Genomic DNA, 57,671 nt, shown 5'->3' on the forward strand with positions numbered 1-57,671 from the left:
AAAAATCACTGCTAAAGCGGAAAACTTCTCTGGTTCAAACTATACTTCTGCCCGATTGGTTACAGAAAATAAATTTGAGTTCAAATACGGCAAAGTTGAGGTAAGAGCCAAACTTCCGTCAGGCGGAGGAACATGGCCTGCTATATGGGCGCTTGGTGAAAACTATGCTACCAATCCTTGGCCAGCTTGCGGAGAAATTGATATTATGGAACACAAAGGCAATTTCCCAAACACCTTACACGGAACGTTGCATTATCCGGGACGTTCAGGTGGAAATGCCGACACCGGAACCACTACGGCCAGCAATGTATCATCGGAATTTCACGTATATAAAGTGATATGGAGTCCAACGTCAATTAAATTCTATATTGACAACCAACCGGCTTTCCATTCATTTGTAAACTCAGCTTCTACCCCATTCAATAGCAACTTCTTCTTAATTCTGAATGTTGCTATGGGAGGAACTTTTGGCGGAACTGTCGACCCTGCATTTACACAATCTGCTATGGAAGTCGATTACGTAAGAGTCTACCAATAATCCAACTCTTGCGCTTTTAATCAGGAAGGTTAGTCTTACTAGCCTTCTTGATTATTGCCTATCATAAAATTTCGAGACCAATAAAATGAAATATAAAACAATACGATACGGATTTGCCGCAGCCGTGCTTTTGGCTATGGGATGCAGCAGCTCCAAACAACATAATTTTTCAGAAAGAAACAGGCTTCCCATAGACCGGAAAGTAGATTCTGTGTTGAAACTGATGACTTTGGAAGAAAAAGTAGGTCAGATGAACCAATACAATGGCTTTTGGGATGTTACGGGACCGGTTCCTAAAGACGGACAAGCCGCTAAAAAATACGAAAACCTAAAAAAAGGACTCGTAGGCTCAATGCTCAACGTGCGTGGTGTTAAGGATGTAAAGGCATTGCAGAAAATTGCTGTGGAAGAAACCCGTTTGGGTATTCCGTTAATTTTTGGCTTTGATGTCGTTCATGGTTATAAAACCATTAGCCCTATTCCGTTGGCAGAAGCAGCTTCATGGGATTTGGAAGCCATGAAAAAATCAGCTGAAATTGCTGCTGCAGAATCGGCCGTTGCAGGATTAAACTGGACTTTTGCTCCTATGGTTGACATTTCCAGAGATGCCCGTTGGGGTCGTGTTATGGAAGGTGCCGGTGAAGATCCTTATCTGGGAAGTCAGATTGCAATTGCCCGTGTCAAAGGATTTCAAGGCGATAAACTGAATGAGTTCCGATTGGCTGCTTGTACAAAACACTTTGCAGGATATGGTTTTTCAGAATCCGGCCGTGATTACAATACGGTTGACATCAGCGATAATACGTTGCACAATATCATCCTACCTCCTTTTAAGGCAACCATCGATGCTGGTGTGCTCACTTTTATGAATTCGTTTAACGAGTTGGAAGGAATTCCTGCCACAGGAAATACATACTTGCAGAGAGATCTTCTCAAAAGAGACTGGAAGTTTGATGGCTTTATTGTTTCAGACTGGGGTTCGCTTGGCGAAATGATTCCTCACGGTTATGCAAAAGACCTTAAAGATGCTGCCATGAAAGCCGCTAATGCCGGTTCTGACATGGATATGGAGTCTTACGGTTATGTGAGCCATTTGGCAGATCTGGTAAGAGAAGGCAAAGTTTCTGAAGACAAAATCGACGATGCCGTTCGAAGAATCTTAAAGGTAAAATTTGAATTGGGACTTTTCGACAATCCTTATAAATATTGCGATGAAAATCGGGAAAAAGAATATACCGGGAAAAAAGAATTCCACGATGGCGTTTTAGATATGGCGAAAAAATCAATCGTGCTCCTAAAAAATGAAAACAGCCTGCTTCCTTTAAAAAAACAAGGACAGAAAATCGCTGTTATTGGAGCATTGGCTGACGACAAAACCAGTCCGTTAGGAAGTTGGAGAATTGGTGCCGATGATAATACGGCTGTTTCTTTCTTGGAAGGAATGGCAAATTACAAAGGCAATCAGCTTGTTTATGAAAAAGGAGCTGATGTAGCCCTAGGCCAACCGAGATTCATGCTGGAAACAAAAATAAATACGACTGACAAAAGCGGTTTCGACAAAGCCATAGCTGCTGCAAAACAAGCTGATGTTGTAATTATGGTATTGGGTGAACACGGTTTGCAGAGTGGTGAAGGACGAAGCCGAAGCGATATTACGCTTCCGGGCGTACAGCAAGAATTGCTTGAAGCGGTTTACAAAGCCAATCCAAATATTGTGCTCGTATTGCAAAACGGGCGTCCGCTTGCTATTCCATGGGCTGCAAAAAATATTCCTGCCATTGTTGAAGCCTGGCATTTGGGAACACAAAGCGGCCATGCCATAGCTCAGGTATTGTATGGAGATTACAATCCTAGCGGCAAACTGCCAATGACTTTCCCTAGAAATGTAGGTCAGCTTCCTATCTATTACAATTACAAAAACACAGGAAGGCCATCTACAGATAATCCGGAAAGCGTATTCTGGTCGCATTATACTGATATTGAAAACACGCCACTATATCCTTTTGGATATGGATTAAGTTATTCAAAATTTGAATATTCTAACCTGAAATTGGACTCGAAGACTTTAAGCAAAAACGGAAGAATAAAAGTTTCTGTTGAGGTAAAAAACAACAGTGCAGTTGACGGAAAAGAAGTCGTGCAACTATATATCAGAGATTTGATTGCAAGTGCTACACGACCTGTTAGAGAATTGAAAGGATTTGAACTGACAGAAATAAAAGCCGGACAGACCAAGACCATCACGTTTACTATTGACGAAAAAACAATCGAGTTCTATTCGGCAAGAAAAATATGGGAAGCAGAACCGGGAGACTTTCAACTATTTGTAGGTGGTAGCTCCATGGCAACATTACAAGCCGATTTTAATTATAGTAACTAAAGAATCATTTATGAAAAAAACAGCAATCCTACTACTGCTTGCCAGCTGCTCTGCTTTTGGACAAGTCAAAAAAGGAAAACTCATATGGGAAGAAAATTTCGACGGTACTACACTGAATGAAAAAGTCTGGAACTATGAGCTGGGTGACGGCTGCCCTAATATTTGCGGTTGGGGAAATAACGAACGTCAGTTCTATACCAAAGAAAACCATAAAATTGTAGACGGCAAGCTGGTAATCACTGCAAAAAAAGACGGTAACAAATACACTTCTACCCGAATTACCACGGCCGGAAAAAAAGAATTCCAGTACGGCTATATGGAAACCCGTGCAAAAATTCCAGTTGGGCAAGGCATCTGGCCTGCTTTCTGGATGCTTGGTTCCAATATAAAACAGGTTGGATGGCCTAAAAGCGGCGAAATTGACATTTTAGAATATGTTGGTAAAGAACCGCATATGGTTTATACGACATTGCATACCAAAGCCAATCACGGTGACCATGCCAGTTCACACAAAACCCGATTCGATGACATCGAAGAAGGCTTCCATACCTTTGGCGTAGACTGGACCAAAGACAAAATGGATTTTTATGTTGATGGCACTTTGGTCTTTACTTTTAATCCCGCAGATAAAACAGAAGATGTTTGGCCTTTTAACCAGCCTTTCTACTTTATATTAAATGTAGCTGTTGGTGGAAATTTTGGCGGCCCAGAAGTAGATGATTCCATTTTCCCTCAAGAATTTATCGTTGATTATGTTCGAGTATACTCCAACAAGTAATTAGTTTAAGTTTTGAGTTAGTAGCAATCGCAGGAAATTCGTTTCCTGCGATTGTTTTTTAAGGCATTTTAACTTAGCGCCTTTGCGTCTTTGCGAGCAATTATTTTCACGCAAAGACGCAAAGGCGCAAAGTATAGAATTACATTTATTGAAATCTATTTTGATGTGAAGTTTTCTATAATCATCATCCCTTTTCATTTAACTTTGTGATGCAAAAGCAGAAAACGGGCATATGATGAACAACGTTAAAACTTTGAGAGAGGCAAAAAACATGACCCAGATGGAGCTTGCCCAAAAATCTGGACTTTCATTACGAACCGTTCAAAGAATTGAAGCCGGAAGTATTCTCAAAGGTTTTACACTAAAGGCTATTGCCGAATCATTAGAAACCCAGCCCGAAAGTTTAATTGCCAGTACAGACGACAATAATAAAATAGACCGGGCAAAACTAATCAATCTTTCCGCACTGTGTGGACTTGTATTTCCTTACGGAAACGTCATTCTGCCTTTACTATTGACCTACAAGACAAAAGACGCAAAAAATAAAGAATTAGGGAAGAATATAGTAAGTATCCAGATTATTTTGTCTGTTATTGCTTCGATACTTATGATTATAAGTCCGTTCATTCAAAAAGCACTTTCCATACGATTTCCGCTCTTTCTGGTTTTTCTGATAGCGATCATTAGTATAAAATTAATCATCATTTTAAAAAATGGCATGAGTCTAAATCAAAAAAGCGATCTTTATTTCAAGCTAAAGACCAGCTTTTTATAGAGAAATCCTATATTCTTTATAGTCCCATAAGAAAATTTTATAACTCACTTGTTTCGTATTATAAAAAAGCAGTAATTTTGCTTAACGGTGTTAAACTATTTAATACTATATAAAATGGCAAGCAAAGATCGAATTTTAAGACAAAAAGAAGAGACCAGGCATAACATCCTGGATGCTGCCTATTATATTGTGAAAGAAGAAGGATGGCAAGGTTTGAGCATGCGAAAAATCGCAGACCGCATCGAATATACTGCCCCTATTATTTACGAATACTTTTCAAACAAAGAAGCCATACTACACGAACTCACTAAAAAAGGGTTCCTGTGCCTGACTTGTAATCTTGAAAAAGCAAAATCCATATCAGAAGATCCGGCGCAACAGTTGGAAGAAATGTGGATGGCTTACTGGAATTTTGCTTTCGAAGATAAAGAACTCTATCAGGTAATGTTTGGCGTAGAAATGACATGTTGTATGCAACGTGTACCAGAAGCTGAAGCTCCTTTCCAATTATTCACGGAAGCAATAGCTAAGCTAATGAAAGGACAAAAGCCAACAGATGATGTCATAAAACAAAAGTATTTCACTTTTTTCTCAGTTATCCACGGACTGATTTCAATCAACATGGTAGGCAACGGGTTAGCATCAAGTATTAACAATCAAATACTTAAGGATGCAATTGGAGGAATCATTAAATCAATTCAGGTAGTAGAAGTCTAATTTTTTTAAATTTCACTTAACACTGATAAATGATTTAATAACAATAATATAAAGTATCAATTCTATTTTTTTAACCTGATACTTAACAGTGATAAATAATTTAATGCTAATCTAAAGTACTAGGTAAGCCAGCAAATTTATGGATTTTTTCGTCTTATCACTTAACAACGTTAGATAATTTAATAAGGTTAATTATAATTCAACAATGAATACCAACAAACTAATAACTATCACAATGTAGCGATTTAGAAAACAGTGTAGCAGTTCTCAGGAAGAACGCTTCGCAGAACAACAGAAATGGTTTACAACAACATGAAATGCTGATTTCAAAACAATTAGCTCTATTTTAAAATCCTTACAAAAAAATGTATCGCAGCAAAAACCAAGAATCAATCCAAATGTTCAACAAATTCAAAAATCAAAAAAAAATGAAAAATATAATTTTAACCAGCCTAGTTCTCGCTGTTGTCCTTGTGGGATGTTCCGGTAAGACCGAAACCCAAGCAGCTCCCCCACCACCAACATTGCCAGTTTACGCCATCCAAAGTGCTAACACTACTACAGATTCTGAATATCCAGCTTCTATCCAAGGAACTGTTGATGTAGAAATTCGTCCACAGGTAAGCGGAAACTTAGAAAAAATATATGTTGACGAAGGGGCTTTCGTTTCTAAAGGTCAGCCGTTGTTCAAAATAAACGAACAGCCTTTTCGTGAACAGCTTAACAATGCGCTTGCAAGCCTTCACGGTGCCGAAGCAGCTTTGATTAACGCTCAATTGGAAATTGATAAATTAACGCCTCTTGTTCAAAACAAAGTCGTTTCTGAATATCAATTAAAAACAGCTAAAGCTTCTCACAGAATTGCTACGGCTAATTTAGATCAGGCAAAAGCAATGGTAGCTTCAGCAAAAATCAATTTGGGTTATGCAACCATCACGGCACCAGTTAGCGGTTACATCGGAAGATTACCAAAAAAACAAGGAAGCCTAGTTTCAGCAACAGATATTGAGCCGTTGACAAAACTTTCTGATGTTCACGAAGTATATGCTTACTTCTCTTTAGGAGAAAGCGATTTCATTAACTTCAAGGCACAATATGCAGGAAATACTATCGATGACAAAATCAAAAAATTGCCACCAGTTACTTTAATATTGGCTGATAACAACGCTCATACCCAAACAGGAAAAATTGATATGGTTGACGGTCAGTTCGACAAAAACACAGGCGCCATCACACTTCGTGCTACTTTTCCTAATGCAAACGGAACTTTGCGTTCTGGAAACACAGGTAGAATCCGTTTAGGAATTCAGCACGATGCTGCTATTCTGGTTCCACAGTCGGCTACAATCGAAATGCAGGATAAAGTTTTCGTATTTACTGTAGACAAACAAAACAAAGTGACCAAAGCACCAATCACAATTATTGGCAAAAGCGGTACCAACTATCTTATCAAAGATGGTGTAAAAACTGGCGATCAGATTGTATTAAGCGGTATCGACAAACTTCAGGAAGGTCAGGCAATTCAGCCTGAGAAATCGAATAAAATTGCTCAAGTAATTAACAAAAAATAATTTTCGCGAAAAAATGTTCAAAATATTCATACAGAGACCTGTACTGGCTACTGTTATCTCCATTTTATTGGTGATATTAGGGGTACTAGGACTTACAAAATTACCGCTACAACAATTTCCGGATATTGCACCGCCATCAGTTTTGGTTACTGCAGTATATCCAGGAGCCAACGCTGAGACCGTCTTGCGTTCTGTGGCACCTTCATTAGAAGAATCTATAAATGGTGTTGAAAACATGACCTACATGAGTTCAACTGCCAGTAATGATGGTACTTTAGCAATTACGGTTTTCTTTAAATTAGGTACAGATGCTGACCAGGCTGCCGTTAACGTACAAAACAGAGTAGCACAAGCAACAAGTCAGTTGCCTGCAGAAGTAGTACAACAAGGTGTTATTACGGCAAAACAGCAAAACAGTTTTATTATGGCAATCGGTATGTATACCGAAGATGAGGCCAAATACGACCAGACATTTGTTGCCAACTATGCACAAATCAATATTATTCCGGAAATCAAGCGTATTCCCGGTGTAGGTTCTGCTTCCATCTTTGGAGGTACAAAAGACTATTCTATGCGTGTTTGGTTAAATCCAACACAAATGGCAACTTACAATGTGACGCCAAATGAAGTTATGGCTGCTATTCAGGACAAAAGTTTAGAAGCCGCACCAGGTAAATTTGGAGAAAGAAGTAAAGAAGTTTTCGAATACGTTATCAAATACAAAGGAAAGCTAACCAAACCGGAAGACTATCAAAACATAGCCATTCGTTCTAATGCCGATGGTTCTATCCTTCGTCTGAAAGATGTTGCCCGAGTAGAACTTGGTGCGTATTCCTACAACAGCTTAACACGTTTGAATGGTAATAAAGGTGTTGTAATTGGTATCATACAGTTGGCAGGTTCCAACTCAAATGACATTCAGATTGCGATTAACAAATTGATGGTTAAGGCCTCAAAAGATTTCCCAAAAGAAATAAAACACAATATATTCTATAGTACGAAAGTATCATTAGACCAATCGATTGCACAAGTGGAACATACCCTATTGGAAGCATTTATACTGGTGTTCATCGTTGTTTTCCTTTTCCTTCAGGATTTCAGATCGACCTTGATTCCGGCTATTGCAGTTCCGGTAGCGATTTTAGGTACGTTCTTCTTCATGCAATTATTTGGATTCTCGATTAACCTATTGACGCTATTCGCTTTGATTTTGGCCATTGGTATTGTCGTCGATGATGCGATTGTCGTCGTCGAAGCCGTGCATGCCAAGATGGAACACAAACGTTTGTCTCCAAAAATAGCTACGCACGAAGCGATGCACGAAATTACGGGTGCTATTATCTCGATTACGTTGGTAATGGCTGCTGTATTCCTACCGGTTGGTTTTATGGAAGGTTCAACAGGAGTTTTCTATCGCCAGTTTGCCTTTACGATGGCAATTGCAATTGTAATTTCGGCAATAAACGCTTTGACGTTAAGCCCTGCCCTTGCCGCTTTATTCTTGAAAGACAATCATGGAGGAGAACACGGTGAAGAAGATCCACATGCTAAAAAAGGATTCAAAGAAAAATTCTTTATCGGATTTAATAAGAGTTTCACTGCCTTAACGAACCGTTATGTTGGTGGATTGAGATTCCTGATTCGTAACAAATGGGTTAGCTTAGGAGGTTTGGTTCTGGTTACTGTTGCTACAGTCATAATGGTTCAAAGAACTCCAACCGGATTTATCCCAACAGAAGATCAAGGGTTTATCGCTATTGCAGTAAACACACCTTCAGGAACATCTTTAGACGGAACCCAAAAGGTAATGACGGAAGCTGAAAATACCTTAAAAGCTTTAGAATCTTCCCGATTTGTAACCGCTATTTCAGGTTTTAACCTTCTGACAAACTCTACAAGCCCATCATCAGCAGTTGTTTTCGTATTGCTGAAACCAAATGAAGATCGTGGTGAGGTTAAAAACATTGATGATATCATGAATCAGGTTCGTGGCCAACTAGGTGCTATTTCAGGAGGAAGTTTCTTCGTATTTAGTTTCCCAACCGTACCCGGTTTTAGTAATGTTGAAGCTTTGGATTTAGTATTGCAAGACAAAACAGGTGGTAAACTGGATAAGTTTAGTGGTATTTCACAAAACTTCATCGGAGAATTAATGAAACGCCCTGAAATTGCTGTAGCCTTTACTTCATTTAAAGCAGATTACCCACAATTGCAATTGGATATTAACGATGAAAAAGCAGACCAGTTAGGCGTCAAAGTAAAAGACATTTTACAAACGATGCAGGCTTATTTTGGTAGTGCCCAAGCTTCTGACTTCAATAGATTTGGAAAATACTACAGAGTGGTTGTCCAGGCAGATATTGCTGACAGAGCCGATCCAACAACCATCGACCGTGTATTTGTAAAAAATAAAAATGGCGAAATGGTTCCGATAAATACTTTGGTAAAACTAACCCGTATTTATGGTTCAGAAACCGCTTCGAGATACAACTTATTTAATTCGATTTCGATTAACGCCATCCCGAAACCAGGTTTTAGTTCCGGAGAGGCCATCAAAGCCATTGAACAAGTAGCGGAGCAGCAATTACCGGCAGGTTATAGTTATGAATTTTCAGGACAAACCCGTGAGGAGATTTCTTCCGGTGGACAATCAACAACCATTTTCCTTTTGTGTTTGGTATTCATTTATTTCTTGCTTGCAGCACAGTATGAAAGTTATATTTTGCCTTTAGCGGTAATCTTATCTATCCCAACAGGAATCTTTGGAGTATTTGTAGCTATCGGTTTGACTGGTATCCAAAATAACATTTACGTACAAGTTGCGCTCGTCATGCTTATCGGATTGCTCGCCAAGAATGCCATTTTGATTGTGGAATTTGCGGCACAAAAACGAAGATCCGGTCAGGCATTAGGCAAAGCTTCAATTGATGCAGCCAAACTCCGTTTACGACCAATTATCATGACCTCGTTGGCCTTTGTTGTAGGATTGATTCCGATGATGAGCGCCACTGGACCATCAGCACAAGGTAACCATTCCATCAGTATTGGTGCAGCCGGAGGTATGCTTTCAGGAGTAATATTAGGTTTGTTAATCATTCCGGTTTTATTTGTAGTATTCCAGTACTTACAGGAAAAAGTCAGTGGAAAACCAATAGCCGTAATCCATAACGAAGAAAAATAAAAATGTGAAATTATATCACAGTCCCAGTAACTGGTGACTGTGGTATAATTGTACAGAAATTTAATGTTGAAAAACTAAAATGAAAAAAAACATCAATAAATATATAGCTGTATTGGTTTTGATTACCACGTTTACAGCATGTAAAGTTTCGAAAGATGTCGAAACTCCAAAAGATGCCTTACCCGAAAGTTTCAGGAATACAGCTTCTCAGGACACTACGAGCATTGCCGATTTGAGTTGGAAAGAATTCTTTACAGAACCGTCATTGCAGAAACTGATAGACAGTGCCATCGTTAGAAACAACGACCTGCTTATAGCACAAAAGAATATTGAGGCAGCACAATGGCAACTGACACAGTCTAAATGGGGAAATGTTCCTAAACTTGACTTTCAGGCTACAGCAACCTCTACCCGACTGTCTGACAACAGCTTAAACGGGTTGAGTACCAACACATTCTTGAGAAGAAAACATATCGAAGATTACAATGCTGCGCTCAACCTTTCATGGGAAGCAGACATCTGGGGAAAAATCCGAAGCCGTAAGAAAAGCGCCTTGGCGGAATACTTGCAATCTGAAGAAGCAAAAAAAGCATTACAAACTACTATTGTAGCTAATGTTTCTAACGGATTCTACAACCTTTTGATGCTGGATGCCCAATTGGAAATTGCCAGAAAAAACCTTGCTCTAAATGACAGCACACTGTTTGTTATCAACCTGCAGTTTGAATCCGGACAAGTTACTTCTTTGGCAAAACAACAAGCCGAAGCACAGCAATCTGTGGCAGCTCAGCTTATTCCTGAATTGGAACAGGCGATTGCTTTACAGGAAAATGCACTAAGTATTATCACAGGAAGTTTCCCAAGTGCTAAAGAAAGAAACACTACACTGGAAGCCATAGCGTTGAAAGAAAAACCATCAGCTGGTATTCCTTCCTCATTGGTAAGCAGAAGACCTGATGTTAAAAATGCGGAGTTGGCATTACAAGCTGCAAACGCAAAAGTAGGCATCGCAAAAGCTTCCCTTTATCCTAGCCTGAATATTACGGCTGCGGGAGGACTTACCTCTTTCAAATCAAGCAACTGGTTTAATACTCCAGCCTCATTGTTTGGAATGGTAGCCGGAAGCATTGCACAGCCTTTGTTAAATGGAAGAAGCCTTAAAGCGCAATATGAAATCTCAAAAATTGAAAGAGAAAAAACCGTGCTTAGTTTTAGACAGGCTGTTCTTGTAGCTGTTGGTGAAGTATCTGATGCGCTTGTAAAAGTTGAAAAATTAAAAGAACAACAATCTATAGCTGCCGGCCGTGTTGCTACTTTACAAAAAGCAGTGAAAAATGCGGATATGCTTTTCAAAAGTGGAATGGCAACTTACCTTGAAGTTATCGTGGCACAAGGAAATCTGCTCCAAAGTGAGCTGGAACTTGCCACATTAAAACGTACTAGCCTTGATGCCGATGTTGAGCTTTATCGCTCATTAGGCGGCGGCTGGAAATAACGGCTACCCATGGCCTTTTGAAATCAATTGTCTGGAAATCAATTCAGGCAGTTGATTTTTTTATTTCCAAAAACTAAAATCTTTTTCAAAATAGCTATTTTTATAAACAGTAAATGAATTATATGCAGGACACTTTCTTCTTTCAGGCAATGATCTACCTGGCTGGAGCCGTAATTATGGTTCCAATTGCCAAACGACTTGGTCTGGGTTCTGTGTTGGGATATCTCCTGGCAGGAATCATCATTGGCCCCGCCTTTTTAGGTCTCATTGGAACCAAAGGACATGATATTATGCATTTCGCCGAATTTGGCGTGGTCATGATGCTGTTCGTTATTGGACTGGAACTCGAACCCGAACGCCTCTGGAGAATGCGAAAAAAAATAGCCGGTATGGGAGGCATACAGGTAGCAGGAACCACACTTGTGCTCACAGCCATTACGCTAGCTTTTGGGCTTGACTGGAAAACGGCTTTAGTATTGGGAATGATCATTTCCATGTCGTCAACCGCTATTGTCATGCAGACACTTAACGAAAAAGGCTGGATCAAGACAGTAGCCGGACGAAGTTCCTTTGCGGTATTGCTTTTTCAAGACATCGCCATCATCCCTATGCTCGCATTGTTGCCGTTACTTGCCAGTAAAGAACTGCAAGAGTCAGCAGTGGCCACGCATGCCACATTAATGGATGGCTTGCCGAAATTAGTACAGACTCTTATTGTACTTTCTTCCATAGCTGTAGTGATACTTTCCGGTAAATACCTCTTACGCCCTATTTTCCATGCTATGGCAAAAACAAAACTCAGCGAAATGTTTACCGCAATGGCGTTACTTGTTGTTGTGGGCATTGCTGTACTGATGACATCCGTTGGATTAAGCCCAGCTTTAGGTGCTTTTTTAGCCGGAGTTATGTTGGCCAATAGCGAATACAAACACCAACTCGAAATCGCCATCGACCCATTCAAAGGTTTACTTCTGGGACTTTTCTTTATCTCGGTAGGCAGCTCCATTGATTTCCAGCTTCTTCTTTCAAAGCCTTGGTTCATTATGGGACTTGTGTTGGGTATCATCACAATCAAGATTACAGTGCTGTATCTCCTAGGAAAGTTCTTTAAAATTGGATATACTCAAAACTTTATTTTTAGTTTCGGTCTTAGCCAGATAGGTGAATTCGCATTTGTACTTCTGAGTTTTTCCTTGCAAGAAAACATACTCAGCAAAGAAATTACAGACCTTATGATGGCTGTTACCGCATTAAGTATGGCCTTTACACCTTTGTTGATGATGTTCAATGAAAAAGTACTGTTGAAATCCAAGTGTTCCATGATTGGAAGCGAGGAAGAACCTGAAAGCGATGTTGATTCGGAAAGCAATCCGGTTATTATAGCCGGTTATGGTCATTTTGGAAATACCGTTGGCCGATTTCTTAGAGCCAACAATATACAAGCTACAGTACTCGACAATAATAGCGATAATGTAAACACACTTAGAAAACTTGGTTTCAAAGTATATTACGGTGATGCTTCACGACACGATCTTTTGGAAATTGCAGGAGCCGGCAGAGCACAGATTATTATCATTGCCATTGGCAATCGGGAAAAAAGAATGGAAATGATTGAAATGGTCAAAAAACACTTTCCTAATCTTTACATACTGGTACGTTCTGAAAACAGAGACGATGCTTATGACCAGATGAACGCCGGTATCATGCATATTTACAGAGAAACTCTTGACACCAGCTTGCGTGTAGGTATAGATGTCATGAAATTACTGGGGCACAACACTCATGAAGCTACACGTTCTGCGAGAACTTTTTTCACACACGACGAAAAAACGCTCAAGTACCTCGCCAGTATCCGCAACCAGGACGAATATATTAGTGCGGTTCGTGAAAAAATCGAAGAACTCGAACGTGTGATTTTGGCTGACAGAGAAGCCATGTCTCTTGAAAATGCAGAAAAAACAATGCTCACATAAAAAAAGCCCCAGGAATTCCTGGTTTTTTTTTATATACTGATTAACCGTTTTGTTAATTAATGAGGTAGCTTGTCTTTTAGTAAACCGTATAGAAACGTACCAATCAAAGCTCCTAAAAATACGATCCCTATGCTGTAAAAACCGGCGCCAATCAAGATAAAGATAGGTCCCGGACAAGTTCCAATCATACCCCAGCCCAATCCGAAAATTGTTCCTCCAATGATATAATTTTTAAATCCTTTTTCCTTATCTGCAATCTGGATTTGCTTACCATCAAGCCCTACTACTTTATTTCTTTTATAAATCTGGATTCCTGCAACACCCACAGCGATAGCCGTCATGATGATTCCAAACATATGGAAGGATTCAAACTGGAACATCTCATAAATACGGTACCATGATACCGCTTCCGATTTGGTTAATACAATCCCGAAAAGGATTCCAACAAGTAAATATTTTATAAATTTCATCGTATATATTTTTATTTTAAAATCGTCAACCCTGGCAAGGTTCTAAACCCTGCCAGAGTTTTAAACTCTGGCAGGGTGAAACGGAAAATATTAAAAAATCAAAGGAAGTAAAAAGTGAGCTGCAATCAATCCGCCAACAAAAAAGCCAATTACCGCAATTAATGATGGCAATTGTAAGTTACTCATCCCGGTAATAGCATGTCCAGAAGTACATCCGCCCGCATATCTCGAACCAAAACCTACTAAAAGGCCCCCAAATAGCAGGAATCCGAATATTTTTGGAGTAAAAACATTTTCTCCTGAAGTAAACAATTCCGGAAGTAATTTTCCATTAGGTGCATCGATATTCATCTCTTGTAATTTAGCTACTGTAGCCGGATTCAGGTTTACTCCAGAACCATCGCTTAAAAAGTGTACGGCTATAAAACCACCAATCATGGCTCCTAGTACAACTACCAGGTTCCAACGTTGGGATTTCCAATCAAATCTGAAAAAATCAGAAAATTTTCCAGCTCCGGAAATAGAACATAGCGTACGGAGATTAGATGACATTCCGAATGTCTTTCCAAAATAAATCAAAGTAAGCATTACCGCTCCGATTAAAAAACCGGAAACATACCAAGGCCAAGTGCCATAAAAACTGTACATAGCTAAAAATTATTTGCACAAAAATAGACATTCGCTCCCATACCTCCATAATATTCCCATTTAAAATATAGCCCAATTAAAATAATCACTTAATTTTGGGTCAGAATTACACTTACCTATAATGAAAAAATTTGCGATTGAAATCAAATGGGGCATCCGATACATTTTTTGCTATCTGGCATGGGCCATTCTTGAAAAAACTTTAGGCATTTACGGAGAAAACATGAGCTTTTATATGCTATCCTCCCTATTGTTTTACATTTTTGCCGGACTTATCTACTCTCTTGCTTTAAAAGAAAAAAAGATTAATTATTTCAATGGAAACATGGATTGGAAACAAGGCTGTGCTACAGGACTATACATGACCATTGTTATAGCCATATTAATGCCTTTGGCGCAAGCTTCCCTTCACGAATTAATTGCTCCTGAGTTTTTTGAAAACATGATTAATGCTTCAAAAGACAAAGAAGGAGCAGCAAATTATTTTAATCTGAGAAGCTATATCATACAGAGTATCTTTTTTACGTTATCTATTGGAATGGTAATTTCGGCTATTGCGGCTTATTTTATCCAAACAAAAAAGCAAACTAAATGAAAATAAAAACTCTCATCCTAGTCTTGTTTACAGGAATTCTTGCTGTTTCCTGTATTAGTACCCGTTCAACCATCAAAAACATTGATGACAACGCACCTGAGCCTATTATTACAAAAGATGGCTGGTTTTTGCTTACAGAATTCAGCAAGGATAAAAAGTACGGCTACGACAAAGACTACCCGATTAATGTGTATTACCGAAGTGTAGCAGATGAAGACATTAACCCAAAACGCTTTCTGAATGCCCTGACCGGACCAAAAGGCGAAACCATTACTTATAAAAAAATAGAGAGCTGCTGCCCTTTCCCGACTAAAAGAAATGAAATGGGCGCCGGATTATTAGATGTATATGAAATCACCTGGCCGGGACTTGCAAAACCCATCCGCCTCTATTTTAATATCTTCGAAAAAGGATATCTTTTTGTTCCAAAAGGATTTGGACTAAAGAAAAACGAATAAAACGAACTCATTTTACGGCATAACAAAATTGAAGAAAACTTTATAATACCTTCTCAAGCAGTTTGTGCTGTATCCTTGATTTTATGGCAATATAATGAGTTTTTAATTTAAACATTTTTTTTAATCTTAAAAACACCCTATCTAAGATAGGTGGCTTTCTATATCAAAATATTGGATCATTCTTATTGAGAAAAAGTATATTGCCGTATAATTATATTTTTAATTTGTTCATAATTTTTTGTACTGATTATATACTTTTTAGAGTCTATTGGCAATTCTATACCTCTTCCGCTTTTTGTATTGTATAAAACAATTCCGTTTCCAAATCTTATTCCAACTCCATCATACCATGGAATTATAGTTTTCTTTATCCCTTTATAATCTATATTGGAAATATTTATTGTTTTTTTTATCAAACCTATTCCAAATGAAATAGAAACAGTATCATCATCGATAATTATTGTCATTTTATAGGTGACTAATATAATGACAAGAAAAATAAAAACAATTATTATGGTCATATATAATGGGATAGGTTTTGTTCCAAGCTTATATAGATAAGCAAATATTGTAACAGATAAAAACAACAATGCTGGTATTATTGATAACCAAAAAAATTGAACTTCTTTGTAAATTATTTTTCTTTTTTCCATAATGTAAATTTTAAATTGTGTTGAAAAGGTAAAATATACAATAACAAAACTCCCATCATTACTAGGCTAAAACTATATAGGCCTAAAAAAACAGCAATACTGGTATGAAAGAAAACACCTATTGGAAGAAATGATGTTTTTTTTCTCCTATCAAGTAATAAAATATATGATAGTAATAAATGAGATAAAATAACCCACCATGTCAGAAAAAAAACAAATTCAGAATTAATCAGAGGGTTAACTAATGACAAAATACTGTCATTTAATCCGAAATAAGAATTATTGAAAATATAATATAATGCAATTCTCCTTAAAAATTTCAGAATTTACTTTTAGATTATAAAGAGATGGGACATGGTTGACTAATTCACCCTGAAGAAAAAAAATAGCCCTGAAAATCTCTTCGGAAGTATAATCTTTTACTCTCTTTTTTAAATTTTTATCAATTCTGACTTCTTGTTGGTCATCATTATTTGTACAAGAAGTAAAAGATAAAAATAATGTTAGTATTGCGAAAAATAGGGATAAATGGTTTTTGAATCCTTTAATCTTCTTCATATCCTTTAAAATTTAGAAATTAGAACTATATCTTGGAATAAGATTTCTATTATAAAATAGTTGAAGACAACATTTTTTTCATAACTTTTAGAGATCAATACTTTTTAAGATTTTTTAATGCTTATGAATGTATCATAGTTTTAAAAGATTAATCATATAAATCGATAGAAGTTGCTTATTCAATATTAATTTTTCGAAAAATAAACATAAACCGTTTGATTACCTCTACACAAAAGGGTAGAATTAAGGGATAGTATGTAAATTCCACCCTTTTGTGTAGGCTATTAGGCAATAAAAATCCGTTTTCTGAACGTTTATATATTCTAAAAACAAATCTTTAAAAAAAGAAAAAAGAAAACTTATAAATCCCTGTGTTTTTGCTTCTTAAACTTTTAACAGAAATTACCTTTCGATTGATATAATTTGTAAATTTGCGCTTTCAAAAAACAACATATGAATCTACTAGATATCCCAAAAATAAAGCATCTTGACAGTAATAACTTTTTCCTTTTAGCTGGTCCTTGTGCCATCGAAGGTGAAGAAATGGCTCTTCAAATTGCTGAACGACTTGTTGAAGTTACAAACAAGCTTCAAATTCCTTACGTTTTCAAAGGTTCTTTCAAAAAAGCCAACCGTTCCAGAATAGACAGTTTCTCTGGAATTGGTGATGAGAAAGCCTTGAAAATCTTACGAAAAGTTTCTGAAACTTTTGATGTTCCAACTGTTACTGACATCCATACCAACGAAGATGCAGCTATGGCAGCAGAATATGTTGATGTGCTTCAGATACCTGCTTTTTTGGTTCGCCAAACCGACCTTGTTGTTGCAGCTGCTAATACCGGAAAGACCGTAAATCTGAAAAAAGGACAATTTATGAGTCCGGAAAGCATGAAACATGCCGTACAGAAAGTATTGGACTGCAATAACCAAAAAGTAATGGTTACTGACAGAGGAACTATGTTTGGATACCAGGACATGATTGTTGACTATCGTGGCATTCCTACAATGCAGCAGTATGCTACGACAGTTCTTGATGTTACCCACTCTTTGCAGCAGCCAAACCAAACTGCCGGTGTAACTGGTGGAAGACCAGACATGATTGAAACCGTTGCCAAAGCAGGAATAGCTGTTGGTGTTGACGGAATCTTTATAGAAACCCATTTCGATCCGGCAAATGCAAAAAGTGACGGAGCAAACATGCTAGATTTGAAATATTTCGAAGGACTTATGACAAAGCTGGTAGCGATCAGAAAAACCGTAAATAATTTCTAATATTAATATTCCCTATTTTGAAACATCCATTACTAATGGGTGTACTAACTTTTTTTTGTGCTTTTTCACAGTACACCTTTGCCCAAGAACTGGCACCGAGTCCTGAAAAATACACTGCTCACAACAAAGGAAAATTCTTTATCTATTGGGGTGGCAACAGAGAATCATACACAAAATCAGACATTACCTTTAAAGGAGATGGATACAATTTCACAGTAAATGATGTGAAGGCGCATGACAAGCCAAAAGGGTACCATTTAGATTACGTGAATCCGGCCAGGATGACTATCCCGCAAACAAACCTTAGGATTGGTTATTTCATCAGCGACCATTACAACGTTTCGATTGGTGTTGACCACATGAAATATGTAATGACACAAGGCCAAGTTGCCAATGTAACAGGAGAAATCAACCTTCCGGCATCAGAAGCCGGGGCAGTACATAACGGTACGTATAACAATACACCAACTGTTATGTCTGAAGACTTCCTGAAATTTGAGCACACAGACGGACTTAACTATGTGCATGCACAAATCAACCGTGTAGACGATATTTCCAAACTCTTCAGAATCTGGGATACGGACAAAATCCAGATTAACCTGACAGAAGGTATTGGTGGCGGACTTCTATATCCAAAAACAAATGCAACCTTGCTAAGCAAAAAAAGACATGATGATTTCCATGTTTCCGGATATGGAGTATCAGCTCAAGTAGGTCTAAACGTGACCTTCTTCAAGCACTTTTTTATTCAAGGTGAATTAAAAGGAGGTTATATTGACATGCAGGATATCAAGACAACATCAAGCAATGCCGATAGTGCTTCGCAGCATTTCGGGTTCTTCCAGAGAATTATTACTGTAGGCGGAATCTTCAAGCTATAAGCTTTTAAAAAAATAATTAAAAATCCTCCGAAAATTTCGGGGGATTTTTTTTGCCATTCCATTTTTATTACTTTACTTTGTTATTCAAAGTACTTTTATATGGAGACAAACAAATATCTTAATGACATTTCAGAAATCAAGAACATGATGAACCGTTCTTCAAGATTTATTTCCTTGAGCGGCCTGTCAGGTGTTTTGGCTGGAGTCTATTCCCTGATTGGTGCCTGGCTGGCTTACGAAACCCTCTATAGCGATTCGACTCCATTAGGTACTTACAAAAACCTTGTTGTTAGGGAAAGCTCCATGATGCGACTTTTTGCCATTGCCATTATTGTTATAGTCCTCTCCATTATAACCGGAATTACATTAAGTATCAAAAAAGCCAAAAAGGAAAATGAAAAAGTCTGGGATGCGTCTTCTAAAAGATTGCTGATTAATTTTGCAATTCCTTTAGCAACCGGAGGTTTTTTCGTACTGTTTCTGATTGAAAAGGAAGTGTATGGATTTGTTGCTCCGGTAACCTTAATTTTTTACGGCCTTGCCTGTGTCAATGCCAGCAAATACACTTTAGGCGACATCCGCTATTTAGGAATAACACTGATTATCTTAGGTCTGGTTTCCTCCTATTTTATTGGATATGGATTGCTATTTTGGGCACTAGGTTTTGGAGTCTGCCATATTTTTTACGGCTTCAAGTTGTATTTTAAGCATGAAAAAAATTAAAATTATATTTAAATCCCTACAAATAGTATCTTTGGCAGCGCTGCTTTCATGCGGAGGAACCTGGGAAAACGAAGATGCTGTCTGGGAAAAAACATTTAATGCAGAAAAGCCAAAAGAGGTAATCCTATTGAATTCAAAAATTTGGATTTCATCACACTGGAGCTACGAATTTCAGTCGTTTATGGAAATAAAATCCAATACCAAGTTGATGGATGCCTTTGAGCAACAATATAAACTGGAGAACAGTTCGGATTTTCAGGTAGTAGAAATAACCGAAAAACCGTCGTGGTTCACACCAAAAACAGAAGACCATTATATCATTAAAGAAAGTAATCTCTATAATGATTTCAAGATTTTTATTGATAAGGAAACAAAGAATATATTTATAACCTGTTCACAATTATAATTTGAAAAATATCATCCAAAATATAAACAAAGCATTCGACCACAGAATCAGGCTCGGGATCATGTCTGTTTTGATGGTAAACGAATCTGCCGATTTCAACATGCTGAAAGAGCTTTTGGGTGTAACCGATGGTAACCTGGCGAGCCATACCAAAGCCCTGGAATCCGAAAACTATATTTCTATCGAAAAGCAATTTATTGGCAAAAAACCAAATACACGCTACATCGCTACAAAAGAAGGCAAGAAAGCTTTTAAAGAGCATATTGATGCCCTTGAAAAACTAATACAGAAGAGCTAAGATTTTTTTTATCTATTAACTTTGAAATACAAAGTACTTTTAAAAAATAAAACATGAGAGATTTATTTATCGAAAAGCTATACGATATGAGCAAAAAGCCTTACCAAAAGTTTTTTAAAAAGAATGCGCCTTGGAAGATTACTAAAGAGGAGCTGCTCCTTATGCCCTACGAAACTTTAGGTTTTCATTTGGGCAGTTTTCTTACCCGACATCATTTCGATATGCAATCCAAACTCGAAGACCATGATGTATTCCATGTCCTTACCAAAACGGGAGTTACAGTTCCTGAAGAAATAGGCATGCAGTATTTTTTGTATGGAAACGGCAAACGAAGCCTGTATCTGTATATGGTAATGGCTACCGGAACACTTTTCTATCCTGACCAGCTAAGCTATTTTAAAAAACAATACAAAAGAGGCCAAAGTGCTTTCTCCTTCCATAGCCTGGATTATTCCAAGATGCTTTCAATTCCTGTGACAACAATCCGAAATACTTTTAAAATCAAATAATTATGAAAAACAAGCTCAATTTAAAAAGCTGGTGGCAAATAAATTACAAATGGTTCCTTTCATTATCTGGCTTTATCATAGCCTGCCTGATATTGGCCTATGGCATAAGTCAAGGTAGTTTTAAAGAAATGACACAAGCTTATGCTGATCCTGTCCTATTTCAAAAAGCCATAACGGAAGCAAACAAAAATAATGAGGTAATAGAAACCCTCGGAATCCTGGAGCCTTTGGATAATATGGCCATTCTTGAAGGAAATACGAGATATTCTAACGACAACAAAGCGATTGAAGCTAGCGTAAGAGTTACCGGAAAAAAGGCTAAAGGAAAAATGGACATTTCTGCCCAAAAAATCGGTTCAGAATGGAAATATGAAGGCATTAAAATCCGGGTTCATGAAACCAAACAAGAGATCATTATCAAGAAATAACAACTAATCATTAATCTATAAAAAGTCATATCATGAAAAACGAGATTCCTTTTCTCCAATCGACAACAGCCAAGCTAATTATGATAGGCATGCTTACGCTTGTCCTTTTTGTTCCTTTGGCATTTGTTCAGAACCTTATTGCTGAACGTTCTTTACGCAAACAGGAAGTCATTTCTGAAATTACAGCTAAATGGGGCGACAGCGTCCTGCTTTATGGACCAATAATTAAGATACCGTACACGGCTCATTATCCTGTAAAAAACGCAACAGAAACAATTACAGAAACCGAATATGCTTATTTTTTCCCTGAACAGCTTGAAGGCCATATTGATGTGAATACGACCGAGAAAAAAAGAAATAATTATGAAGCTGTAGTTTTTAGTTCGGCCATGAAATTTAATGGGACTTTTACCAAGCCTGATTTCAGCTCGAAAGGTATTGCACCTGAGGACATCCAATGGGATAAGGCAACATTGTTGGTTAAGGCCAATAATCTCAAAAGCATAAAAGATGGTATGAAAATAAAACTAGGAGAAAAAGTAATGGCTTTTGAAACAGCTACAAATGATCCGGTAACATTTGTTTCGACTTTAGAAACGCCCAGCTTTTCTATTTCAGAGTATTTTACAGACGAAAAGATTCCTTTCAATTTTAATGTCGCTTATGACGGAAGTCGGGAATTAAAGATTGTCCCTATCGGAAAAACAACTTCTGTAAGTATGAAATCCAATTGGCAAACTCCAAAATTTACAGGATATTTTTTACCTGGTGGCAATGAGAAAAAATCTGATAATGCAGGTTTTGAAGCCAGTTGGAAAGTCCTTGACTTTAACAGGCCTTTTGCACAACATTATTTTGGAGATTTCCCGGAGCTGAAAGATTATTCTTTTGGGGTGGATTTTATAATTCCTGTTGACGAGTACCAAAAGAATGAACGTGCTTCAAAATATGGCTTTTTAGTAATTGGACTGACATTTCTTGTCTTTTTTGTGATCCAATCCATTAGCAAAATCAGCATTCATATTTTTAATTACACTATGATTGGACTTGCTTTGGTTATGTTTTATACGCTTTTGATATCCATTACAGAACATAGTAGCTTTTTGAAAGCCTATTTAATTGCTGGAATTTCTGTCGTCCTGATGATTTCATTATATTCCCTTTCCATTTTAAAAAGTAAAAAGTTTGCCATCTTTATTGGCTTTTCTTTGACAGCGCTCTACACCTTTATTTTTGTTATCATCCAGCTTGAGAATTATGCCCTTTTAGCAGGCAGCATTGGGCTTTTTGCCATCTTGGGACTTGTGATGTACTTTTCCAGAAAAATTGACTGGAATGCGATAAAAGAAGAAAATTGATTTGTTATTATAACAAGAAGGCCCGACTAATGTCAGGCCTTTTGTTTTAAGAGCTTTGCGGCTCTGCGCCTTTGCGAGCCTATTTCACGCAAAGACGCAGAGCCGCTAAGTTTGAATGCTATACTTATTAAATCTTACTTCTCTAACTCCCGAACAGTAATATAATTATCGTCCTCCATTTTCCATGAATTCCCTTTTACTTTGATGGTTTCACCAATCGTTACAGAGCGATACTGTTTTGGGTCTTTCAAATTAGGAATACTGATTGTGGCATAATAAATCTTTCCATCTTCTGCAGTCAGGATTGCTGTATAGCCATCTTTCCCTTTGTTGATTTCATTGACTTTGCCTTGCACAGCAATCGTATCATTTTTCTCTTCTTTTCCTTCTTCCTGAGTCCTGATTTTTACGGCTTCTGTTCCGTCTTCCTTAATGGTTGCCTGTTTGTTGGAGTTACAACTAGAAACAGCTATTACCGCTGTAAACACCAATGATTTTAAAAATAGTCTTTTCATAGTGATTATAATTTTCATAAAGATAAAGATAGCGTGGCTAAAAAAGACAAAACAAGGCATAAAAAAAGCCCCGATACTTCGAGGCCTTCTATTATTTACCGTCTACAAACGGCTGTAGGTATTCAAATCTTTTAGTCAGCTTTCCTTTTTCGGTTATTTTGGCACGTTGCAATATGCCGTCTTTATCACCATTAAAAAAGGCCGGGATGACATGCTCCATAAACATTTCACCAAAACCTTCACTGGCATCTTTTGGCAATTCGCAAGGCAGGTTATCAACCGCCATAACTACTATTGCAGCCGGGTGAAAGATTTCAACTTCTTTGTGTTCGCTTGGCAAATAGCCATACAAAGGCTCAGCTATTGTCGAAGCCTTAATTGTTGAAGCAATTGGGCCGTCAACATCGCAAGAAATATCCGCTACGACCTTGATTTTATTGTCTTTCGAGTTAAGCATTTCCCTTGTCAGGATAACCGGTGCACCATTACCATAGAAATGTCCGGCCATAAAAATATCCGCAACTTGTGAAAAACGCTCAAAATCTGAGGTATAGTCTTGCGGATTATTATAAAAATCTTCTTTGTCGATAACGGTTCCATCCATTCGCTTATTGTAGTCCAGTACATCAATCTGAGTATAGACCGGTTCCGTATAGTTCTTGGTTAAAAAGTTTTCAGGCGTTACTTCCTTAATTTTCATTCCGTCAAGAATTTCCTTAGCACCCATCCCTACTTTTCCATGTCCAGTCAAGACAATCTTGATTGGAGGCAGAATTTGTCGTTTCAATCGTGCTACTAAATCACTTTTACCTGAAAGCGTTTCTGCTTTAGGCAGGTTAAACAACTCAAATTTAATCCCGAATGCTCTTATTCCGTTATAGGCTCCAACGATTCCGGCATATCTACCAAAACCAATAAGTCGTCTATTTTCGGCATCCACAATCGTTTCATGGTCATACAAATCAATATTCTTTTCCAGGATGGCCTGCAGGAGTTTGCGGTTGTGTGGCTGTTTTTTTATGGTATGCGAAAAGAAAAAATATTTTTTATCAGGAATCAATGCATCAATCGGAACTTCTTTTACTCCAAAAAACACGTCAGAATCTGAAATATCCTCCGTTACTTGCAAGCCTTGTGACCTGTATTCGTCATCACTGAAGATTCTGATATCTGAACTTTCAACTTTCAGTTCTACTTCCGGGTGTTCTTTTAGTAATCTTGAGGCTTCTTCTGGGGTAAATACTACCCTTCTGTCGGGCGGGGTTTTTCTTTCCTTAATAATTCCGAATTTCATAATAGTTTTTAAAAAATAAAGGGTGGTGTTTCGGTTAATTTTCGAAATGATTGAGAGTATTGCAATATTTTAACAAAATCATTTCTTTAATTATAACTTTATAACTACATCGTTATAATTTGTTCCAAATATAACATTAACCTCCAAGCCTTGCAAAACTTTTAGGTATAAATATTTCATATATTTTCTTAATTAGTTCAGGAAAATGTTAAAGCAAGAATATTGCACAATAAGTTGCTTTTTATTTTGTTAAAGTAGAAACCACAATGTGCCTGTTTTTCTATATTTGCTACCCAACCATTATAATTGCAATGACATTTTCAAAATATATATATCCACTACTTGCTTCGGCATTGTTTTTTACATCATGCCAGGAAAAAAATAAACAGATTGCCTCTAACGAACCAACAGAAAATAATACCGATGCTCTTTCACCCTACAGTATAAAATCAAAAAAGCTTCCAGCCAGCTATGTCAATTCAAAACAAGAGAGTCTGGAGAAATTTTATGAAAAAAACTGGCCTAATAATTCCATGAATGGCGGTTTTCTGGTAGCTAAGAACGGGCAGATTATTTTTGAAAAGTATGAAGGCAAGTCTAATTTTTCAAAAGACGAGGCTATTGATGCGAACACTCCGCTACACATCGCTTCCGTTTCTAAAGTATTGACAGCAACAGCTATACTAAGACTCATAGACAGGGAGAAATTACATCTGGAAGACAAGGTCAATTCGCTTCTTCCAACGTTTCCTTATGACGAAATTACCATCAAGATGTTATTGAGCCACAGAAGCGGCTTGCCAAACTATGCTTATTTTGCAGATGATACTAAAGTCTGGAATCGTTCAAAAATGCTTCATAACCAAGATATTCTTGATTTGCTGGCCCAGCATAAATTCGGATTGTATTTCAAGCCTGACAGAAAGTTTGGCTACTGCAACACCAATTATGCTATCCTGGCATTGGTAATCGAAAAGATTACAGGAAAAAATTATCGCGAGGCCATGAAAGAAATGATCTTTGAACCACTCGGAATGAAAAACACCTTTGTGTACGATTACTCAAAAGACAAGGAAACAGCAAGTCTTTCTTATAAAGGCAACAAAGTACTTTATGAACTGAATCATCTGGATGATGTATATGGCGACAAGAACATCTATTCTACGCCACGTGACCTGCTCAAATTTGACATGGCTACCTATTCAGATAAATTCCTGAATCCGGTATTGGTCAGCGAAGCGTTCAAAGGTTACAGCTACGAACATAGAGGTACAAAAAATTATGGGCTTGGTATTCGTATGCTGGAATGGGAAACCGGCGAACAGCTATTTTACCATAACGGATGGTGGCATGGAAATACATCTTCGTATGTAAAACTGAAAAAAGACACGGTGGCACTCTTTGCCATTTCAAACAAATACACTCTAAAGACTTATAAAATATGGAAATTGGCGCCTCTTTTTGGCACTTATCCGATTAAACTTGACAAAGACGACGTAATCAATTAGCAGGAATTGGAAATGTAGTTTTTTTGACTACTTTTGCGGTATGGTTTTTGCTTTATAGCAGAGTTCTTAAACATAATGGGGTCGACTGGTTTTGACAGCGAGTCGAATTGAAAAGTAAGCACGTCGAGAACTGGGACAATTCTCGTTACTAAATGGTCCTACACTTTTACACGGCGAAAATAATTACGCTTTAGCTGCTTAATCCGAATTATAGTACGATTTGCCTAGTTCCTGCAAGGCAGGAAAGCTAGATTCTCCTTGAAAGCCTTGGTTTGTGGCGTTCTTAAAAGGGGAACCGTAAAAATAAACCTAGAAACAGTCAAGCTTCGGGGCTGTTTTGACAACTAAGAAGATAAGCATTGTGTGGCTGTTCCTGGCCTTGCACAATGACGAAAATCCAATCAGGAACTAAACGTGTAGAAAGCCTTTTGGTTGCTTGTTTGGACGGGAGTTCGACTCTCCCCGACTCCACAAAAAAATCCCCATCGAATTGATGGGGATTTTTTGTTGTTAAAAGGTTGGTGGTAATAACATCAATCAACCAAAGAAAAAAGCACCAATCTCACCTCTAACGGCCATTATCATCGGGGCTTTCCGAATAATATACAGTGATAAAACATGATTTAGTGCTCACTTGGAAATACTACAGAAAATCTGACACTATTTTCCTTTCTGTCAATATGAAAAGTTCCGCCATTGTTTTTAACGTATTCTTTGCACAACACCAGACCAAGCCCTACGCCCATTTCATTTCCGGTGCCACGCGTAGCACTTGCCATTTTATCCCCATTCATCTTATCCATATCAATATCCAGATTGTCTTCAACCTCATTTTCTACCGAAAAGCTCACGCCTTCTGTTGTAGATTGCAGGTTAAACCAAATCCGTCCATCAGGCGGGGTGAACTTGATGGCATTATCAATCAGATTTCGCAACACAATGTTTATCTGATTGCGATCGGCAGTAATTGTATTAGCGTCCTTGACAAGCTGTTCCATTTGAATGCCTTTCTGTTTAATCAGAGGAAGATATAGCAACAATAATTCATCAAATACGGGCTTTAATTCAAAACTATCCTTGCTAGTTACCATTCCGCCCATCTGACTTTGCGCCCAATACAACAGGTTATCCAGTGTACTATTTACCGATTTGATCGTTTTTTTATTCTCTTCGAGCAGCTCCTGTAACTCTTCGGAAGTCAATAGCTTCATATCGCTCAGCGTCAAGATACCCAGCAGACTGTTTAATGGGCTTCTGAGATCGTGTGCAACAATCGAAAAGAGTCTGTTCTTGACAGCATTGGAACTCTCGAGCTGCTTAATGGTACTGTTGAGCTGCAGCGTACGTTCGTCTACCTTTTCTTCCAACCGCTGGTTCTGCGTTCTTACCAGGAACAGGTTCTCGTCCCTTACCTTTTGTTCAGCTCTGATAATCATCTTGTACCGATCGCCCAATGCGAAGGAAAGCAGTAGCAATTCGAGGGTAGAGCCAATAGGCACCAATTGAATCGTGAACTCACTCGACGGAATTACCCCGCCCAAACTTAGGGTAACAATTGCTACGGTTACCCAGATAAAGAACCAGGCGACAATATAATATTTTGCTGGCTTGTGTCCGTTCCTATAGGCTATTACGCCTGCAATCCATGCCACTATTGCAACCGTAACGGTCAACAGCTGGGCAATTACAGTTGCTGTGTGTTTGAATCCCAATGCACTGACAAAGAAAAGAAGTATTCCCACCCCCCCGATTACATAGAATAGACTTAGCATTTTAGGTGCCCTTCGCTTCAGGTGGAGGAATTTGTTGCAGAACAGCAGTGAAGCTACTACCGAAAAGCTCAAGAGTATATGGGGATACTTATTTAAAAAAATCCTTAGTTCATCGCCGAAGATGAAACTATAGCCCCTGATGTAAATCAGCAGGTAGCTCGATAACGTCAGCACATATATTGCATAATAAAGATAGGTGACATCCCTAATACTGACAAACAGGAAAAGGTTGAATAGCAAGAGTCCTATCAGCAAACCGATATAGATATATTCGATGCCCAATTTGAACTCCTGTCCCTGTATCACACTTTCTGCGGTTGCAAGCTTTATGGGTGCCAGCAGGATATTGTTGGTCTTTAACCTTAGATAGATAGTTTCCTTCTCAATCTTTGAGGCGACCGGAAGATTTAGCATAAAGTTATTTCGGACAAACACATTGGGCTGCCTGGTCCTGAGGCATCCCGTTTTCATAACGACCGGACGACCTATGCTGTCGGTTGCGAATGCATCGATATATTCGATATTGGGCGCATCAATAATAAGATAAAGGGGTAAGTCCCGTTGTGCAGTGTAACTGATCTTTATCCACCAAGCTGAAGAAGTATTGCCAAAATTCAAGATTTCATGGTCGCCTCTTGTAAATTCCGCATCGGAAAGCTTTTTGACATCATCCAGCGACATCGTCGCACTTTTGTCCTCCACATAGGAAAGCTCTTTACCAATATTTTGATAACTGAAATCATTAGCCGACTGCCCGCTGCAGCATAGCGAAAAAAACAGCAAAAAAAAGGTCGCTCCTATAGTGAAATGGGCATTTGTCCTGAAGCTAATTTTATTTAGTAAACAGCTTTTCAAAAAATCTCCTTGCAACATATTTCAAAATCTAAAATTAGCAGATGACAAAAATAGTACAAAAACCGTATGTTCTTTGTAAGGTTCTATATCAAAAGATTACCTTAAGGTTACCTACAATAAAAACACATCTGTCGCATTTAAAGTTTTTGGTGGAAGTTCCGATATTAATTAAGCATCGAGCTAAAGTACCGACATCAGATCAACGACGGAGTCCTTTCCTTCTTTCTGGCTTGAATATTTCATTCAACCTGTCTCCATAGCACTAATATTCTCTCCTATTGAACTTTATTTCACAGAATTTACATTATTGTTTTAGCCGTTCAAAGAAAGATAAAAGAGAAATAAGGAGTTCGACTGACATCCCAATCACTCCACAAAAAACCTTGTAAAACACTTATTTTACAAGATTATAATGTCTATTTTGGAAGAGTAAAAGAAAGAGAAAAACTCAAGAAAATTGAACGCAGGAATGAGTATCAAAAATCAAAATTATTAACCAAGCAAAAAATGATATATCTTTGATTTTTTAACTAAACACTCACTTAGAAAAAGTCAAATTTAGTTTGAATACGTACATTTATAATAAAATTATATTAATTGTTGAAGTCCTAATTTTTATGAAAAAAATTTTAATCCTGTTATTTTTACTCCCAAGTTTTTTATACTCCCAAGATGGCACAATAGACCTAGGCTTTAATAATCCTGTACATCTTAATAATCCTATATATAATGGTTTTAGTAGTTTGGGTTCTAGTGGCGGGGCTGAAATTTATACAACTAAAATATTAAGAAATGGAAAAATTGCTGTTTATGGCGATTTTAATGTTTACCAGGGAATTCCTACTAACAAATTAGCGATTTTGAACCCGGATGGTTCTTTGGATACGTCTTTTAATGTTGGATTAGGCCCAGATTATGTTGATCAATATTATGGAAGCTCATCTATGATTTGTGAGCAACCTGATGGAAAACTTATAGTTGTAGGGAGTTTTACAACATTTAATGGGGTAAGTAAAAAAAATATTGTCCGTTTAAATCTTGATGGGACAATTGATACAAGTTTTAATGTTGGAACTTCGTCTAATGGTTACATAACATGTGTCAAGATTCAGAGTGATGGCAAGATTTTGTGTGGCGGAGAATTTACACAGTTTAATGGTCAACCGTATGCAAGTATGGTTAGATTGAACACTAACGGAACTATTGACAATAGTTTTAATATTGGACTTGGCTTTAAAAATATCATTAATTCTTTTACTGAAAATGGAATAATTAAAACTATCGATATTCAAAATGATAATAAAATTATTGTGGGTGGTAAATTTCTTAAATTTAATAATTTCATAAAAATTAATCTTGTCAGATTAAATAGTAATGGAACGATAGATAACAGTTTTAATATTGGTATTGGAGGAGGAAATAATACGACAAATGGCACAAACAATGGTCAGATTTACAGAGTAATTTATGACAATTCCTTAAACAAAATTTATATAACTGGAATCATTAACAATTTCAACGGCAATCCAAGTTATAACCTATTGCGATTAAATATTGATGGAACTATTGATACAACATTCAATTTCACAAGTGTAATTGGCTATAATGGATTGAACAGCAATGGATATATTTATGATATGAATTTACAATCCAATGGAAAAATACTATTGGGAGGAGAAGGTATTAATTTAAACAATTGCACAGGTAGTTATTGTAGTAGGATAGTACAAGTAAATCAAGATGGCACAATAGATACTACTTTTGACTGTAAGTTAGTGGGCACCTACACAAGAGTTTACTCTATTGATTCAATTAACGATTCCATTATTGTTTCTGGTCAATTTACTTCGGTTAACTTTGAACCAATATATAAAGGTAGCATAGTAAAAGTTTTACAAAATGGATTAACGGATTTGAGTTTTAATCCTAATTTAGGTACAGATCCATATACGCCATCTTTTGCGTCATCAATTAGTTTAAACGATGGTAATATAATAGCAAATCCGACTTATTCCATAAATTACGTGTATCCAAATGGAGATACAAATGGCATTTACAATGAACGAATTACAGCTGGTTTAATAAAAATAAATTCAGACGGATCTATCCATCAAAATGACTATGCTAATTTCTTAACATCTAATTTATACTCCTATTACTTAACGAAAGACAATGCCTCGAATCTTATTTCTTCAAATCCTTTTACTAAAAAAATAGGAGAAAATGGTTTGATTAATAATTCATTTGCGTCAACCGCTTCTATAATTGCCCCCTATAATGTTAATATTTTTGTTTGCGACCATGCCCTTCAAAATGATGGAAAAATAATTATTGGTGGAAATTTCAGGTATTCTTCTCCGGGCAATGGTTCTTACAGACAACGCTTGATGAGAGTAAACTCCAATGGAACATTAGACACAAGTTTTAATATAGGAAAAGGCATAAACGGAATATCTGTTGCAGGAACAGAAGGATATTCTGTAAATACTATTGCATTGGTACCAAACAACAAAATTGTTCTAGGAGGAGTTTTTACAGATTATAATGACAATATAATTTCAAATATAGTTAGATTAGATAGCAATGGAACTTTTGATCCTACATTTAATTCCGGAACAGCATTTAACAGTGACGTTTACAAAATCATATACCAGCAAGATATTGAAAAATTAATAGTTATAGGAAAATTCACAAGCTATAATTCATCCAATTCAAACTATATCATACGGCTTAATAACGACGGAACTATTGATCCTACTTTTACATCGCCGTTTGCTATTGGTTCAACTAATTCACGCGTTGTGAATATGGTTATACAGCCAGATAATAAATATATAATTTCGGGTAAGATTGACGGTGTTGAGTTTTTAAAGCGATTAAATTCCAATGGAACAATTGATACTTCATTTGCTAATAGCACATACACAGCTGTACAAAATAGTTTTGGGGACTATGATCTAGTTAGAAATATAAGTTTATTGCCAAATAATAAAATTTTAATTTCAGGCAATTTTAACCATATAAATAGTACAAGAAGAGATGGAATAGCTGTTCTTAATAATTCCCCATTCTTAAGTACTGATACATTTAATAAAAATTCATTACATAATATTTACATCTATCCTAACCCCGTAACTAATGAATTTGAATTTAATTCTCTTATTGAAGAAGTTTCAATATATTCTCTTGAAGGAAGATTTATAAAAAAATTTAAAGACTACGAGACCAAATTTAATATTAATGAGTTAAAAGAAGGGGTGTATATTTTAAAAATCAAAAATCAAAAATCATTCACTCACCTAAAATTAATTAAAAATTAAACAGTATTAGGTTTAAAAAAATGACAGTTTATAAAATAGATTAAGACTTGAAAAATACATTGCATTTTCAACTCATTGGACCCGATAAATCTCTTTCTGATTTTGTGCATTGTTTTACTTCCTTGTAAAATTTTCCAAATCAACAAGAAGCGGTAATACTTGTTTTTACTTGTCAACAACCTACATAGTCATCAACAATTCAATACTCCCTGACTCCAACACAAAAGACGATTTAACTTAATTAAGTTAAATCGTCTTTTTTATTTAAACAAATAAAATCAAATAGAACTATAGCGCCAAACGTTGTTAGCAGTAGCTTTAGTAATACTTAACTCCGCTTTCGACATACTTTCCATTGATTAATTTTCGATGATACACAACTTCCGGATTAATTGAATCAGGTGTGCTGTATCTGACAGTTTGTTCTTTTAAAATAATTTGGTCATTTTTCCAAAAATAGGTTTCAGAGTGAAATACTTGAAGAGCTATTCTCCATTCTGAATGAATTTCTTTTTTATTTTTGTCAAAACCAGCATTATAGATACTGTCCAGGGATTTAATGTGTTTATATTTTTTTAAATTCTTTTTATACACCCAATGAGTATGTGATGAATTATATGCTCCCTTGTAGTTTATGAGGCTAATGTCATCAAAACCATCAAAATTAATATCTTCGTCTACTAATAAACAATATTCTGTTTCCCAATCTGATAAAAAAGTTTCTTTTTTTAATTTAATTTTCTGAATAGTTTTATCCAATTTGTTTTGTATTACGATTGAATCAAAAAAAACATGTTTATTCTGGTCTTTAGAATAGAACAGATTAACAAAACTCTCCCTATTCTCATTTTTAATGACATAAACGGAATCATTCAATTTATTCTTAAAATCGCTTTCTAATTCTGTAGTGTCTTTTTTACTTATTACCTCGTTTGTTTTAATAATTGCATTTTCATCATGCTTTTTAGTACAACTAATTAAAAAAAGAATACGATAAGATATTTAAATAGGAGCCATTTTACGATTTTTTCAAAAGTTGTTGAAGGTTCCGCAGCTTGGCGGTGGTGGTATAAAATTATTATAAAGCTTCTAAGTTCAAAAGGTTTCTACCGGTTATTGCTCAAAAACGGCTGTTGGCCTACTTTTTTCTTATCCTCTAATGTTAATGATAATTTGTTTTCCAGAATCTACTTAATCCTTTGTTTTACAAGAAATTGTTTTTTCATAAGAATACCCATTTTTTTAGTTTTGGGTATAGGCATCAATAATTTTGGAAGTCCACTCCCCGACCATCTCCTCCGTAGTCCGATCGGCACGGTCAAAAAAGAAATGCTGCTTGATGTTGAAACCGCAATAGGTATAGATACCTTTATCCGAAGTTAGTTTTAGCGCATTATCCATTCCTATCTGTTCGTATTCCGCTGCCGACTTTCCATGCGAATTGATGATGTAGGCCAATTTGTCGCCCAGCAATCCCTTTTGTACGCCCTGATCATAACGGTAGGCAAAACCATAGCTGAACACCCGGTCAATATAGCCTTTCATAATGCCCGGCATGCCTGTCCACCAGATGGGATAGATAAAGGTAATGACATCGGCCCACGTGATATATTCTTGCTCCTTCTTAACTTCTTCACTAACTGTTCCCCTGCGTTGTCCTTCCATGTCTTCCAGAGATAGTACAGGATTAAAGCCAATTTGATACAAATCCCTCACTATTACTTCGTGGTTCTGTTGCCTAAGTGTTTTTTCTACAGTTTGTCTAAAGTGGCTGTTCAGGCTTGCTCCATTGGGATGGGCATAAATTATAAGATGTTTCATGTTTTTGCTTTTTAAATGATTATCTGAAGCAAAAGTAGAAGGCCTGCAAATGGGAAAATTGTAAGAAAACGAAAACCGCTAATCAGAAGCGGCCTGGCAAATGTCTTGCTGGAACTTCAAAAAGGTTTTGGGAGAAAAGCCCAAAAAATGTTGAAAATCATGAATAAGCTGGCTTTGGTCATAATAACCGCACTGACTGATGATTTCAAACCAGTCGATTTCGTTTGCGGAGGCTGTTGCCTGCTCAATAAGACCTATTGCCTTTATAAAACGCTGGTATCTGTTGACTTCCTTTGCGCTATAGCCAAAATATTTCTTTTGGGCCAGTTGGATATTCCGCTCGCTCTGCCCCATTTCCTCGGCAACAGATTTAATGGGGTTTACATGACCTGATTTGAGGTTGGCCAACAAAGTAGAAACTGTATTTTGTAATTTTAGATACGGTCTGCAAAAGTCCAGGATACGGTTTATTTTTTCAATATCCGTAGCAATATTGTTTAGCTGGTGCCACAAGTAGGTAAAACAATTTTCCTCCATGGCTTTGTCCGGATGGATAGGCAGATGGTCGGAAAGAAAGGCCCTGCCAAAAAAGCGATAGAAAGCATCTCCTTTAAAATTAGCGACCAGTATTTTCGCCCCAGCCGAAAGCGTATATTCAAACGCTTGCTTGATAGGTCCCAGCACTATGCATTTGTCTACCTCTATTACCGTACCTAGTTTGGAAACCAACGAGGCAGGAGTTCCAAAATTAAAGACCATAATGGTTTGGAATGACGGCAACAAAATTCTGGTTAGGGAGACTTCGGTAGTATTCTCGGCAATATAGAAATGGGAAAACACGTCCTCAAACTCTAGTGGAACGGGAAGTCTATAATTTTGATATGTCTGCTCGTCTGACTCCATTATCCCTTTTCCTTAAGGGTATCGTAAACATATGTAAACTCACTTAGCTATAGGTTGGTTTCTAGCCATCCTTTTATTTTCTATTTTAAATTTGGTTTCAATATTCTCTTTCTGAAATAAATCAACATAAACAACAGCAAAACACAAACAGCAAACAGTATTTTCAAATTTCTAATTGTATCACAAAGATTTTCACCGCTAACATTTGAAACACAATCAGTAATATTTTCAGTTTCATATTTCAAACTTACCATTGTGTTTAAAATTGCGTATGGTGTTATCAGAATTCCTAGGATTGGAATTCCAATTAACAAGAAATAAATTAGTTTACGTATATTCATTTTGGTTTCAGTTAAGGGCATAGCCTGTTTATATGCAATATTGGAGTTGATACCTTCTTTACTATAAAAACTAAGATAATATTCTTCAAGGGATATCAGGTGTTTTTTAAACGAAAAATATTTCTCTCGTCTACTTTAATACACCAACCTAAAATATACTTCAAATCTAATTTTTAACGTTGTTTAATTAAAGTAAGTATATTTGATTTAAACTTAAGATATAGATTTATGAAAAAACTAATTCCGTTTGCCTTATCCTTGCTTTTATTTTCATGCGCTAAAGAAGTCGCTCCAGAATACACAATCATTTCGGGAAAGATGACTAATGCTGAAGACGGCAAATTTGCCATTAGAGGAAATTCTTTCCAAAAAGAAATCAGTGTAAAAGAAGACGGAAGTTTTACGGATACGCTTCAGATAGGATATAACGGAACATACGAAATTGGAAGACAAAACATTTATCTCCACAAAGGCAAAAATCTCTCTTTTGATGCTAATTTCGAAAAACTGAATGATATTACATTTACAGGAGATTTAGCTGCCGAAAACAATTATATTGCTAAAAAAGGAAAACTTCAGGAAGAAATAATAGGTAGTGATGCCAAAACTCTTTTTTCTCTTAATGAAACCAATTATTTGGCAAAAATTGACGAATTGGCTAAAAAACGCACTAAACTATTAGAAGGCAGTACTTTTACAGTTAGCGATTTTAAGGATAAAGAAGCTAAAAACTTAAATTACCATAAAGAATATCTTTTAAAAATTTATCCTGATTATCATGGCGTTTTTGCAGGAAATGAAAATTTTAAAGTTTCTGAAAATTATCCAAAAACTAATGAAACTATTGATTTTGACAACGGAGCTGATTTCGATTTTTCAACACCTTATCGTCAACTTGTCCTAACACATTTTGATGATGAAACCCAGAAAGAAGCCAAAAAAAGTGGAGATTTTCATGATGTTATGATAGCAAAAATAAAAGCACTAAAAAATCAAAATATTAAAAATGCTTTGGCAGAAACGTTTTCCTACGAAGTCTCTCTTTCTAATCAAAAAATGGAACCATTTTATAAGGGGCTTTTATCTATTTCAACAGATGAGAATTTCAAAAAAGAGTTGACTGAAAAATACAATAAATTAAAAAAGCTTACCAAGGGAAATCCCTCTCCAAAATTCAATTATGAAAACATCAAAGGCGGAACAACCTCACTTGACGATTTAAAAGGAAAGTTTGTTTATATCGATGTTTGGGCAACCTGGTGCGGCCCCTGCATGGAAGAACTTCCGTTTATGATAGCAATTGAAAAGAAATATCATGACAAAAACATTGCTTTTGTAAGCATTTCTGTTGATGAGAAAAAAGACTCTGAAAAATGGAAAAAAGTTGTCACACAGAGAGAAATGCAAGGAATTCAACTCCATGCGGATAACGCATTTCAATCTCAATTTGTTACGGATTATGCCATTGATGGTATACCTCGTTTTATTTTAATCGACCCTAACGGAAATATTGTTGCAGGTGACGCTCCCAGACCATCTGAAGAACAATTAGTCAAATTATTTACAGAGCTTGGTATTTAATTAATAAACTCAAGAATAGAAACATCTAAAAAGTTTTTTTAGTTATTAAAGCCTGCAAAAATTATATTTGCAGGCTTTTTTGTATGTCACGTTAAGGCGTCATACTACCCTATCTTTGTAATTAATGACAGGAACAATTCATGGAGAGCACTGCATTTCCAGACATTAAAATTTACACGCAGTAAACACTAATGAAACTACATTTTTATAAACCAAACAGTACAATTTTAGAAAAGTATATTGAGGGTTACTACTTCATCTCTGAAGATAAAAGCCTAAGTCCGGTAAAATATCGAACTTTCCCCAATAACTTTTGCATACTGACTACCAACCAGAATATAGCGGTTGAAGTCAAAAATAATGAAGTTACGATACAGTCTTCGGCAGAAGAAAACATGATGACTTGTGTGGTATCTCGCTATACATCGCCCATACAGATTCATTATAAGCATCCTATAAATGAAATCACCATTTACTTTAAGCCTTTAGGAATCAATCACTTTTTAGAGGATACCAAAGAAGTATTTTCGAATAATACGATTTTGGATTTTACCTTTTTCCCGGATTTTAATGCTAAAATATTAGCGATTTTCAGTTTAGATAGAGACAAGCAGATTCAGGAATTGGAAGATTATTTAGTCTCAAAACTGCGAGCCAAAGACTTTTCATTAATTGAAAAAATACTTGCTGATATTGAGACCGATATCAAAATTGAAGACATTGCCAAAAAGCATCATATTACAAGACAGTATCTTAATAAGATATTTAAAAAACATGTGGGTAAATCGCTTTCAGAGTATAGAAAAATACACCGTTTCAGGAACTCACTGATTCAACAAAAAGAGAGCAAAAACTTCACCGATTTATCGTTATTCGGTTTTTATGACCAATCTCATTTTATCAGAAACTTTAAGGAACTAGCCGAGATTAATCCGCAACTATTTTTTAAAAATGTCGATCTGGACAAGGAAAATAAATGGCTTTTTATTTAAGTGTTTCCATTAGTACAATCCTATGATTGGAAGACGGCCTAATTTTGCAGTATAACACAAAAACAGGGTTTACCACATAATTTAAAAACATGGATTTAAAAAAGGCACATTTATACCTCTATACATTTTGTCGGTATTTTTTAGCAACGATGATAATTTCGTATGCATTTGCTAAAATATTTGAAACACAGTTTACCTCACAACCTAGCATCTACGACAAGCCAATAGGTTCATTAAGCGGTTTCCAGCTTACGTGGTATTATTATGGATATTCCTATTGGTACGGACTTGTAATAGCCACCACGCAAATAATCAGTTCTATACTATTATTTTTTAGGAAAACCACAAGAATCGGAATCATCCTGTTTCTCACCTTTATGGTTAATATTCTTTTGATGGATTTTGCTTATGATATACAGGGAGCAAAAGGAATGGCACTGACATTAACCCTAATGGCTTTGTTTGTGTTGTTATCCGATTATAAGGCTTTATTTAAATATTTTGTTCAGGAACCGCCATTATTTCAAGATAGTGACAGGCCTATACGAATGAACAAAATGAGCAAAATCAAATTCATTTACATACCGCTCGTATTCATTGGTTTCTTTGTTTTAATAAGCACTTTAAAGAATAAGTATATGGGTAAAAACGAGTTCTATGGAACTTGGGAGAATGTCGAAACAGCAGAAAGATTGCATTTTGAAGCTGCCAATACTTTTCAAATCAACAAAAAAAATGAATTAGAAAATTTTGCAAATGGTAAATATACATTCACAAAAGACTCTTTAGCTTTACTAAATGCTACTAAAACTGCACCAGAAAAAACAGAGAAGTATTTAAAAGGAAAGTACAAATTAACGGGAAACAATCTAATTATAATGACTCAAAACAGTACCTTGAAGTTCAAAAGAATCAGATAATAAATCGCATATAATCTAAAATCATTATATTTACTGCATCACTTTAATTCTCTTCATAAATGAAGTTACTGTAAAAAGTGACCTTTTTTGATGACGAGTAAAATTATCGGGGTGGGAAACTATATTCCTTCCCAAACCATTACCAATCTATTTTTTGATAAGCATCACTTTTTAGACCAAACGGGATATGCTTTAAAACAAGACAACGCAACCATTGCCACCAAACTGAAAGAAATTACGGGTATTGAAGAAAGGCGTTATGCTACTTCTGATCAGGTCGCTTCTGACTTAGGTTTTTTTGCCGCTCAATCCGCTATAGAAGATTCAGGAATCGACCCAGAAACATTAGACTACATTATTTTTGCACATAATTTTGGCGATGTCAGAACAGGAACAATTCAATCTGATATGGTTCCAAGTCTTGCTGCACGAGTCAAACATCTTTTAAAAATCAAAAATAATTTTTGCGTAGCCTATGATGTCTTGTTCGGATGTCCGGGATGGATTGAAGGTATGATACAGGCCAATGCCTTTATTAAATCCGGAATAGCCAAAAGATGCCTTGTTATAGGCGCAGAAACCCTTACTCGTGTGGTCGACATTCACGATAGGGATAGTATGATTTATGCTGATGGTGCGGGTGCTGCTATTCTTGAAGCCAGTACTGACGAATCGGGGATGAAATCCCACATATCGGGTTCTTTCACCCTAAATGAGAAAGATTATCTTCATTTTGGGAAATCCTATAATATTGATAATTGCCCTAGTGTACGCTACCTAAAAATGGAAGGTAAAAAGATCTATGAGTTTGCTCTTTTGAACGTTCCTAGCGCAATGCAGAAATGTCTGGACAATAGCGGTTATTCAATAAATGACCTTACTAAAATAATAATCCATCAGGCTAATGAAAAGATGGATGAAGCGATCGTAAACCGTTTTTACAAACTTTACAACACTCCGGTACCTGAAAATATAATGCCAATGGTTATTCATAAGCTTGGAAATAGCAGCGTAGCTACAATTCCATCGTTGCTAACCATGATTTTAAAAGACGAATTGCCTCAGCATTCTATCAAAAAAGGCGATGTTGTCCTTTTTGCTTCCGTAGGAGCCGGCATGAACGTCAATGCTTTTGTCTATACGTTTTAAAAATAAAAAAGGTGTATAAAATAAAATTATTTATACACCTTTTTACAAACTAGTACAGGTAATTACTTTCTTTTGACATTTACAGCGATTAAGCCTTTTTGTCCTTTTTCTATATCAAAAACTACTTTGTCGTCTTCACGAATTTTATCTAATAATCCAGTACTGTGGACAAAAATATCCTCATTACTTCCTTCTTGTGAAATGAAACCAAATCCCTTAGTTTCATTAAAAAATTTTACTGTGCCTTCTTGCATCTTTTTTTTAATTTGTTATTTATTACTTTTTATGTCAGTTGCCTGATATCCTTTTACTGTTTTTTCTTTTCTGTATTGTACCTTATCATTTTTCTTGACAGGTTCATTTAATTGTCCGTAATGAAAGAAGATATTTTCATTGCTGCCTTCTTCTGTAATAAAGCCATATCCTTTTTCACTCATGTAAGAAACTACTCCAGAGAAAACTGTATCTGCTGTAATTGCTTCTGCTTCTTTAGCTTGTTTTGCTCTTGCAGCATCTTCTTCCCTATTCTGGGCATGTGGTGGTAATGAAGTGAAATTCCCATTGATATCGACATAAACAATCATGTCGTCAAGTTCTTTCCCTTTATTGTTATTTGTCTTTCGTTCTTCTCTTCTGGATATTTTATCCTGTTGTTTTTTTTGTTTTTTCTTGTTGTTTTCTTTCTTAAAAAACGAATCTGCCATGCTGGGTTTTTAGTTTAAATGGGATATGAAGATAAGCTTTCGAATGCATTACCATTCACATACACTTCTTCCGATTCGCCGAACATAGGTTTCAGAAACATTCGACGATTGATAATTTACAATATGTGGCGCTCAGGCCAAAAATGAAATAGGGATCGATCTAGTAGCGTTTTTTATTAAAACGGTTATCGTTTTCTTTTGGCAATGCTTCTTTTACTGCCATTGTACGTGAGTCAAGTTCTGATTCGTTCAGGTTGTTGATTGCATTCTGTGCTTCCTCATTATCAGGCATTTCTACAAAGGCAAACCCTCTTGAGTTTCCTGAAAATTTGTCTGTAATGATTTTAGCTGAAGTAACTTCACCAAAAGCAGCAAACAAGTCAAACAATTGTTCTTCAGTAGTCCTAAAATTCAGGTTGCCAACAAAAATATTCATAAGTAAATAAAATTAAGATTAAAAAAATGGCACCTGAAAAAGCAAAAACTGAGAGAGAGAAAAAGAGTGTTTTAAACTATTCCAGAGAAGGCAACAGAAACCTGTTATATAATTATCGCCGACAAATGTAGTCAATGATTATTGATAATCAACGAAATATATTGTTTTATTTTAAAAATAAATAGGTATTGAAATCAATTCTAGAAAGATAGAGTCTGAAAAATAATCTTGTAGTGATTCCTATTTTCTAAAAACACGGAGAAATGAGCGCCTAATATCAGGTTATTAATTTATAAAATATTCAATTACAAGCCTTCGCATTGCAAAGAAACACCTATACTATTATTCCTACTTCTACAGAAAACTACTTCGCATTATTATAATCCTTATTTTTACAATCAAAAAATAAAAAGATGCCCAAACCATTCCCCACAAGACGCTTTTTACTTTCGGTCATATTTTTCTTTTGTTTTTCCCATTCTTATTCTCAAACAAAGGAAATACAAAAACTTCAAAAAAGCCTGCCTTCAGTAAAAGACAGTATTTCTTACGTCAATAAAATCAACCGTATCGGTATGTTGATGTACATGAAAAATGCTGACAGCAGTTTGATTTATGGTATGAATGCCCGTACGGTAGCAGCTCGAATCAATTATAAAAAAGGAGCCGTTGATGCAGAAAATGTTATCGGTATTTCATTAGCTTTAAAAGGACTCAGCAGAGAGGCTCTAAATATATTCAGTCAGGTACTGGCTGACTACCAAGAAATGGGCGACAAACCCAATACAGTCCAACTCTACATGAATTTAGCGAGTCTTCAGATGCAGGTCGGAAATCAACTTCGTGCCATAGAGTATAACAAGGAAGCTATGAGAATAGGAAAAGACATCCCTACCGACAGTATCATGAGCAGGGTTTATGCCAACTATTGCATGGCAAACACCCAACTTCCTGAAGATAGCGTCCACTATTATTTGGGAAGATCCAATCAAATTGGCGAAAGAATAAACGATAAGTCGTTACTTATTGGTAACAAGCAGATTCTTGGTATTTTTTATATGGTGCGTGGTTTAAGAGATAAAGCCTTGCCACTATTGGAAAGCTCACTTAAAGAGGCAAAAGAAGCCAAATTGGAACGATTAGAACTTCAAGGTCTTAACGCTATGGCCGAATATAACGCCACTAATCCGGAACTAGCCATGAAGTATATGGAAGAACAGATGGCAATAATAGAATCCAGCGGTTATGACGAATTAAAAGCGCCAGCCTTATTTTCAATGTTGCGGTTTGCCAAAATGATGGGCAATATTGATAAAGAGCGGGAATTAAGCGAGAAGATGATTGATGCACAACTAAGACGGCAGGCAAGTTTGCAAAAATTTATAGGAGACTACGTCCATTACTACCAATTACAGGAAAATAACAAAGATCTTGAAAGATCGCAGAAAGCATCGCAACAGAAAATCATGATGTTGACTATCTTTTCAATAATCTGCGGTATCCTGCTATTACTCCTATTCCGTGCTTATAAAAAAATCCGAACCGACTCCAAAAAGAAAGCTGCTTTATATGATATCATCGATAAGAAGAATGTTTCTTTGTCTGAAGCCGATGCCATGAAATCCAATCTGGTCTCGATCTTGGCCCATGATTTCCGCTCACCTCTTATTTCAACGCTCTACATGATTCGTTTACTGGAGCGAAATACAGAACTTACCGAATCTGAAAAAGAATCGTTTTACCTGACAATAAGTAGCGATATTTCCGGAACGCTGGAAAATTTTGATGCTACTCTGCAATGGATTAAGCGCCAACTGGGCGAATTCAAGATTAATTTTGAGACTGTCGAAATCCGTTCGCTCCTTGACGAAGCCATTAGCGGATACAATGCACAACTGAATGAAAAAGGCATTAATGTTATCAATAATGTTCCTGAGGGTATTTACGCTACTTCCGACAAAGAAATGCTACAATTCGTGAATAGAAACCTATTGTCAAATGCGTTGAAGTTTTCTCCAAAAGGAAAGACAATTGCCGTAGATGCGTTCAAAAACGGATCCGAGATTGTTATTTCTGTAAAAGATGAAGGCCCTGGATTATCAGACGGCCAGATAGAAAAACTGTTTTCTATAAGTAGCAAAGGCGGTTCGATGCATGAAGGCGCAGGTATAGCACTTTCGTTTAGTAAGGATTTTATCGTAAAACTTGGTGGAAGAATTTGGGCGGAAAACCGTAATATAGCGGGTAGTATTTTTAGCTACGCTGTTCCATCCAATCCGATTAGTAATAAAGCTATGGAGACACATTCCAAAATTGTAGCTTAATCATTACCAGTAGAGACAGGCAAAAAATAAAATACTCCCACAATTTACTTATTTGCCTGTCACGAAAAACTGGTAAGGGAGCGTATTCCCCCATCTTTAATAGTCCAAAGGTTTGAATTCTTTTCCATAACCTAAAGTGAGAAGTAGTAAGAGGTCGTATACAAGAATAACTGGTTAGTTTTTTAGGATAACTGGTAAAATCGCTTTTCAGAACATATTGTTATTTATTTGCGTAAAAAAACTTACTTTGCATAGTATAATTTATTTTTTATGCATTTCCGCATATCTATACTTTTTATGCTACTTACCGTTCAAGTGTTTGGACAGGATTATGCATTGAAAGAAGCGCAGATTCGGGATGGATTTAATACCTACCTGCTCTCAAGTTCTGCCTTTATTGACAAAGACCGCTTCATTTGGTATGCTACCAATCGCGATGGTGATTTTTATCGATTTGACGGGAAAAACAAGCTCCGATACCAATTTTATAAAGATGAAAACAGCTACGACGATAGCTTCTACCTATCTAATAATGCATGGATACAAGACCATAACAATATAATTTGGGCTGCCGAACTCGATAAGGTTTATATTATAGCACCTGGTAAACTTCAGGTAGAGCGTATCCAATATTCTACGGAAAAGCTAAGTTCTAAATCTTTTATTGCGCAAGACGAAATAAACAACCTTTGGATCAGCAACGGATCTCGATTCTTAATCAAAATTGCTCCCGACCGAAAGGCTACTCAGGTTACTCATCCTCTTTTGAAAAACGGAAAAGAAATTGAAATAATCAAGATTTTAGATAATGGCAAAATCTTCGCAAAATCGGGATATAACCTTTTTTATATAGATTCCGGAGGCATCCATTTTTTTGGCAATCTTCAGGCTATAGATAAAGATATCAATCCCGACTTTGCCGTTTTTGAAAATGGCAAAATTGCAACAGAAAACAGCAGTGGCTACTATAAGTACAACAACGTTCCTTATAAATATATCTATATAAAGAAACTAGACGTACAATTGTTTAACTATCCGTATGAGGAAAACTGTTTTTTAGGCAATTGCAGTTGGAGTACCAATGCTTTGGTCACTGATTCAAAATTGTATATAGCCAATGACGCAAATCTTTTCATCAATAACATCAACAAGAATTCCAATGAGATTACTACTTTAGATACGCTGCACTTTAAAAAGCAAATTTCTATATCCAATAACAACCATAGTCCTAATTTTATATGGATATCTACCTATGACGAGCTTTATAAGCTACTGATTATACCAAATAATTTTAAAAGGAGCCTGCAATTCGACGACAAGCAATACAGTACGAGAGGCATTATTTCCGATTCAAAAAACAATTTGTATATAGCCACATACGAAGGGCTTTACAAGCAAGAGAATGGTAAAAAACCAACGCAGCTTTCAATTAAGGGCGAGAAAAATGGTTTGTACGATATTCTCGTTTTAGAAAAAAATGACTCTATTTTATGGGGTTCTCAACAATACCATAGGATTAAAAAGGTAAATCTGATTACCCGTACTAAAAAAGACATCGAGCTTCCTAAAGGTTTCAAGATTGAATACATGAAGGAAAAATCGTCAGATGAATTGTGGATAGGTTCTAATAAGGGTCTATGCGTTTTCAATAAAAAAACGGAGGAAGTAAGTCCCTATCTGGAAGATGGTTATTATTTAGGAAATATTCCCGTTCTCGGCTTCATAGAAGCAAAAGATGGAAAGAAATGGATTGCTACACGCCAGGGGCTTTTCCTAAAAGAAAAAGGAAAAGATTTTATAAATTACCAGAAAATCAACCCATCCTTTGATTATAAAAACCTACAGACATTATACGAAGACAAGAAAGGCAACCTATGGATTGGGACAAATGGAAAAGGAATCATTTTCTTAGACTCAAAAACAAAACAGTTTAAAAACCTAACACAGTCTGACGGGCTTTCAAACAACATTATCTGCGGTATATTAGAGAGTAAAGATGCCATGTGGTTTTCTTCCTACTACGGACTTTCACGATTTGACAAACAAAAAGGTTTTTTTGCAGTGTATTATAAGGAAGATGGACTCGCTGATAACGAATTCAACACGAGGTCTTCTTATAAGAAAAATGACAGTGCTTACTATTTTGGAGGCCTGAATGGTATTATAGAATTCAATCCCGAAAAAATACAACTCAAAGGAAAACACCCTCACACCATTTTTTTATACAGCTCTACTTATTTTTCTAAAGAGGAAAATAAAAACGTAACCAATTACTTGAATATCAACAAAAAAACGATTAACCTTCCTTATAACAAAAACTATTTCTCAGCAGTATTCTCTATTAATGAGCTGTTTTATATCGAAAAGAACATTTATTTCTATAAAATTGAAGGACTTAGAAATGAATGGATTAATGCTGGAACCTCTGGTCTTGTTGAACTTCCCAGCCTGCCGCCCGGAGATTATGTATTACGGGTAAAAGGAAAAGATGCCAAGAATATTGAAACCATGAACGAAATAAAAATCAATCTTCATGTAGAACAAATTTTCTTCAAGACACCTCTCTTTATTTTCTTAATGGCACTTATAATCATAGGTTCTGTTATTTATTTCTTTATCAGGCGAAACCGAATACAAAAAAGATTTTTTGAAAGAGAAAAAGAAGTTAAGGAATTAAAATCCAGTGCTCTCCGAGCACAAATGAATCCTCATTTTGTATTTAACATCCTAAACAATATGCAAAGCGTGCTGATTCTGAAAGGAGAAGCCGAGGCAAACAAATATTTTGGAGCTTTTTCCAAAATTTTCAGACAGACACTCGACATATCCAGGCAGGAACACATTACACTCAAAAGCGAAATCGAATATCTTGACAATTATTTGCTGCTCAACAACCTTCAATTAAATAATGAATTAAAATATACCATAAATGTCCAAAATAGCATTAACGACACCAGCATGATATTTCTGCCCGGCATGCTGATCCAGCCTTTTGTGGAAAATGCAATCCTGCATGGACTTTCCCAAAAAAAAGACAAAAAACTAACTATCGATTTTTCTGTTGAAAAAGATTATTTGGTAATTGTTATCGAAGACAACGGAGTTGGTAGAGTCGCGGCTGCCAAATACGCTGAGAATAAAAAAGAAGCGTATAAATCATGGGCTACTACCATAGTTAACGAACGCATCAGTATCATGAACTATTCTAATAATGAGACGAAAGCCGCTATTTTAGACATTGATGATTTAGAAGAAAATGACACTATTTGCGGAACGCGCGTTACCTTAAAATTACAGCAGGCATCCAATGATTCTTAATTTTTGATTAATTATATAACTTTATTGGTACATCTGGAGAATATTCTTAACTTTAATCACCACCAAATTCAAGTATATGCACGCCCATAAAGCCCTCATAATTGACGACGAAGTCAACAATATTGCCTTATTAAAGCACTTTGTTACCAAATACTGCCTGAACGTAGAAGTAGTAGGAGAAGCCATGACTATAGCAGAAGCCGTTTCCGAAATCAATGACAAAGAACCGGATATTCTTTTTTTAGACATAAAACTAAACGAAGGCAATTCCTTCGAAATTCTTGATCAATTGGAAAACCTGAAAGCGCAGGTAATTTTTGTCACTTCTTATGACGAATATGCACTTAAGGCATTCAAATACAATGCTGTTGATTATATACTCAAACCAATCGTTATTGAAGACATAATATTGGCCGTAAACAAAGCCATAAAAAATATCGAACAGCAGGACTTTTTCGATTTTGGAAAGTTGACATCATTTAATAACGACTCTCAATCCCTTTCAGACAGTAAAGAATATATAGCTATTCCTTCTCTGGACAAGGTTGACATGGTTAAGAGCAACCAGATTACCTATATTGAGGCCGACTCAAAATATACTGTTTTCCATACCCAGGAAGGCAAAAAATATACCTCTAGTAAAAACCTTTTGAGTTTTGAAGAAACCATAGACAAGACTCGTTTCTTTAGGATCCACCACTCTTTTATTGTCAATATCGAACACTTGGTCACTATTATTAAAAAAGACGGAAGCTACTGTGAAATATCAGACGGTACGCTATTGCCTATTGCCAGGCGAAAGCTGGAAGACTTTCATCGTTTTCTTAAAATCAAAAATTAACCTCCACATTCCTGATTTTTCTTTTTCAAAAGGATGGTTTTTAGCTTCTTTAAAAACCACTTATCCTTCTATACTTCCAGTTATTCTTCACAGAGACCAGTTATTACTTTATGATTGATTATTCATTTATAATCAACAATCTTTGTGTAAGCAAAATTCAAAAAACAATTAGGATATTACGTATTAGCTAATATCTTGCGCTATAGGGTTCATCTAGCAGATATAGTGTCTCTCACTACGTTCTTAATAAAAGTTTAGTTTAGATAAAAATATCAACGAGGGACACTATATTACCTAAGAGTAGCAATACTACCAAGTATTCTAATAAGTCAATAAAAATACGACACCTATAAGAAAGTAGGCTTTATATTTTTTTCATAATGGATTATTTTGATCAAATGCAACAAGTTAGGGATAAATAAAAAAGCCGCTTTCTTTATCAAATCATAATAAAATAAGTGCCTCTAATAACTTCTTTAATCCTCAGATATGTTATATGAATGGTAGATTTGGGCTTCTATCTATTCAGAATATCCAGTTAAAGAGGCACTTTATAATAAAAGGAGGTTTCCAGCCAGTTTCATAAAATATAATTAAGTTAATTATGTAAAAAACACATCGTTATACACTTTGGTATAGGTAACCTCCCTTATTTTAATACAAATATTCTATTCCAAAATTTACAAAAAAAGCGTTCCTATTCAGAACGCTTTTTTATCCACTATTTCTTCATCAATTCATAAAAATCATCAAGAAAACCGGATATTTCTGCCACCAATTGCTTCTTGTCACGCCTTCTGACAGCAAGGCTCCATTTTTTTCCGGTTTTAGTTCGTACACAAAGCGTATAGGTTTTCAGATCATGCAATACAAATAGCAAAGCATAGGAAACAGCTAGTCCTATAGTCCAATAAAGCGATTCCAATTGTATACACAATACTATTAGAGGAAACAGGAAAATTAAAAGAATAATACGGGCAAGACCATGATAAGGTATTTTCTTTTTACCAATATAGAGGGAATTAAGTTCTTCAATACTAAACTCTTTATATTCGCCTATATAGCTTATCAATAAAGTAGTATCTCGAACAGTCAGATGTTGAGGTTTGGCTGGCGTAAAAGTCATATATATAAAATTTAAAGTTACTATTCATTATAACATAGGAGTTTCCTATCAAAGCATCCTATTTTTTGTATTTCACAAAAGATAAAATCCCGATTTATTTGCATAAACCGGGACCTAATAATCTGATTTTTTGTTTTGAAACAATAAATCTTCTAGGCATTTATCCCTGCTTTTTACGGCTTATTTAATTGGCTTATAACTTGGCTTATTTTTATCTTTTGCTTTGTTTGGTGCGCCCAGCGGGATCCGTACGAAGAACTTTACCCCTAAAACTCTTACGGCTTTCCCGCTTCCGCAACCTGAAAAAGCGGCTGTGCCGTGTCTACCACAATACAGCACCCATGAAGGACGAGCGTCCTAAAGAAACATGTTGAACCGGCTTTTTATCTTGTATTTTTTCATAATCATATACTAAAAACATGGCATCTGAAAACTATTTTCATGAGAAACCATAACCTTCATAAATAATCTACTTGCAGGCATGCCCCTATTCTGTCCAGAATATTTTAAATAGGCAGATGTATGTAATCCTAATGAATTGTAGATAGCCTGGGCTAGCCTTAAGATTTGAAAGTTTACAACTCTCAATCACTGATACAAAGATGGGAGGCATACTTATAACAAGATAGCAGAAAGTAGTAAGTGGCAGCATATAAGAATAACTGGTCATTTAGAGGGTTGAAACAAATCTTAACATAATGTTAGAACAGCCCGTTTTCCTTAAACTTCTCTTAAAACCGGCCGTCAAAAAAGCCTTCATTCTTTAACCCTAACTTAATCTTCTTCTAATTCCCAACAATTCTGACCAACCTACTTTTGTGCCATCAAACAACATAACACATCATGAAAAAAATCTACATTCTATTACTGCTTTTTGCAGGATGGATGGGCAAGGCACAAACCCTGTCGCCCTACTTGCAAGCTCCAACCACCAATTCAATTTATGTCAACTGGAAAACGGAGAGCAATCCGGAATCTATAGTAGAATATGGAAGCACACCCACTGCGCTTACCAATTCTGTTACCGGAACAAACAGCATATTTACGGATACCGGATATCCGAGCAATTACTATTACCACAGCGTAAAAGTAACGGGGCTTAACCCAAATACTAAATATTATTACCGTGTCAAGACCGGAACCAGCACTTCACAAACCATGTCGTTCAAAACGCTTCCGCTTCCTGGTCAAGCTGCCACGGCAGACGGCCACCTGCGTTTTTTGGTTCTGGGTGACAACCAGATGCGAAATGTTCCTCGATTTGATACGCTTGTAGCACAAGCCAAAAGAAAAATTGCAGAAAAATGGGGAATCACAGCAGATCCATCTGACAATATTGCATTGACAGTAATGGTTGGTGACCAGGTAGATGTTGGTACTTTAGATCATTATGAAAACGTACATTTTAAAAAGAACAAAGCTTTATCCGGTTACCTTCCAATTCAAACTTTAGTAGGAAATCATGAAACTTACGGTACATTAGCCATGCAGGCCTATTATGACCATTATGTGCTTGATGAAATGTCGTATAGAGGAATTTCATCAGGAACAGAGAATTATTATGCTAACCAAGTTGGAAATGTTCTTTTTATAGCGATGGATACGGAGCATACCGGAATCCAGCAATTGAACTGGCTGACACAGGTGGTACAAGCTGCCGATGCTGATTCTACAGTGGACTGGATTGTTTCCTTGGGACACAGACCTTATCAGGCGGAACAGTATGTTGGTGATATTTCCACCTGGATAAGAAATTCTGCTATGCCTATTTTGGTTACTTCTTCAAAACACATCTTGCATATTGGAGCCCACCATCACTTATACCACAGAGGTCAATTGAAAAACACGCCAACTTACCAGATTATTTCAGGAGGTGTGGCTTGGGACCAATATTGGGGAATGGCTGCTGAAAAAGATTATGATGACGTACAAAAAACAATTTCTAACTGGATGTATCAGATTATAGATGTTGATGTCAATAACGATACTTTTGAAGTGGAGTCCTATTCTATCGGAAGTGCCTATACCTGGAAAGACAATGAGCTTATGGATGTATTCCACCGTTATAAAGGATTGGATTCACCGCAACAGCCAACAATCTTAAATGATTTTAATGGTGGTGATGTAGAATTGCCACTTGAAATCTCAAGTTCTGCTTATACTACCACATCCAACCAATTATTAAACTCTACTGAATTTTTGATTGGAAAAACGGCCAATTTCGAAATCATTGAAAAGGATATTTATAGAGATTATGAAAACCTATATGGTCCATTAAACGGTCAGGTTGATGTATCGAAAGATGTCAATGCCGGAGTCGATATCACAAAGGTTAATTTGGCAGCCAATGAAATTCCTAACGGACAATACTTTGTAAAGGTGCGTCACAGAGACAGAAATTTGAACTGGTCTCCTTGGAGTGCTGTAAAATCTTTTAACATAACAAATAGTGGTTTTGCAAATACGCAAATTCAGCTGGATACTATTGCTTACCGACCAAATACTCCAATAAGTGTTTCTTTTACGGACGGTCCGGGTAACCAAAGAGATTGGATTGCTTTATACAAAGTGGGCCAAACACCAGGAAGTTCAAGCCCTTCACAATTGTGGACTTATGTAAACGGTCAGCGTAGTGGTACAGTTACTTTTAACGGTTTGACAGCGCCAGGAAGATATTATGCAACATTTTTAGAAAATGACGGTTATACGGAATTGGCAGGCAGAAAAGAATTTTATGTTGGCCCATTAGTAACGCTTTCTTCAAATGCTCAGACCTATGCTTCAGGTAGTCCGGTAACCTTGTCTTTTGCCAACGGGCCTCAACTTACCAATGACTGGATTGGAATTTATAAAGTAGGACAAACTCCTGGCGGACCAGCTTCAACGCAATGGCGTTATGTTACTACAACTTCCGGAAACTTTACGTTCAACAATTTGGCCGATGGTTATTATTTTGCTGAATATTTCCTTCAAGATGGTTATAACAGTGTTGGAAATAAAGTGTTCTTCCAGGTTGGAAACCAGATCACACAGCTAAATATCAACAAAACCATCTATAACTTGAATGAAAATATCATCGCTACATGGACAAATGCACCGGGAATCGTTAAAGACTGGTTAGGAATCTACCATGCAGGAGACGACCCGAATGTAGACGAATTGGTAAGCTTTACGTATTTTGAAGGACTTTCTGAAGGAACAAAAGTGATTCAGGACGACAAACTTCCAACTGAAGCTGGAGATTATTTTATCGTGATGTTTACAAACGACTCTTATAATGAAGTTTCTAACCGAATTTCATTTGTAGTTGAAGAAACATTAGGAACTGGAGAGTTTTCTTCTCAAAACGGGGTAAAAGTCTATCCTAACCCGGTAAAAGCAGGCGAAAAGACCTATATCAAATCAAAATATCCAATCGACCAAATCGATATGTTTGACATGACCGGAAACCTGTTCTATTCTTCAAAAAACATTAATGATTACAACTATTCGATTATCAACCAGAGTTTGCCTTCAGGAACTTATATATTAAAAATTCATTCCAATAAAGTGTATACCATTAAAGTAGTGGTAAACTAATCAAAAGTTATAAGCCTTTAATAGTGCAGAAGCCTCCATTAGGAGGCTTTTGTATTTTCAAAACATCACATTAGAAACTGGATTACTGTATTTTAGGATTCTATTAAGCCTATCCGAAAGAAACTTTTTGTAAATTCAGTTAGTAAAAAGTGATTATGAGAGATATTGCCAACCGATTTCCCGAAAATCCATTGCTCAGCCCTAAAGATCTGTCGGCCAGCAACGACCAGTTCCAGGTAATATGCCTTCTTAATCCGGGTGTTTTTGTTTATGAAAATAAAATCTGGCTCATTGTAAGAGTTGCCGAAAACATAGCCCAAAAAGAAGGTTCTATCTTCTTCCCTATTGTGGATGAAACAGGAGAAATTGAAATTCTCGAAATACTATTAGACGATCCTCATCTTATTGCTAATGATGCCCGGGTAATCAATTACAAAGGAAACGACTATCTGACTACTCTTTCGCATCTTCGATTGTTGAGCAGTGACAACGGTATACGTTTTCAAGAACCCGAAGACTATTCCATCTTATCAGGAATTGGACCTCTTGAAAAATTTGGCATTGAAGACTGTCGTGTCAGCAAAATAGGTGCTACATACCATCTGACCTATACGGCTGTTTCCAACAATGGCGTTGGTGTTGGTTTGCGGACAACAACCAATTGGAAAGATTTTGACCAAAAAGGAATGATTTTTCCGCCCCATAATAAGGATTGTGCCATTTTTGAAGAACTTATAAATGGCAAGTATTATGCCCTACATCGTCCCAGCAGCAAAGAAATAGGCGGCAATTATATCTGGATAGCCGAATCACCTGATGGCCTGCATTGGGGAAACCACCAGTGTATTATTAAAACCCGGGAAAATCATTGGGATAGCGCAAGAGTTGGTGCCGGAGCAGCTCCTATTAAAACAGAACACGGGTGGCTCGAAATTTATCACGGCGCCAATGCTGAAAACTTCTATTGTTTGGGTGCTTTTCTTATGGATTTGGACAATCCTTCAAAAGTAATTTCCCGCACCGTAGAACCTATCATGGTTCCTACAGAAGTCTATGAAACCAATGGCTTTTTTGGCGGTGTTGTTTTTACCAACGGACATATTATTGATGGAGACCGACTCACCATTTATTATGGCGCTGCCGATGAATTTGTTTGCGGTGCTCATTTTTCAATCAAGGAAATTCTATCTTTGCTGGAATAAGCATTTTTCTTATTTGTTTATTACTTTTCCCTAAAATCTGAATACAATCAAACAATGATACTTACCAAAAAATACGCCCTATTCTTACTATTCATCCTTTTACACACAGGCTTATATGCTCAAAAAGAAATCTCAATCACAATTGACGATCCAAACACCACTGTTACACCCAAGTTAGGATGGCAGGAACGAAATGATGCGATTTTAAAAACATTAAAAAAACACCGTATCAAAGCAGCATTATTTGTTTGCGGTATGCGGGTTGCCGACTCGAATGGGAAAACCCTATTAAAACAATGGGACGATCAGGGTCATATGATTTGCAATCATTCGTATTCGCATTTGTATTTCAATTCCAAATCAAATTCCTTTAAAAAATTCAGTGCTGATTTTAGCAAAGGCGATAGTATCATCAAACAGTACCGTCATTATTCTAAATATTTCAGGTTTCCGTATCTTAAAGAAGGCAATACGCTTGAAAAAAGAGATTCAATGAGAGTGTTTATGTCACAATCCAATTATAAAAATGGCGCAGTTACGATTGATGCTTCTGATTGGTATATCGATGCAGAAATAGCCAAAGCATTAAAAGAAAATCCTACTGCCGACCTGACTCCTTACAAAGAGTATTATATAAAACACATTCTTGATCGTGCTGGTTATTATGATTCTCTTGCAATGAGCGTATTCAACAGGCCTGTCAAACATACGTTACTGATTCATCATTCTTTGTTAAATGCTTTGTTTCTCGATGACCTGTTAGCAGCCCTCAAAAAGAATGGATGGAAACTGATTAATGCAGAAACAGCTTTTAAGGATACTGTATTCGATCAGACTCCAGATATTGTACCATGTGGAGAAAGTATTATATGGCAATGCGCTAAAAAAATAGAGACCATTTCTCCATCATTGCGTTATCCGGGCGAAGATGGCGAATATGAGAAAGTTCCGCTTGAAGAAGCCGTTAAAGCTTACAATAAGAAGTCCTGAAAATTTATTGATATAATAGAAAAAGCACCTGAAATCAGGTGCTTTTTTTATGGATTGTAAAAATCATTCTATTCTTTAATAGCCTTAAAAGCTTTAGAAGTTTGGCCTGCTATTACCTTAACAATATAGGTTCCCGAAGGCATGGTTGAAAAAGGTAATGTAAAGACTGTTCCGTTTACTGTTTTCGCAAATACCTGCTGCCCTAATACATTGAATACCGCTACAGAATCAATAGTTTCTGTATGGCTAACAGTCATTATATCTTTAACCGGGTTAGGATAATAGTTGAAATTTTCGTTTCCAAAAACAGGTGTTCCCAAAGCAGTTCCTGCTATAACCTTCAATCGGTCACTACTCTCACCACAATCTAAAGTTTGGGAAGCATAATAAATTCCTCCTGACACTATCACATCTGCTGGTGACAGCAAATTGCCTCCTGTTGGAGCATCATACCAAAGAATATTTTGTCCCGTTACCTCAAAATCAGCCAGCGTAGCGCCTTCAAGAAAGTCCTGAATTTCTTCACCTGTAGGTGCTGCAACCAATTCTTTAATAGTTACTGATACCGTCTGGATTGCAGCGCATGTTCCTTCTGCCGGTGTAAACACATAGTCCGAAAATTCCTGCTTGAGTTGTATTGACAGTTGACGGCGACCAGGTTCCTGCAATGCCGTTTGGAGAAGTCAACTCCAGAACCGGAGCTGTTGCATTTTTACAAATTGGTTCCATCGTAGCAAAATTAGGTATTGCCTGTTCTGTTATCGTCACGGCAACCTGAACTCTTCTGCTTTCACATCCGTCCACTGTTTGCGATACATAATAAGATCCTGTTGTTAGCAGATACGTGCTGCCTAATACTTCGCCAAAAGTTCCTCCCGCATACCATTGTACCAAAGCACCTGTAATGGTTGTCGCTTGCAATTGTGCTACGGTAGCACCTTCGCAATAGGTTTGAGATGCAACTACAGGATCAGGCGTATTGATTAGCACAGAAATTTCTGTTCTTGGTCCTTCACAGCTTCCTGTTTTTTGCGATACAAAATAAGTTTGTGTTGCCAATGTAGCCGTTTCTGCCAATGCTTCTGTAGCATCTGCAGCGGCATACCATAAAATAGTTTCAGAAGGTGCAGGAACTAAAGAAGCTGCAGTCGTGACACCGCAAAAAGTCTGATTGGCAGCGGTTGGAGCTGCAGGCAATTGGGTAACTGTTATTACAACAGGAATCCTTTCACTTTCACAAATGCCCAGGGCTTGTGATACATAATAAGTTTGGGAAGTAAGGCTGGCAGTATCTTCTAAAGCAACTGCTGAAACATCGGCAGAAGCATACCATTTGGCAACTGCTCCAGTAATAACAGCAGCATCCAAATCGGCTACGGTTGCCGAAGCACAAAAAGATTGCGGCAAAACAGTTGGAGCATTAGGTACGGCACAATTAAGTTCATAAGCTCCCATATCTGGAGTACCGTCATAAAATCGGTCATTACCAATTATATCAGTAGTAATGGCTGACAAATTAGGCGTACTTCCTGAAGCATAATAACTACTACTTCCTGCATCTACAACAGGACTTCCTTGTTGTATTTTATAATTACCATTCGCTGCATTAACAAACAACGGATTGGTAGCACCATCTATATTTCCATTAGCATCATTTGTAGTAGCACCCTGAACCAGACTGTGCCTGTATTGAGGTGCCGTAGCTGGCTGAGATGGCGAATAATAAACTCCGGTAGGGTTATCATAAATAATACAGTTGCGGATTTTTAGCGCTACTGCAGTGTTGTATATAGCGCCACCATTCACACTTGCCGAATTTTTTGCGAAGGTAACATTAGTCAGAAATGGTGATTTATTACCGGTAAAACGTTCGATGTACATTCCACCTCCATAGGCTGCCGTATTATCCGTAATAAGACAGTTAGTAATAATCTCATCCGAATAATTACTATAAATTCCGCCTCCCTGATTCAAGCTTGAATTGTTCTTAATCACAACGTTAGTCATTATAGTCGTGGTTGTATTGTTAACAATCCCTCCTCCTAATTTAGTCGTATGATTCTCGCTGATTTCAACATTGATAAGTGTTGGCGATGCTGCAAAATTATTCATAGCTCCTCCTCCTTCGGCATCTCCTCCTCTGGCCACATTTCCATTAAATACTCCATTTGAAAAGTACGGTTTGGATTGAGATTCGTCATTTTGCACTCCGGCTCCCTGCAATGAAACATTTTTACTTATCGTAAAATTGGTAACAGTTGGCGAAGAAGAAATATTTAACATTCCGCCTCCTCTTTGGTCTCCTACATTTCCAATAATGATAATATTGGAGATGATTGGCGACGAAAAATAATTATACATTCCCCCGGCTATACTATTACCAACATATTTAGTAGTACCTATAGGTTGTATTGTACCAACCATATTGGCATTACCACCACGGATTGTAAAACCGTCCAAAACTGTTGAATTGGTAATTGGATTAGAGGCGTTTGCCCCCAAACTCATAACAACATGATACGCATTTTCGTCATTATTGGTTATAACCAATGTACTCCCGTTGCCGCTTATCACATCATTGTTGTTATAATCTCCGCTCAAAATAGAAGCGTTTGCTGTCAAAGACAAATCTCTTTGCGACAATTGCGTTTCTATACCTGCGAATCCTCCATATACCTTGACATTTTTTACCAACAGAAAAGAATTATTCCTATCAAGAGGATTGGCTCCGCTAAGATTATCCGGTCGATATAACGGATAATATGTACCGCCTGCTACCCATATTTGGCTAACCGTTCCCGCTGTCAGTTCTCTTGCGGCTTTGAGCGCATCGCCTACTTCGCCAAGAGCACTTGTCCAACTGCTTCCATTTCCGGTCGCTCCTTTTTTGACGTATAAAACACCGTTGACATCCGGAGCAATTTGCCCCCAAGAATTAGCTGTAATGACCAGCATTAAAGACAGCGTCATCTGCTTTATTCTTTTTTGTAATTTTTTGTTCATAATTGCAATACAAGTTTAGTTATTCTTAAGCGCTTGATTTTCAAGCGGAACAAACTTATGCTTCCTGTATTACGCTAAGTTTTCAAAACGAACAAATAAAAATTATGGTTGTGTTAACCAGATAGTTATAGTGTTAAGGCATAAAAAAAGCTCCTGATTTCTCAGGAGCTTTCTTGGTACAGTTTATTACAGATCAGGCAAAGAACCTTAGGCTTTTGCCTTAGCTTCTTCTTTTTTTACTTTTGCAACCTCAGTCTTTTTAGCTTTCTCAGCCTTTTTCATTTCTTTGTGTTCAGCCTTTTTTGTTTCAGCTTTAGCTTCCATTTTTACTTCAGCTTTTGCAGGTGCTTTTTGTTGAGCATTTACCATAGCGCTTGTTCCTAAAACTAAAGCAGCTAACATCATTAATTTTTTCATGATTTCTATTTTTTGAATTAAACAAGAATATTATTTGTTTCTTAATTATAGGTCAAAGTTAGATTCGTTAAATGAAGATAAAATGAAGATTTTGC

General features: G+C 36.6%; 48 protein-coding genes and 1 other RNA gene (1 of these 49 only partly in view). 32 read left to right on the plus strand and 17 right to left on the minus strand.

Annotated features, from left to right (window positions below):
- The 9 genes from FJA49_RS02205 to FJA49_RS02245 form a co-directional block, all read left to right on the plus strand.
- On the plus strand, positions 1-538 hold the 3' portion of the coding sequence (locus FJA49_RS02205; RefSeq protein ID WP_139998386.1) for a glycoside hydrolase family 16 protein. It extends 1,112 nt beyond the left edge of the window; the window shows 538 of its 1,650 coding nt (coding positions 1,113-1,650); its start codon lies beyond the left edge, outside the window; it ends in the stop codon at positions 536-538.
- 85 nt (positions 539-623) lie between these two features.
- Complete coding sequence (gene bglX / locus FJA49_RS02210; RefSeq protein WP_139998388.1) at positions 624-2,918, plus strand: beta-glucosidase BglX; 2,295 nt, start codon at positions 624-626, stop codon at positions 2,916-2,918.
- Positions 2,919-2,928: 10 nt separating this feature from the next.
- A complete protein-coding gene (locus FJA49_RS02215; protein ID WP_139998390.1) occupies positions 2,929-3,696 on the plus strand; it encodes a glycoside hydrolase family 16 protein in 768 nt (255 codons plus the stop codon).
- 232 nt (positions 3,697-3,928) lie between these two features.
- Positions 3,929-4,471 (plus strand): helix-turn-helix domain-containing protein, encoded by a 543-nt coding sequence (locus FJA49_RS02220; protein WP_139998392.1) that lies wholly within the window; start codon positions 3,929-3,931, stop codon positions 4,469-4,471.
- Between the two features lie 114 nt (positions 4,472-4,585).
- Positions 4,586-5,188, plus strand: coding sequence for a TetR/AcrR family transcriptional regulator (locus FJA49_RS02225; RefSeq protein ID WP_139998394.1), 603 nt, complete (start codon positions 4,586-4,588; stop codon positions 5,186-5,188).
- A 428-nt stretch (positions 5,189-5,616) separates the two neighbouring features.
- Positions 5,617-6,759: an efflux RND transporter periplasmic adaptor subunit gene (locus FJA49_RS02230; RefSeq protein ID WP_139998396.1), complete on the plus strand. Its 1,143-nt coding sequence runs from the start codon at positions 5,617-5,619 to the stop codon at positions 6,757-6,759.
- Between the two features lie 13 nt (positions 6,760-6,772).
- Positions 6,773-9,940: an efflux RND transporter permease subunit gene (locus FJA49_RS02235; RefSeq protein ID WP_139998398.1), complete on the plus strand. Its 3,168-nt coding sequence runs from the start codon at positions 6,773-6,775 to the stop codon at positions 9,938-9,940.
- A gap of 79 nt (positions 9,941-10,019) precedes the next feature.
- Entirely contained in the window at positions 10,020-11,435 is a 1,416-nt protein-coding gene (locus FJA49_RS02240; protein WP_139998400.1) for an efflux transporter outer membrane subunit, read from the plus strand.
- Positions 11,436-11,548: 113 nt separating this feature from the next.
- Positions 11,549-13,408: a monovalent cation:proton antiporter-2 (CPA2) family protein gene (locus FJA49_RS02245; RefSeq protein ID WP_199758346.1), complete on the plus strand. Its 1,860-nt coding sequence runs from the start codon at positions 11,549-11,551 to the stop codon at positions 13,406-13,408.
- 56 nt (positions 13,409-13,464) lie between these two features.
- On the opposite strand, the gene FJA49_RS02250 is transcribed toward FJA49_RS02245, so the two are convergent.
- Both FJA49_RS02250 and FJA49_RS02255 read right to left on the minus strand, forming a co-directional pair.
- Positions 13,465-13,878: a DUF6691 family protein gene (locus tag FJA49_RS02250; protein WP_139998405.1), complete on the minus strand. Its 414-nt coding sequence runs from the start codon at positions 13,876-13,878 to the stop codon at positions 13,465-13,467.
- Positions 13,879-13,968: 90 nt separating this feature from the next.
- Entirely contained in the window at positions 13,969-14,526 is a 558-nt protein-coding gene (locus FJA49_RS02255; protein ID WP_139998407.1) for a YeeE/YedE family protein, read from the minus strand.
- A gap of 121 nt (positions 14,527-14,647) precedes the next feature.
- Here FJA49_RS02255 and FJA49_RS02260 point away from each other — a divergent pair, with 121 nt between their 5' ends.
- Complete coding sequence (locus tag FJA49_RS02260) at positions 14,648-15,121, plus strand: DUF4199 domain-containing protein (RefSeq protein ID WP_139998409.1); 474 nt, start codon at positions 14,648-14,650, stop codon at positions 15,119-15,121.
- Positions 15,118-15,579, plus strand: a complete 462-nt coding sequence (locus FJA49_RS02265; RefSeq protein ID WP_139998411.1) for a D-alanine--D-alanine ligase — start codon at positions 15,118-15,120, stop codon at positions 15,577-15,579. Before FJA49_RS02260 ends, FJA49_RS02265 begins: the two co-directional genes overlap by 4 nt.
- 182 nt (positions 15,580-15,761) lie before the next feature.
- Here the strand turns inward: FJA49_RS02265 and FJA49_RS02270 are convergent, their stop codons facing one another.
- Together FJA49_RS02270 and FJA49_RS02275 are read right to left on the minus strand one after the other, a co-directional pair.
- Positions 15,762-16,232: a hypothetical protein gene (locus tag FJA49_RS02270; protein WP_139998413.1), complete on the minus strand. Its 471-nt coding sequence runs from the start codon at positions 16,230-16,232 to the stop codon at positions 15,762-15,764.
- A gap of 279 nt (positions 16,233-16,511) precedes the next feature.
- Positions 16,512-16,790 carry a hypothetical protein gene (locus tag FJA49_RS02275; protein WP_139998415.1) on the minus strand — a complete coding sequence of 93 codons (279 nt, stop codon included), beginning with the start codon at positions 16,788-16,790 and terminating at the stop codon, positions 16,512-16,514.
- Positions 16,791-17,243: 453 nt separating this feature from the next.
- Between FJA49_RS02275 and kdsA the strand changes: the two genes are divergently transcribed.
- From kdsA to creD, 8 genes are all read left to right on the plus strand, one after another.
- Positions 17,244-18,062 carry a 3-deoxy-8-phosphooctulonate synthase gene (gene kdsA, locus FJA49_RS02280; RefSeq protein ID WP_139998417.1) on the plus strand — a complete coding sequence of 273 codons (819 nt, stop codon included), beginning with the start codon at positions 17,244-17,246 and terminating at the stop codon, positions 18,060-18,062.
- A 35-nt stretch (positions 18,063-18,097) separates the two neighbouring features.
- Positions 18,098-18,943: a hypothetical protein gene (locus tag FJA49_RS02285; RefSeq protein WP_139998419.1), complete on the plus strand. Its 846-nt coding sequence runs from the start codon at positions 18,098-18,100 to the stop codon at positions 18,941-18,943.
- Between the two features lie 99 nt (positions 18,944-19,042).
- Complete coding sequence (locus FJA49_RS02290; RefSeq protein WP_139998421.1) at positions 19,043-19,666, plus strand: hypothetical protein; 624 nt, start codon at positions 19,043-19,045, stop codon at positions 19,664-19,666.
- Positions 19,653-20,072 (plus strand): hypothetical protein, encoded by a 420-nt coding sequence (locus tag FJA49_RS02295; protein ID WP_139998423.1) that lies wholly within the window; start codon positions 19,653-19,655, stop codon positions 20,070-20,072. Before FJA49_RS02290 ends, FJA49_RS02295 begins: the two co-directional genes overlap by 14 nt.
- Before the next feature lies 1 nt (position 20,073).
- Complete coding sequence (locus tag FJA49_RS02300; RefSeq protein ID WP_139998425.1) at positions 20,074-20,370, plus strand: winged helix-turn-helix domain-containing protein; 297 nt, start codon at positions 20,074-20,076, stop codon at positions 20,368-20,370.
- A gap of 53 nt (positions 20,371-20,423) precedes the next feature.
- Positions 20,424-20,879: a hypothetical protein gene (locus tag FJA49_RS02305; RefSeq protein ID WP_139998427.1), complete on the plus strand. Its 456-nt coding sequence runs from the start codon at positions 20,424-20,426 to the stop codon at positions 20,877-20,879.
- Positions 20,880-20,881: 2 nt separating this feature from the next.
- A complete protein-coding gene (locus tag FJA49_RS02310; protein WP_139998429.1) occupies positions 20,882-21,307 on the plus strand; it encodes a cytochrome c oxidase assembly factor Coa1 family protein in 426 nt (141 codons plus the stop codon).
- 32 nt (positions 21,308-21,339) lie between these two features.
- On the plus strand, positions 21,340-22,665 hold the full coding sequence (creD, locus tag FJA49_RS02315; protein ID WP_139998431.1) for a cell envelope integrity protein CreD: 1,326 nt from the start codon (positions 21,340-21,342) through the stop codon (positions 22,663-22,665).
- Positions 22,666-22,799: 134 nt separating this feature from the next.
- Here the strand turns inward: creD and FJA49_RS02320 are convergent, their stop codons facing one another.
- Together FJA49_RS02320 and FJA49_RS02325 are read right to left on the minus strand one after the other, a co-directional pair.
- Positions 22,800-23,180, minus strand: coding sequence for a hypothetical protein (locus tag FJA49_RS02320; RefSeq protein ID WP_139998433.1), 381 nt, complete (start codon positions 23,178-23,180; stop codon positions 22,800-22,802).
- A 91-nt stretch (positions 23,181-23,271) separates the two neighbouring features.
- Positions 23,272-24,474 carry an NAD(P)-dependent oxidoreductase gene (locus FJA49_RS02325; protein WP_139998435.1) on the minus strand — a complete coding sequence of 401 codons (1,203 nt, stop codon included), beginning with the start codon at positions 24,472-24,474 and terminating at the stop codon, positions 23,272-23,274.
- Between the two features lie 311 nt (positions 24,475-24,785).
- On the opposite strand from FJA49_RS02325, the gene FJA49_RS02330 reads away from it, so the two are divergent.
- Complete coding sequence (locus FJA49_RS02330) at positions 24,786-25,982, plus strand: serine hydrolase domain-containing protein (protein ID WP_139998438.1); 1,197 nt, start codon at positions 24,786-24,788, stop codon at positions 25,980-25,982.
- Positions 25,983-26,059: 77 nt separating this feature from the next.
- Positions 26,060-26,456, plus strand: a transfer-messenger RNA (tmRNA) gene (gene ssrA, locus FJA49_RS02335).
- Between the two features lie 149 nt (positions 26,457-26,605).
- Here ssrA and FJA49_RS02340 read toward each other — a convergent pair.
- Positions 26,606-28,627 (minus strand): sensor histidine kinase, encoded by a 2,022-nt coding sequence (locus FJA49_RS02340; protein WP_139998440.1) that lies wholly within the window; start codon positions 28,625-28,627, stop codon positions 26,606-26,608.
- Positions 28,628-29,226: 599 nt separating this feature from the next.
- On the opposite strand from FJA49_RS02340, the gene FJA49_RS02345 reads away from it, so the two are divergent.
- Positions 29,227-31,929: a T9SS type A sorting domain-containing protein gene (locus tag FJA49_RS02345; RefSeq protein ID WP_139998442.1), complete on the plus strand. Its 2,703-nt coding sequence runs from the start codon at positions 29,227-29,229 to the stop codon at positions 31,927-31,929.
- A 318-nt stretch (positions 31,930-32,247) separates the two neighbouring features.
- On the opposite strand, the gene FJA49_RS02350 is transcribed toward FJA49_RS02345, so the two are convergent.
- The 3 genes from FJA49_RS02350 to FJA49_RS02360 form a co-directional block, all read right to left on the minus strand.
- The gene (locus FJA49_RS02350; protein WP_139998444.1) at positions 32,248-32,688 is read right to left on the minus strand and encodes an XAC2610-related protein; all 441 of its coding nucleotides are present in this window, start codon (positions 32,686-32,688) and stop codon (positions 32,248-32,250) included.
- Between the two features lie 483 nt (positions 32,689-33,171).
- On the minus strand, positions 33,172-33,750 hold the full coding sequence (locus tag FJA49_RS02355) for an NAD(P)H-dependent oxidoreductase (RefSeq protein ID WP_139998446.1): 579 nt from the start codon (positions 33,748-33,750) through the stop codon (positions 33,172-33,174).
- Positions 33,751-33,828: 78 nt separating this feature from the next.
- Positions 33,829-34,653, minus strand: a complete 825-nt coding sequence (locus tag FJA49_RS02360) for a helix-turn-helix transcriptional regulator (protein ID WP_139998449.1) — start codon at positions 34,651-34,653, stop codon at positions 33,829-33,831.
- A gap of 569 nt (positions 34,654-35,222) precedes the next feature.
- On the opposite strand from FJA49_RS02360, the gene FJA49_RS02365 reads away from it, so the two are divergent.
- From FJA49_RS02365 to FJA49_RS02380, 4 genes are all read left to right on the plus strand, one after another.
- A complete protein-coding gene (locus tag FJA49_RS02365; RefSeq protein WP_139998451.1) occupies positions 35,223-36,575 on the plus strand; it encodes a TlpA family protein disulfide reductase in 1,353 nt (450 codons plus the stop codon).
- Between the two features lie 191 nt (positions 36,576-36,766).
- Complete coding sequence (locus tag FJA49_RS02370; protein ID WP_139998453.1) at positions 36,767-37,567, plus strand: helix-turn-helix domain-containing protein; 801 nt, start codon at positions 36,767-36,769, stop codon at positions 37,565-37,567.
- 89 nt (positions 37,568-37,656) lie between these two features.
- Positions 37,657-38,487, plus strand: a complete 831-nt coding sequence (locus FJA49_RS02375; RefSeq protein WP_139998455.1) for a hypothetical protein — start codon at positions 37,657-37,659, stop codon at positions 38,485-38,487.
- Between the two features lie 90 nt (positions 38,488-38,577).
- A complete protein-coding gene (locus FJA49_RS02380; RefSeq protein ID WP_139998458.1) occupies positions 38,578-39,636 on the plus strand; it encodes a 3-oxoacyl-ACP synthase III family protein in 1,059 nt (352 codons plus the stop codon).
- 62 nt (positions 39,637-39,698) lie between these two features.
- Here the strand turns inward: FJA49_RS02380 and FJA49_RS02385 are convergent, their stop codons facing one another.
- From FJA49_RS02385 to FJA49_RS02395, 3 genes are all read right to left on the minus strand, one after another.
- Positions 39,699-39,890, minus strand: a complete 192-nt coding sequence (locus FJA49_RS02385) for a cold-shock protein (protein WP_139998460.1) — start codon at positions 39,888-39,890, stop codon at positions 39,699-39,701.
- Positions 39,891-39,905: 15 nt separating this feature from the next.
- Complete coding sequence (locus FJA49_RS02390) at positions 39,906-40,340, minus strand: cold-shock protein (RefSeq protein ID WP_139998462.1); 435 nt, start codon at positions 40,338-40,340, stop codon at positions 39,906-39,908.
- A 160-nt stretch (positions 40,341-40,500) separates the two neighbouring features.
- On the minus strand, positions 40,501-40,776 hold the full coding sequence (locus FJA49_RS02395; protein WP_139998464.1) for an RNA recognition motif domain-containing protein: 276 nt from the start codon (positions 40,774-40,776) through the stop codon (positions 40,501-40,503).
- 413 nt (positions 40,777-41,189) lie between these two features.
- Between FJA49_RS02395 and FJA49_RS02400 the strand changes: the two genes are divergently transcribed.
- From FJA49_RS02400 to FJA49_RS02410, 3 genes are all read left to right on the plus strand, one after another.
- Positions 41,190-43,100 carry an ATP-binding protein gene (locus FJA49_RS02400; RefSeq protein WP_139998466.1) on the plus strand — a complete coding sequence of 637 codons (1,911 nt, stop codon included), beginning with the start codon at positions 41,190-41,192 and terminating at the stop codon, positions 43,098-43,100.
- Between the two features lie 297 nt (positions 43,101-43,397).
- Positions 43,398-46,418, plus strand: coding sequence for a sensor histidine kinase (locus FJA49_RS02405; RefSeq protein WP_158629433.1), 3,021 nt, complete (start codon positions 43,398-43,400; stop codon positions 46,416-46,418).
- A 76-nt stretch (positions 46,419-46,494) separates the two neighbouring features.
- Positions 46,495-47,259, plus strand: coding sequence for a LytR/AlgR family response regulator transcription factor (locus tag FJA49_RS02410; protein ID WP_139998470.1), 765 nt, complete (start codon positions 46,495-46,497; stop codon positions 47,257-47,259).
- A 721-nt stretch (positions 47,260-47,980) separates the two neighbouring features.
- Here the strand turns inward: FJA49_RS02410 and FJA49_RS02415 are convergent.
- Positions 47,981-48,385: a hypothetical protein gene (locus FJA49_RS02415; RefSeq protein ID WP_139998472.1), complete on the minus strand. Its 405-nt coding sequence runs from the start codon at positions 48,383-48,385 to the stop codon at positions 47,981-47,983.
- Between the two features lie 843 nt (positions 48,386-49,228).
- On the opposite strand from FJA49_RS02415, the gene FJA49_RS02420 reads away from it, so the two are divergent.
- The 3 genes from FJA49_RS02420 to FJA49_RS02430 all read left to right on the plus strand — a co-directional run bounded on the left by FJA49_RS02420 (position 49,229) and on the right by FJA49_RS02430 (position 54,156).
- On the plus strand, positions 49,229-51,964 hold the full coding sequence (locus FJA49_RS02420; RefSeq protein ID WP_139998474.1) for a fibronectin type III domain-containing protein: 2,736 nt from the start codon (positions 49,229-49,231) through the stop codon (positions 51,962-51,964).
- Positions 51,965-52,119: 155 nt separating this feature from the next.
- Positions 52,120-53,166: a glycoside hydrolase family 130 protein gene (locus tag FJA49_RS02425; RefSeq protein ID WP_139998476.1), complete on the plus strand. Its 1,047-nt coding sequence runs from the start codon at positions 52,120-52,122 to the stop codon at positions 53,164-53,166.
- A gap of 54 nt (positions 53,167-53,220) precedes the next feature.
- Positions 53,221-54,156 carry a polysaccharide deacetylase family protein gene (locus tag FJA49_RS02430; RefSeq protein ID WP_139998478.1) on the plus strand — a complete coding sequence of 312 codons (936 nt, stop codon included), beginning with the start codon at positions 53,221-53,223 and terminating at the stop codon, positions 54,154-54,156.
- A gap of 68 nt (positions 54,157-54,224) precedes the next feature.
- Here the strand turns inward: FJA49_RS02430 and FJA49_RS02435 are convergent, their stop codons facing one another.
- The 3 genes from FJA49_RS02435 to FJA49_RS02445 all read right to left on the minus strand — a co-directional run bounded on the left by FJA49_RS02435 (position 54,225) and on the right by FJA49_RS02445 (position 57,576).
- Positions 54,225-54,764, minus strand: coding sequence for a T9SS type A sorting domain-containing protein (locus tag FJA49_RS02435; RefSeq protein WP_139998481.1), 540 nt, complete (start codon positions 54,762-54,764; stop codon positions 54,225-54,227).
- Positions 54,706-57,159 carry an Ig-like domain-containing protein gene (locus tag FJA49_RS02440; RefSeq protein ID WP_139998483.1) on the minus strand — a complete coding sequence of 818 codons (2,454 nt, stop codon included), beginning with the start codon at positions 57,157-57,159 and terminating at the stop codon, positions 54,706-54,708. Before FJA49_RS02440 ends, FJA49_RS02435 begins: the two co-directional genes overlap by 59 nt.
- A gap of 207 nt (positions 57,160-57,366) precedes the next feature.
- A complete protein-coding gene (locus FJA49_RS02445) occupies positions 57,367-57,576 on the minus strand; it encodes a hypothetical protein (RefSeq protein WP_139998485.1) in 210 nt (69 codons plus the stop codon).
- Between the last annotated feature and the right edge of the window lie 95 nt (positions 57,577-57,671).

The sequence above is a fragment of the Flavobacterium microcysteis genome, from assembly GCF_006385255.1.
In the GTDB taxonomy this organism is placed as follows: Bacteria; Bacteroidota; Bacteroidia; order Flavobacteriales; family Flavobacteriaceae; genus Flavobacterium; species Flavobacterium microcysteis.

Bases quoted from the DNA above. Each gene is read 5' to 3' on its own strand.
- bglX (WP_139998388.1), top strand. From the start codon at position 624: ATGAAATATAAAACAATACGATACGGATTTGCCGCAGCCGTGCTTTTG.
- FJA49_RS02215 (WP_139998390.1), top strand. From the start codon at position 2,929: ATGAAAAAAACAGCAATCCTACTACTGCTTGCCAGCTGCTCTGCTTTT.
- FJA49_RS02220 (WP_139998392.1), top strand. From the start codon at position 3,929: ATGATGAACAACGTTAAAACTTTGAGAGAGGCAAAAAACATGACCCAG.
- FJA49_RS02225 (WP_139998394.1), top strand. From the start codon at position 4,586: ATGGCAAGCAAAGATCGAATTTTAAGACAAAAAGAAGAGACCAGGCAT.
- FJA49_RS02230 (WP_139998396.1), top strand. From the start codon at position 5,617: ATGAAAAATATAATTTTAACCAGCCTAGTTCTCGCTGTTGTCCTTGTG.
- FJA49_RS02235 (WP_139998398.1), top strand. From the start codon at position 6,773: ATGTTCAAAATATTCATACAGAGACCTGTACTGGCTACTGTTATCTCC.
- FJA49_RS02240 (WP_139998400.1), top strand. From the start codon at position 10,020: ATGAAAAAAAACATCAATAAATATATAGCTGTATTGGTTTTGATTACC.
- FJA49_RS02245 (WP_199758346.1), top strand. From the start codon at position 11,549: ATGAATTATATGCAGGACACTTTCTTCTTTCAGGCAATGATCTACCTG.
- FJA49_RS02250 (WP_139998405.1), bottom strand. From the start codon at position 13,878: ATGAAATTTATAAAATATTTACTTGTTGGAATCCTTTTCGGGATTGTA.
- FJA49_RS02255 (WP_139998407.1), bottom strand. From the start codon at position 14,526: ATGTACAGTTTTTATGGCACTTGGCCTTGGTATGTTTCCGGTTTTTTA.
- FJA49_RS02260 (WP_139998409.1), top strand. From the start codon at position 14,648: ATGAAAAAATTTGCGATTGAAATCAAATGGGGCATCCGATACATTTTT.
- FJA49_RS02265 (WP_139998411.1), top strand. From the start codon at position 15,118: ATGAAAATAAAAACTCTCATCCTAGTCTTGTTTACAGGAATTCTTGCT.
- FJA49_RS02270 (WP_139998413.1), bottom strand. From the start codon at position 16,232: ATGGAAAAAAGAAAAATAATTTACAAAGAAGTTCAATTTTTTTGGTTA.
- FJA49_RS02275 (WP_139998415.1), bottom strand. From the start codon at position 16,790: ATGAAGAAGATTAAAGGATTCAAAAACCATTTATCCCTATTTTTCGCA.
- kdsA (WP_139998417.1), top strand. From the start codon at position 17,244: ATGAATCTACTAGATATCCCAAAAATAAAGCATCTTGACAGTAATAAC.
- FJA49_RS02285 (WP_139998419.1), top strand. From the start codon at position 18,098: ATGGGTGTACTAACTTTTTTTTGTGCTTTTTCACAGTACACCTTTGCC.
- FJA49_RS02290 (WP_139998421.1), top strand. From the start codon at position 19,043: ATGGAGACAAACAAATATCTTAATGACATTTCAGAAATCAAGAACATG.
- FJA49_RS02295 (WP_139998423.1), top strand. From the start codon at position 19,653: ATGAAAAAAATTAAAATTATATTTAAATCCCTACAAATAGTATCTTTG.
- FJA49_RS02305 (WP_139998427.1), top strand. From the start codon at position 20,424: ATGAGAGATTTATTTATCGAAAAGCTATACGATATGAGCAAAAAGCCT.
- FJA49_RS02310 (WP_139998429.1), top strand. From the start codon at position 20,882: ATGAAAAACAAGCTCAATTTAAAAAGCTGGTGGCAAATAAATTACAAA.
- creD (WP_139998431.1), top strand. From the start codon at position 21,340: ATGAAAAACGAGATTCCTTTTCTCCAATCGACAACAGCCAAGCTAATT.
- FJA49_RS02320 (WP_139998433.1), bottom strand. From the start codon at position 23,180: ATGAAAAGACTATTTTTAAAATCATTGGTGTTTACAGCGGTAATAGCT.
- FJA49_RS02325 (WP_139998435.1), bottom strand. From the start codon at position 24,474: ATGAAATTCGGAATTATTAAGGAAAGAAAAACCCCGCCCGACAGAAGG.
- FJA49_RS02330 (WP_139998438.1), top strand. From the start codon at position 24,786: ATGACATTTTCAAAATATATATATCCACTACTTGCTTCGGCATTGTTT.
- FJA49_RS02340 (WP_139998440.1), bottom strand. From the start codon at position 28,627: ATGTTGCAAGGAGATTTTTTGAAAAGCTGTTTACTAAATAAAATTAGC.
- FJA49_RS02345 (WP_139998442.1), top strand. From the start codon at position 29,227: ATGAAAAAAATTTTAATCCTGTTATTTTTACTCCCAAGTTTTTTATAC.
- FJA49_RS02355 (WP_139998446.1), bottom strand. From the start codon at position 33,750: ATGAAACATCTTATAATTTATGCCCATCCCAATGGAGCAAGCCTGAAC.
- FJA49_RS02360 (WP_139998449.1), bottom strand. From the start codon at position 34,653: ATGGAGTCAGACGAGCAGACATATCAAAATTATAGACTTCCCGTTCCA.
- FJA49_RS02365 (WP_139998451.1), top strand. From the start codon at position 35,223: ATGAAAAAACTAATTCCGTTTGCCTTATCCTTGCTTTTATTTTCATGC.
- FJA49_RS02370 (WP_139998453.1), top strand. From the start codon at position 36,767: ATGAAACTACATTTTTATAAACCAAACAGTACAATTTTAGAAAAGTAT.
- FJA49_RS02375 (WP_139998455.1), top strand. From the start codon at position 37,657: ATGGATTTAAAAAAGGCACATTTATACCTCTATACATTTTGTCGGTAT.
- FJA49_RS02380 (WP_139998458.1), top strand. From the start codon at position 38,578: ATGACGAGTAAAATTATCGGGGTGGGAAACTATATTCCTTCCCAAACC.
- FJA49_RS02385 (WP_139998460.1), bottom strand. From the start codon at position 39,890: ATGCAAGAAGGCACAGTAAAATTTTTTAATGAAACTAAGGGATTTGGT.
- FJA49_RS02390 (WP_139998462.1), bottom strand. From the start codon at position 40,340: ATGGCAGATTCGTTTTTTAAGAAAGAAAACAACAAGAAAAAACAAAAA.
- FJA49_RS02395 (WP_139998464.1), bottom strand. From the start codon at position 40,776: ATGAATATTTTTGTTGGCAACCTGAATTTTAGGACTACTGAAGAACAA.
- FJA49_RS02400 (WP_139998466.1), top strand. From the start codon at position 41,190: ATGCCCAAACCATTCCCCACAAGACGCTTTTTACTTTCGGTCATATTT.
- FJA49_RS02405 (WP_158629433.1), top strand. From the start codon at position 43,398: ATGCTACTTACCGTTCAAGTGTTTGGACAGGATTATGCATTGAAAGAA.
- FJA49_RS02410 (WP_139998470.1), top strand. From the start codon at position 46,495: ATGCACGCCCATAAAGCCCTCATAATTGACGACGAAGTCAACAATATT.
- FJA49_RS02415 (WP_139998472.1), bottom strand. From the start codon at position 48,385: ATGACTTTTACGCCAGCCAAACCTCAACATCTGACTGTTCGAGATACT.
- FJA49_RS02420 (WP_139998474.1), top strand. From the start codon at position 49,229: ATGAAAAAAATCTACATTCTATTACTGCTTTTTGCAGGATGGATGGGC.
- FJA49_RS02425 (WP_139998476.1), top strand. From the start codon at position 52,120: ATGAGAGATATTGCCAACCGATTTCCCGAAAATCCATTGCTCAGCCCT.
- FJA49_RS02430 (WP_139998478.1), top strand. From the start codon at position 53,221: ATGATACTTACCAAAAAATACGCCCTATTCTTACTATTCATCCTTTTA.
- FJA49_RS02440 (WP_139998483.1), bottom strand. From the start codon at position 57,159: ATGAACAAAAAATTACAAAAAAGAATAAAGCAGATGACGCTGTCTTTA.
- FJA49_RS02445 (WP_139998485.1), bottom strand. From the start codon at position 57,576: ATGAAAAAATTAATGATGTTAGCTGCTTTAGTTTTAGGAACAAGCGCT.